Annotated in this window: 44 protein-coding genes and 2 pseudogenes (2 of these 46 running past the window's edge); 15 read left to right on the top strand and 31 right to left on the bottom strand. The window is 71.3% G+C overall.

What is annotated here, in order from left to right:
- Positions 1-1,872, top strand: the 3' portion of a protein-coding gene (gene glpK, locus AA23TX_RS18475) for a glycerol kinase GlpK (protein WP_155543742.1). 78 nt of this gene lie to the left of the window's left edge; the window shows 1,872 of its 1,950 coding nt (coding positions 79-1,950); the start codon falls outside the window, past its left edge; its stop codon occupies positions 1,870-1,872.
- A gap of 112 nt (positions 1,873-1,984) precedes the next feature.
- Positions 1,985-3,208, top strand: a complete 1,224-nt coding sequence (locus AA23TX_RS18470) for a cytochrome P450 (protein ID WP_155543741.1) — start codon at positions 1,985-1,987, stop codon at positions 3,206-3,208.
- Between the two features lie 24 nt (positions 3,209-3,232).
- Here the strand turns inward: AA23TX_RS18470 and AA23TX_RS18465 are convergent, their stop codons facing one another.
- Complete coding sequence (locus tag AA23TX_RS18465) at positions 3,233-4,057, bottom strand: substrate-binding domain-containing protein (protein ID WP_155543740.1); 825 nt, start codon at positions 4,055-4,057, stop codon at positions 3,233-3,235.
- A 241-nt stretch (positions 4,058-4,298) separates the two neighbouring features.
- Between AA23TX_RS18465 and AA23TX_RS18460 the strand changes: the two genes are divergently transcribed.
- A complete protein-coding gene (locus AA23TX_RS18460; RefSeq protein WP_155543739.1) occupies positions 4,299-5,738 on the top strand; it encodes a DUF1996 domain-containing protein in 1,440 nt (479 codons plus the stop codon).
- Between the two features lie 289 nt (positions 5,739-6,027).
- Here AA23TX_RS18460 and mmsB read toward each other — a convergent pair whose 3' ends face one another.
- The 16 genes and pseudogenes from mmsB to AA23TX_RS18380 all read right to left on the bottom strand — a co-directional run bounded on the left by mmsB (position 6,028) and on the right by AA23TX_RS18380 (position 26,849).
- The gene (gene mmsB / locus AA23TX_RS18455) at positions 6,028-7,248 is read right to left on the bottom strand and encodes a multiple monosaccharide ABC transporter permease (protein WP_155543738.1); all 1,221 of its coding nucleotides are present in this window, start codon (positions 7,246-7,248) and stop codon (positions 6,028-6,030) included.
- Positions 7,245-8,765, bottom strand: coding sequence for a multiple monosaccharide ABC transporter ATP-binding protein (mmsA, locus tag AA23TX_RS18450; protein ID WP_155543737.1), 1,521 nt, complete (start codon positions 8,763-8,765; stop codon positions 7,245-7,247). Before mmsA ends, mmsB begins: the two co-directional genes overlap by 4 nt.
- On the bottom strand, positions 8,762-9,868 hold the full coding sequence (chvE, locus tag AA23TX_RS18445; RefSeq protein WP_155543736.1) for a multiple monosaccharide ABC transporter substrate-binding protein: 1,107 nt from the start codon (positions 9,866-9,868) through the stop codon (positions 8,762-8,764). The genes mmsA and chvE overlap by 4 nt, the downstream gene beginning before the upstream one ends.
- 17 nt (positions 9,869-9,885) lie before the next feature.
- Positions 9,886-11,394, bottom strand: coding sequence for an L-arabinose isomerase (araA, locus tag AA23TX_RS18440; RefSeq protein WP_155543735.1), 1,509 nt, complete (start codon positions 11,392-11,394; stop codon positions 9,886-9,888).
- A 19-nt stretch (positions 11,395-11,413) separates the two neighbouring features.
- Positions 11,414-12,091, bottom strand: a complete 678-nt coding sequence (locus AA23TX_RS18435; protein WP_155543734.1) for an L-ribulose-5-phosphate 4-epimerase — start codon at positions 12,089-12,091, stop codon at positions 11,414-11,416.
- Entirely contained in the window at positions 12,091-13,719 is a 1,629-nt protein-coding gene (araB, locus tag AA23TX_RS18430; RefSeq protein WP_155543733.1) for a ribulokinase, read from the bottom strand. Before araB ends, AA23TX_RS18435 begins: the two co-directional genes overlap by 1 nt.
- A 72-nt stretch (positions 13,720-13,791) precedes the next feature.
- A complete protein-coding gene (locus AA23TX_RS18425) occupies positions 13,792-17,601 on the bottom strand; it encodes a LamG-like jellyroll fold domain-containing protein (RefSeq protein ID WP_155543732.1) in 3,810 nt (1,269 codons plus the stop codon).
- The gene (gene yjfF, locus AA23TX_RS18420; RefSeq protein ID WP_155543731.1) at positions 17,598-18,584 is read right to left on the bottom strand and encodes a galactofuranose ABC transporter, permease protein YjfF; all 987 of its coding nucleotides are present in this window, start codon (positions 18,582-18,584) and stop codon (positions 17,598-17,600) included. Before yjfF ends, AA23TX_RS18425 begins: the two co-directional genes overlap by 4 nt.
- Positions 18,581-19,627 (bottom strand): ABC transporter permease, encoded by a 1,047-nt coding sequence (locus AA23TX_RS18415; protein ID WP_155543730.1) that lies wholly within the window; start codon positions 19,625-19,627, stop codon positions 18,581-18,583. Before AA23TX_RS18415 ends, yjfF begins: the two co-directional genes overlap by 4 nt.
- Positions 19,624-21,126, bottom strand: coding sequence for a sugar ABC transporter ATP-binding protein (locus AA23TX_RS18410; RefSeq protein WP_196425458.1), 1,503 nt, complete (start codon positions 21,124-21,126; stop codon positions 19,624-19,626). The genes AA23TX_RS18415 and AA23TX_RS18410 overlap by 4 nt, the downstream gene beginning before the upstream one ends.
- 50 nt (positions 21,127-21,176) lie before the next feature.
- Positions 21,177-22,178 (bottom strand): ABC transporter substrate-binding protein, encoded by a 1,002-nt coding sequence (locus AA23TX_RS18405; RefSeq protein WP_439328760.1) that lies wholly within the window; start codon positions 22,176-22,178, stop codon positions 21,177-21,179.
- Between the two features lie 56 nt (positions 22,179-22,234).
- The gene (locus AA23TX_RS18400) at positions 22,235-23,278 is read right to left on the bottom strand and encodes a LacI family DNA-binding transcriptional regulator (protein ID WP_155543728.1); all 1,044 of its coding nucleotides are present in this window, start codon (positions 23,276-23,278) and stop codon (positions 22,235-22,237) included.
- Positions 23,279-23,521: 243 nt separating this feature from the next.
- Positions 23,522-24,481, bottom strand: a complete 960-nt coding sequence (locus AA23TX_RS18395) for an endonuclease/exonuclease/phosphatase family protein (RefSeq protein ID WP_155543727.1) — start codon at positions 24,479-24,481, stop codon at positions 23,522-23,524.
- Positions 24,478-25,398 carry a D-alanyl-D-alanine carboxypeptidase family protein gene (locus AA23TX_RS18390; protein WP_155543726.1) on the bottom strand — a complete coding sequence of 307 codons (921 nt, stop codon included), beginning with the start codon at positions 25,396-25,398 and terminating at the stop codon, positions 24,478-24,480. Before AA23TX_RS18390 ends, AA23TX_RS18395 begins: the two co-directional genes overlap by 4 nt.
- 201 nt (positions 25,399-25,599) lie before the next feature.
- Positions 25,600-26,439 (bottom strand): annotated as a pseudogene (locus tag AA23TX_RS18385) (glycoside hydrolase family 16 protein); the annotation flags it as partial.
- Positions 26,440-26,609: 170 nt separating this feature from the next.
- Positions 26,610-26,849, bottom strand: a complete 240-nt coding sequence (locus tag AA23TX_RS18380) for a hypothetical protein (RefSeq protein ID WP_155543724.1) — start codon at positions 26,847-26,849, stop codon at positions 26,610-26,612.
- A 231-nt stretch (positions 26,850-27,080) separates the two neighbouring features.
- On the opposite strand from AA23TX_RS18380, the gene AA23TX_RS18375 reads away from it, so the two are divergent.
- Together AA23TX_RS18375 and AA23TX_RS18370 are read left to right on the top strand one after the other, a co-directional pair.
- Positions 27,081-29,120, top strand: coding sequence for a phosphocholine-specific phospholipase C (locus AA23TX_RS18375; RefSeq protein WP_155543723.1), 2,040 nt, complete (start codon positions 27,081-27,083; stop codon positions 29,118-29,120).
- Between the two features lie 118 nt (positions 29,121-29,238).
- The gene (locus AA23TX_RS18370) at positions 29,239-30,693 is read left to right on the top strand and encodes a cellulose binding domain-containing protein (RefSeq protein ID WP_155543722.1); all 1,455 of its coding nucleotides are present in this window, start codon (positions 29,239-29,241) and stop codon (positions 30,691-30,693) included.
- 25 nt (positions 30,694-30,718) lie between these two features.
- Here AA23TX_RS18370 and AA23TX_RS18365 read toward each other — a convergent pair whose 3' ends face one another.
- From AA23TX_RS18365 to AA23TX_RS18355, 4 genes are all read right to left on the bottom strand, one after another.
- Positions 30,719-34,648 carry a hypothetical protein gene (locus AA23TX_RS18365; RefSeq protein WP_155543721.1) on the bottom strand — a complete coding sequence of 1,310 codons (3,930 nt, stop codon included), beginning with the start codon at positions 34,646-34,648 and terminating at the stop codon, positions 30,719-30,721.
- 45 nt (positions 34,649-34,693) lie between these two features.
- Entirely contained in the window at positions 34,694-34,903 is a 210-nt protein-coding gene (locus AA23TX_RS18360) for a hypothetical protein (protein ID WP_155543720.1), read from the bottom strand.
- A gap of 173 nt (positions 34,904-35,076) precedes the next feature.
- Entirely contained in the window at positions 35,077-35,202 is a 126-nt protein-coding gene (locus AA23TX_RS50760; RefSeq protein WP_277875398.1) for a hypothetical protein, read from the bottom strand.
- Positions 35,203-35,510: 308 nt separating this feature from the next.
- A complete protein-coding gene (locus tag AA23TX_RS18355) occupies positions 35,511-36,305 on the bottom strand; it encodes an SDR family NAD(P)-dependent oxidoreductase (protein ID WP_155543719.1) in 795 nt (264 codons plus the stop codon).
- Positions 36,306-36,493: 188 nt separating this feature from the next.
- Here AA23TX_RS18355 and AA23TX_RS18350 point away from each other — a divergent pair, with 188 nt between their 5' ends.
- The gene (locus AA23TX_RS18350) at positions 36,494-37,144 is read left to right on the top strand and encodes a LysE/ArgO family amino acid transporter (RefSeq protein WP_155543718.1); all 651 of its coding nucleotides are present in this window, start codon (positions 36,494-36,496) and stop codon (positions 37,142-37,144) included.
- Between the two features lie 110 nt (positions 37,145-37,254).
- Positions 37,255-37,962 carry a DUF6008 family protein gene (locus AA23TX_RS18345; RefSeq protein ID WP_155543717.1) on the top strand — a complete coding sequence of 236 codons (708 nt, stop codon included), beginning with the start codon at positions 37,255-37,257 and terminating at the stop codon, positions 37,960-37,962.
- Here AA23TX_RS18345 and AA23TX_RS18340 read toward each other — a convergent pair.
- From AA23TX_RS18340 to AA23TX_RS18330, 3 genes are all read right to left on the bottom strand, one after another.
- Positions 37,943-42,022 (bottom strand): beta-galactosidase, encoded by a 4,080-nt coding sequence (locus AA23TX_RS18340; RefSeq protein ID WP_155543716.1) that lies wholly within the window; start codon positions 42,020-42,022, stop codon positions 37,943-37,945. The genes AA23TX_RS18345 and AA23TX_RS18340 overlap by 20 nt on opposite strands.
- 153 nt (positions 42,023-42,175) lie before the next feature.
- Positions 42,176-43,219: a LacI family DNA-binding transcriptional regulator gene (locus AA23TX_RS18335; RefSeq protein ID WP_155544513.1), complete on the bottom strand. Its 1,044-nt coding sequence runs from the start codon at positions 43,217-43,219 to the stop codon at positions 42,176-42,178.
- Positions 43,220-43,302: 83 nt separating this feature from the next.
- Positions 43,303-44,187 carry a serine hydrolase gene (locus AA23TX_RS18330; protein ID WP_155543715.1) on the bottom strand — a complete coding sequence of 295 codons (885 nt, stop codon included), beginning with the start codon at positions 44,185-44,187 and terminating at the stop codon, positions 43,303-43,305.
- Between the two features lie 117 nt (positions 44,188-44,304).
- Here AA23TX_RS18330 and AA23TX_RS18325 point away from each other — a divergent pair, with 117 nt between their 5' ends.
- From AA23TX_RS18325 to AA23TX_RS18315, 3 genes and pseudogenes are all read left to right on the top strand, one after another.
- Positions 44,305-44,877 carry an RNA polymerase sigma factor gene (locus tag AA23TX_RS18325; RefSeq protein WP_155543714.1) on the top strand — a complete coding sequence of 191 codons (573 nt, stop codon included), beginning with the start codon at positions 44,305-44,307 and terminating at the stop codon, positions 44,875-44,877.
- Positions 44,870-45,997, top strand: a complete 1,128-nt coding sequence (locus AA23TX_RS18320) for a CU044_5270 family protein (protein WP_196425370.1) — start codon at positions 44,870-44,872, stop codon at positions 45,995-45,997. Before AA23TX_RS18325 ends, AA23TX_RS18320 begins: the two co-directional genes overlap by 8 nt.
- 54 nt (positions 45,998-46,051) lie before the next feature.
- Positions 46,052-46,783 (top strand): annotated as a pseudogene (locus tag AA23TX_RS18315) (sulfite exporter TauE/SafE family protein); the annotation flags it as partial.
- Positions 46,784-46,828: 45 nt separating this feature from the next.
- On the opposite strand, the gene AA23TX_RS18310 reads toward AA23TX_RS18315, so the two are convergent.
- On the bottom strand, positions 46,829-47,485 hold the full coding sequence (locus AA23TX_RS18310) for a helix-turn-helix transcriptional regulator (protein ID WP_155543712.1): 657 nt from the start codon (positions 47,483-47,485) through the stop codon (positions 46,829-46,831).
- Positions 47,486-47,571: 86 nt separating this feature from the next.
- Between AA23TX_RS18310 and folE the strand changes: the two genes are divergently transcribed.
- Entirely contained in the window at positions 47,572-48,192 is a 621-nt protein-coding gene (folE, locus tag AA23TX_RS18305; RefSeq protein WP_155543711.1) for a GTP cyclohydrolase I FolE, read from the top strand.
- A gap of 117 nt (positions 48,193-48,309) precedes the next feature.
- On the opposite strand, the gene AA23TX_RS18300 is transcribed toward folE, so the two are convergent.
- The 4 genes from AA23TX_RS18300 to AA23TX_RS18285 all read right to left on the bottom strand — a co-directional run bounded on the left by AA23TX_RS18300 (position 48,310) and on the right by AA23TX_RS18285 (position 51,566).
- Positions 48,310-48,744, bottom strand: a complete 435-nt coding sequence (locus tag AA23TX_RS18300) for a hypothetical protein (RefSeq protein ID WP_155543710.1) — start codon at positions 48,742-48,744, stop codon at positions 48,310-48,312.
- A 109-nt stretch (positions 48,745-48,853) separates the two neighbouring features.
- Positions 48,854-49,513, bottom strand: a complete 660-nt coding sequence (locus AA23TX_RS18295; RefSeq protein WP_155543709.1) for a response regulator — start codon at positions 49,511-49,513, stop codon at positions 48,854-48,856.
- Entirely contained in the window at positions 49,510-51,015 is a 1,506-nt protein-coding gene (locus AA23TX_RS18290) for a GAF domain-containing sensor histidine kinase (RefSeq protein ID WP_155544512.1), read from the bottom strand. The genes AA23TX_RS18295 and AA23TX_RS18290 overlap by 4 nt, the downstream gene beginning before the upstream one ends.
- Positions 51,016-51,161: 146 nt before the next feature.
- Positions 51,162-51,566 (bottom strand): pyridoxamine 5'-phosphate oxidase family protein, encoded by a 405-nt coding sequence (locus AA23TX_RS18285; protein ID WP_155543708.1) that lies wholly within the window; start codon positions 51,564-51,566, stop codon positions 51,162-51,164.
- A gap of 234 nt (positions 51,567-51,800) precedes the next feature.
- Here AA23TX_RS18285 and AA23TX_RS18280 point away from each other — a divergent pair, with 234 nt between their 5' ends.
- Together AA23TX_RS18280 and AA23TX_RS18275 are read left to right on the top strand one after the other, a co-directional pair.
- The gene (locus AA23TX_RS18280; RefSeq protein WP_155543707.1) at positions 51,801-52,409 is read left to right on the top strand and encodes a sigma-70 family RNA polymerase sigma factor; all 609 of its coding nucleotides are present in this window, start codon (positions 51,801-51,803) and stop codon (positions 52,407-52,409) included.
- 210 nt (positions 52,410-52,619) lie between these two features.
- Entirely contained in the window at positions 52,620-53,135 is a 516-nt protein-coding gene (locus AA23TX_RS18275) for a P-loop nucleotide/nucleoside kinase family protein (RefSeq protein WP_230862557.1), read from the top strand.
- On the opposite strand, the gene AA23TX_RS18270 is transcribed toward AA23TX_RS18275, so the two are convergent.
- Together AA23TX_RS18270 and AA23TX_RS18265 are read right to left on the bottom strand one after the other, a co-directional pair.
- Entirely contained in the window at positions 53,104-54,498 is a 1,395-nt protein-coding gene (locus AA23TX_RS18270; RefSeq protein ID WP_155543706.1) for an MFS transporter, read from the bottom strand. The genes AA23TX_RS18275 and AA23TX_RS18270 overlap by 32 nt on opposite strands.
- A 157-nt stretch (positions 54,499-54,655) precedes the next feature.
- Positions 54,656-55,450 (bottom strand): IclR family transcriptional regulator, encoded by a 795-nt coding sequence (locus tag AA23TX_RS18265; RefSeq protein ID WP_155543705.1) that lies wholly within the window; start codon positions 55,448-55,450, stop codon positions 54,656-54,658.
- A gap of 116 nt (positions 55,451-55,566) precedes the next feature.
- Between AA23TX_RS18265 and AA23TX_RS18260 the strand changes: the two genes are divergently transcribed.
- Entirely contained in the window at positions 55,567-56,775 is a 1,209-nt protein-coding gene (locus tag AA23TX_RS18260; protein WP_155543704.1) for a CaiB/BaiF CoA transferase family protein, read from the top strand.
- A 2-nt stretch (positions 56,776-56,777) separates the two neighbouring features.
- Positions 56,778-57,671: the 5' portion of a hydroxymethylglutaryl-CoA lyase gene (locus AA23TX_RS18255; protein ID WP_155543703.1), read on the top strand. It continues 6 nt past the right edge of the window; 894 of the gene's 900 nt are visible here — the first part of the coding sequence; its start codon is at positions 56,778-56,780; its stop codon lies beyond the right edge, outside the window.

Raw genomic sequence — 57,671 nt, 5'->3', positions numbered from 1 at the left:
CTCGTCTCGGTCGTCCAACGCGAACACCAGCAGCACTTCCCGCGCCCCGGGTGGGTCGAGCACGACGCCGTCGAGATCTGGCGGAACCTCTCGCGGATCGTCCCCCAGGCACTGGCCGACGCCGGTGCCACCGCGGACCAGGTCGTCGGCCTCGGGATCGCCAACCAGCGCGAGACCACCGTCCTGTGGGACCGGCACACCGGGAACCCGATCGGGCGCGCGATCGTCTGGCAGGACACCCGCACCGACGCCATGCTCGAACAGCTGGCCCGCGAACCCGGGGCCGACCGCGTCCGGCAGCTGTGCGGCCTGCCCCTCGCGACGTACTTCTCCGCGCCGCGCGTCCGCTGGCTGCTCGAACGCACACCCGGCCTGCGCGAACGCGCCGAACGCGGCGACGTCCTCTTCGGCACCATCGAGAGCTGGCTGATCTGGAACCTCACCGGCGGCGCCGAGGGCGGCGTGCACATCACCGACGTCACCAACGCCTCGCGCACCATGCTGATGAACCTGCGCACCCTCAACTGGGACGACGAGCTGCTCGACTTCTTCGACGTCCCGCGCGCGATGCTGCCCGAGATCCGGTCGTCGACCGAGGTCTACGGCACCACGACCCGCGTGGTCCCCGGGATCCGGATCGCGGCGGCGCTCGGCGACCAGCAGGCGGCGCTGTTCGGCCAGACGTGCTTCGCGCCCGGCGAGGCGAAGTGCACCTACGGCACCGGCAGCTTCCTGCTGCTCAACACCGGCTCGACGCCGGTGCTGTCCACCCACGGCATGCTCACCACGGTCGGGTTCAAGATCGGCGACGAGCCGGCGGTGTACGCGCTCGAAGGGTCGATCGCCGTCACCGGGTCGCTGGTGCAGTGGTTCCGCGACGGGCTCGAGCTGATCGGCAGCGCCCCCGAGATCGAGACCCTCGCCCGGACCGTCGAGGACAACGGTGGCTGCTACATCGTCCCCGCGTTCTCCGGGCTGTTCGCCCCGCACTGGCACAGCGAGGCGCGTGGGGTGATCGCCGGGCTGACGTCGTACATCACGAAGGGCCACCTGGCGCGGGCGGTGCTCGAGGCGACCGGCTGGCAGACCCGCGAGGTCGTCGACGCGATGAACGCCGACTCCGGGCTGGCGCTCACGTCCTTGAAGGTGGACGGCGGGATGACCGCCGACAACCTGCTGATGCAGTGCGTCGCGGACGTCCTCGACGTCCCGGTCGTCCGCCCGATGGTGGCGGAGACGGTGTCGCTCGGCGCGGCGTACGCGGCGGGGCTGTCCGTCGGGTACTGGCCGGACCTGGAAGGACTGCGGCGCAACTGGCACCGCGCCGGCCAGTGGCTCCCGGCGATGGACCCGGCCCGCCGCGACTCCGAGTACGCGCACTGGCGCCAAGCGGTGGAGCTGACGTTCGGCTGGATGCGTCCGGGCCCGGCCGCCGTCGCGCCCGGGTCCGACCTGGTCGAGGTGCTGCTCGCCGACCACCGCCGGTTCGAGCAGCTGTTGCGGGACCTGCGCAACACCGAAGCCGACCGTCCGGCGCTGGTCGCGGAGCTGGCGGCGCTCCTGGTCGCCCACGCGACGGCGACCGAGCGGATCGTCCGCCCGGACTCGCCGGGTTCTTCCTTCGCCGACGAACTTCTCGCCGTTCTCGAAGCCGATGATTTCGAAAAGGCGTTGCTGCGCTTGGAGAACGTGGTCGACGCGCACGTACGCGGGGAGGAACGCGGGCTGCTGAACGACCTGCGCCGCACGATGTCCACTTCGGACCGCACGGGGCTGGGGCGGGCGTTCGTGGCGGAACGCCGCCGCCAGCTGGACCTCGACTGCGGGAGCCCCGCCCACCTCCGCGAACTCGGCGACCGCCTCACGCTCTGACGCGGCGGCCGGAGCCCGGCCTGCCATCCGGGTGAAGCGGGTCCGGACCCCTGCCCCGGCGCGGGAACCGGGAGAAGACTGCGGGAACCGGTTCGCCACTGGAGGGAGCACCATGTCCGCAGCCGCCGACGAAGCCCTGCTGTCCCTGTCCGCCCCGGGCGGGCTCGCCGATCCGTACCCGATCTACGCGAAGCTCCGCGAAGAGACGCCGATCTTCCGCAGCGAAGTTTTCGGCGGCTGGGTGCTCAGCCGGTTCGCCGACTGCCAGGCGGTGCTCGCCGACGGCGAAACCTTCCTCGTGCTCGACGCCCAGTGGCGCGACCGGCACACGCCGGGCTGGCGCGACAACCCGGCCATGGTGCTGCTGGCCGCGCTCCTGCCGTGGAAGAACCCGCCGGAGCACACGCGCGAGCGCCGGTTGCTCATGCGGGACTTCACCGTCCGGCGCGTGCAGGAACTGGAGCCCACGGTCCGCCGGGCCGTCGACCGGGTGCTGGACCGGTTCGCCGACGCCACGGCGGACGGCGGCGCCGCGGAGTTCGTCGGCACCGTGCTCTACCCGCTCGGGATGGCGGTGATCGGCGGACTGGTCGGCGTGCCCGAAGCCGACCACGACCGGCTCCGCGGCGTCACCGACCTGATCGGCAAGCAGGTCGACCCGGCGATGCCGGCGGACCTGCGCGCCGAGGTCGACGCGGCCGCCGTCGAGTTCCGCGCCTACTTCACGGAGCTCATCGCGCTGCGGCGGGCGGATCCCGGTGACGACCTGACGTCCGCGCTGCTGACCCGCCCCGCCGCCGACGCGGAACCGATGCCGGTCGAGGACGTGCTCAATTCGCTCGTCGTGTTGTTCGGCGGCGGTTACGAGACCACCGCCGGCGCGCTGGGCAACGGGATCCACGCCCTGCTGACCCATCCGGATCAGTTCGCCCTGCTCGCGGGCGATCCCGGGCTGGCGGCCGGGGCGGCCGAGGAGATCCTGCGGTGGGACGGCGCGGCCCAGATGAGCCAGCGCGCGGCCGCCCGCCCGGCCGCGCTCGACGGCGCGCGAGTCGCGACCGGGGAGCTGGTCATCGTGCTCAACGGCGCGGCGAACCGGGACCCCGCGCGGTTCGCGGACCCGGACCGCTTCGACATCACGCGCGACGCCGGCCGGGGGCTGTTCTTCGGCCACGGCCTGCACCTGTGTCTCGGCGCGGCCGTGGCCCGGCTCGAGATGACCGTCCTGCTCGAACAACTCGGGAAGCGCTTCCCGAGCTTGCGGCTCGGGGGCCCGGCAGAGCGGCGCCGGAACCCGGCGCTGCGCGGGATGGCGGCGCTGCCGCTCACCCGGTGACGCGCGCCGCTGCCTCCGTTCGGCTCAGCCCGCGCGCAGGCAGCGGCTGCTCTCCCGCACCACCAGCTCGGCCTCGACCGCCTCCCGCACCGGCGTCGCGACCCCGTCGATCCGGGCCGCGAGCGCCGCGACCGTCTGACGCCCGGCCGCCACGAAGTCCTGGCGGACCGTCGTCAACGGCGGTTCGAAGTAGGCCGCTTCCGGGACATCGTCGAAACCGACCACGTGAGCGTCGCGCGGGACTCGCATGCCCGCCTCCGTGAACGCCGACAGCAGACCCAGCGCCATGTGGTCGTTGGCCGAGAACACCGCGCCCACCCCCGGTTCGGCCGCCAGGGACTGGCCGGCGCGGTAGCCGGACCGGGCGGACCAGTCGCCGCGGACCACCGGGGGAACCTCCGCGCCGTGGTTTTCCAGGGTTTCGCGCCAGCCGCGCTCGCGGGCGCGGGCGATCGGGCCGTCTTCGGGGCCGCCGAGGTGCCAGACCGTCGGGTGGCCGAGCTCCAGCAGGTGCTCGGTGGCCCGTCGGGCACCCGCGGACTGGTCGGCCGACGCGGCCGGAACCAGCGGGACGCCGTCGACCAGGGGCAGTTCGGCGGCCAGGTGCGGGTCGAGCACCACGATGCCCGACACCCCCTGCAGGAGCAGACCGGCGACGGCGGCGGGCAGCGCGGCCCGGCCGCGGCCCGGCACGCCGAAGACGACGAGGACGTACCCGTGCTCACGCGCGGCGGCGCGCAGACCGTTCAGGGCCGGCCCGGACGCCGCGGCACCGGTGGCGATCACGCCGAGCGTGCCCCGGCTACGAGTGCCGAAAGGACCTCTGGGACCCGCGTCGTCCTCGGTCATGGCACCGATGTTAACGATCACAGCACTAGACGTGAACTTCCTTCACTTTCCATAAATAACGAAACGATAACGCGCTGAACCGGCCCTCTCTCGCGGCCGTTCCTGCCAGTGCCGGAACCAGTGACACCGGACGCGGGTCCCCGATCTCCGCGGCGCGGTGCCACACCCCCGGGTTTCGCGCGCTTCCCCGTCGGGCACGCGGCTTTCCCCGTCGTGCCCGGAAAAACCGAAGAAGGTGACCATGCCCCGGAAAACATCCCCCGCCACGGGCAGACATCGCATTTCCCGCCGAACCAAGATCGCGACCGGCGGTATCGCCCTCGCGCTCGCGGTCGGCGGCATCGTCGTCGCCACGACCGCCGGGCGCACCGGCGAGGCCAGCGCCGATCCCGCCGACGCGTCGTTCTTCATCGACATCGCGAAGGTGCCGTCCGGTGTTAACGTGAACAAGGCGCTGCAGAAGAAAGGCGCGCGCGGCACGTTCACGGTCGACTGCGGCCGCAACGAGAACCAGCACTTCAACCCCGACAACTTCATCGCCCAGCCCGGCATCAAGAACGGCGCCCAGCACCTGCACGACTACGTCGGCAACCTCTCGACGAACGCCGACTCGAACAACAAGAGCCTCGTCAAGGCCGGAACGACGTGCAAGAACGGCGACAAGTCCGCCTACTTCTGGCCCGTCGTCCGCATCGACACCGGTGACGAGGACAAGAACCCGCCCGCCACGCAGCCCGACCGCGCCGGCAGCGCGGCCGACAAGGCGAGCAGCCAGGTCGACTGCCCGGACGTCGCGAGCAAGCTCCCCGACGTCCCCGACCAGGCCATGGACGAGGTGAACCGCAACCTCGACCTGCTCGACAAGCAGATCGACGAGGCGAACGCGCGGATCGCGAACGGCGACCTGAAGACCCCGCAGGACATCCAGAACGCCGTCGTCGGGCCGCTGAAGGACAAGCGCGCGGCGACGATCGACCGGATCGCCATCGCGATCGGCCGCCGGGCGGCGAAGCCGACGAACCTCGGCGGCCTCGCGGCGTGCGTGCTCAAGCAGAACGGCCAGGGCGGCCTCGACAACGGCGGCCAGAACAGCACCGGCCAGCCGGCGGAACTGCCGGGCGTCAACGACAAGAACGAGGTCGGCGACAACGACGGCGAGATCCAGCGCGTCCAGTCGGCGACGATCACGTTCACCAGCGGCGGCGCGAGCAAGGTCGTCGCCATGCCGCAGTTCCTCCGCATCCTCTACGGCGACGCCAAGCAGAGCACCAACGGCCCGGCCAACGCCCGGCCCAGCTGGACCTGCACCGGCTTCGAGGACCGGCTCACCGACCACTACCCGATCTGCCCGCAGAACAGCAAGGTGGAGCGCATCCACGCCTTCCCGAACTGCTGGGACGGCAAGAACATCGACAGCACCAACCACCGCACGCACATCGTCTTCGCCGACCAGCAGGGCAAGTGCCCGCAGGGCTTCAAGAACGTGCCGCAGCTGGTGATCAAGCTGGTCTACGACATCCCGCACGACATCCAGGTCAAGGGACAGTACAAAGTGGACGCCTTCGCCCAGGAGAAGCACAACCCGCGCTCGGACCACGACGACTTCGCGAACGTCATGGGCCAGCGGCTGATGAACCAGGCGGTGAACTGCATCAACACCGGCAAGAACTGCCGCCAGTGACCACGAAGGGCCGCGCCGGGTCCCCGGCGCGGCCCTTCGTGTCGTCCCCTCAATCACGTGTGATGCCCCTCCAGTCACGCTTGATGCCCCTCTGATCACGCGTGATGCCCGCTCGATCACCCGCGATGCCCTTTCGCGCACCGGCGAAGCCGCTGCCGGGGTGATCGACCGCGGATCTCGCGTGATTGGGGAGGCATCGCGTGTGATTGGGGAGGCATCACGGTGAACGAAGCCAAGCGAAAGGGGCCTTCCCCGTACTCGGGAAAGGCCCCCTTCGAAACACCCCGGGTCAGGAAGCCGCGCGGCGCTTCGTCCAGATGTCGTACGCCACCGCTGCCAGCAGCACCACGCCCTTCACCAGCATCACCCGCTCGCTCGGTGCGCCGATCAGGGACATCCCGTTGTTGATCACCGCCATGATCAACCCGCCGGTGATCGCGCCGACCACCTTGCCGACGCCGCCCTGGACCGCCGCGCCGCCGATGAACGCCGCCGCGATCGCGTCCAGCTCGAAGTTCACGCCGGCCGTCGGGCCCGCCTGGTTCAGCCGGCCCGCGAAGATGATCCCGGCCAGCGCCGCCAGGACGCCCATGTTGACGAAGATCCAGAACGTCACCGACTTGACCTTGACACCCGAAAGCGTCGCGGCCTGCAGGTTGCCGCCCACGGCGTAGATGTGCCTGCCGAACACCGACTTGCCCGCCACCAGCGAGTAGCCGAGCACCAGCACCGCCAGCAGGATCAGCACCCACGGCAGGTTCTTGAACCGCGCCAGCTGCACCACCAGCGCGAGCACCAGCACCGCGATCCCGACGATCTTGAGCACGAACACCGGGAACGGGTCGACGTCCTGGCCGTAGCCCAGCCGCGCCGAGCGCTTGCGCCACTGGGTGAACGCGATCCCGGCCACCGCGACGACGCCCGCCAGCAGGGACACCAGGTCCGCGCCGCCGAGCGGCCCGAGGCCGATGTTGCCCAGGTAGCCGTCGGTGAAGCCGTTCGACAGCGTGCGGATCGCGTCCGGGAACGGCCCGATGCCCTGGTTGCCCAGCACCGTCAGGGTCAGCGCGCGGAACGCGAGCATCCCGGCCAGCGTCACGATGAACGCCGGGATCCCGAAGTAGGCGACCCAGTACCCCTGCCAGGCCCCGATCGCCGCGCCGACGACGAGGGTGATCAGCACCGCCAGGAACCACGGCAGGTGCCAGTTCACCATCAGCACCGCCGACACCGCGCCGGTCATCGCGACGACCGAGCCGGCGGACAGGTCGATGTGCCCGGAGATGATCACCAGGATCATCCCGATCGCGAGGATCAGCACGTAGCTGTTCTGCACGATGATGTTGGAGATGTTCTGCGGTTCGAGCAGCGCGCCGCCGGTGAGCACCTCGAACAGCACCACGATCAGCGCGAACGCGACGTAGATGCCGCTCTGGCGCGGGTTGATCGAGATCCTCCGCTTGGAGCGCTCGGCCGCGGGCGCGGCGGGCCGCGCTTCGGTCGTGGTCATTCCCGTTCCTTCGTCATGTACTGCATCAGCAGTTCCTGGGTGGCTTGTTCGCGGGTCGCCTCGCCGGTGATCCGCCCCGCCGACAGCGCGTAGATCCGGTCGCAGAGCCCGAGCAGCTCCGGCAGCTCGGAGGAGATGACCAGCACGGCCTTCCCCTGCGCGGCCAGCTCGTTGATGATCGTGTAGATCTCGAACTTCGCGCCGACGTCGATGCCGCGGGTCGGCTCGTCGAGGATCAGCACGTCCGGGTCGGTGAAGATCCACTTGGCCAGCACGACCTTCTGCTGGTTGCCGCCGGAGAGCTTCCCGGTCACGCTGCGCACGGACGGCGCCTTGATCGACAGGTTCCGGCGGAACCCGACGGCCGTGTCGTGCTCGGCGTGCTCGTTGACCCAGCCGCGCTTCGCCAGCTTGCCCAGCCCGGCCGCGGACACGTTGCGCTGGATGTCCTCGATCAGGTTGAGCCCGTAGCGCTTCCGGTCCTCGGTGGCGTAGGCGATGCCGTGGCGGACGGCGTCGCGCACCGACCGGACGTCGATCTCCTCGCCGTGCTTGAGGATCTTCCCGGAGATGTCCTTGCCGTAGGACCGGCCGAACACGCTCATCGCCAGCTCGGTGCGGCCCGCGCCCATCAGCCCGGCCAGTCCGACGATCTCCCCGCGCCGCAGCGAAAGCGACGCGTTGTCGACGACGACCCGCCCGGCCTGGGTGGGGCTGTGCACGGTCCAGTCCTCGATCCGCAGCACCTCTTCGCCGATGTCCGGCTCCCGGGGCGGGAACCGGTGCTCGAGGTCGCGGCCGACCATCCCGGTGATGATCCGCTCTTCCGTCAGCCCGGCCGCTTCCAGCGTCTCGATGGTGCGGCCGTCCCGCAGGATGGTGACGGTGTCGGCGATCGCCGTCACCTCGCCGAGCTTGTGCGAGATGATCACGCAGGTCACGCCGTCCTGGCGCAGCCCGCGCAGCAGCTCCAGCAGGTGGGCCGAATCCTCGTCGTTGAGCGCCGCGGTGGGCTCGTCGAGGATCAGCAGCCGGACCTCCTTGGACAGCGCCTTGGCGATCTCGACCAGCTGCTGCTTGCCGACGCCGAGCTCCTGCACCGGCGTCACCGGGTTTTCGGCGAGGCCGACGCGCTTGAGCAGCGCGCCGGCCTCGTGGTTCGTGCGGTTCCAGTCGACCCAGCCCCGCTTGCCGCGTTCGTTGCCGAGGAAGATGTTCTCGGCTATCGAGAGCTGCCCGCACAGCGCGAGCTCCTGGTGGATGATGACGATCCCGTGCCGCTCGCTGTCGCGCACCGAACCGAACTCACACCGCTGCCCGTCGAAGTGGATCTCGCCGTCGTACGTCCCGTGCGGGTAGACGCCGGAAAGCACCTTCATCAAGGTGGACTTCCCGGCGCCGTTCTCCCCGCAGATCGCGTGGATCTCGCCGCTGTTCACGGAAAGCGTGACGTCCGACAGCGCCTTGACCCCGGGGAAGGTCTTGGTGATCCCGCGCATGCCGAGCAGTTCGGTCATTTCAGCTGACCTGCCGTGTAGTAGCCGGAGTCGACGAGCTCCTTCTGGTAGTTGGCCTTGTCCACGGTGACCGGCTGCAGCAGGAAGGACGGGACGACCTTCTTGCCGTTGTCGTAGTCGGTGGTGTTGTTGACCTCGGGCTTGGCGCCCTTGAGCACCGCGTCGGCCATCTTCACCGTGGTGTCGGCGAGGATGCGGGTGTCCTTGAAGATCGTCGAGTACTGCTCACCGGCGATGATGGACTTGACCGACGCGACCTCGGCGTCCTGCCCGGTGACGATGGCGTACGGCTGGCCGGCGGTGCCGTAGCCGTTGCTCTTCAGCGCCGACAGGATGCCGATCGACAGGCCGTCGTACGGCGAAAGCACGCCCGCGACCTTCGCACCACCGGTGTAGGTCTTGGTGAGCAGGTCCTCCATGCGCCGCTGCGCGGTGGCCGGGTCCCAGCGCAGGATGGCCGCGCGGGCGAAGTCGGTCTGCCCGCTCTTGACGACCAGCTTGCCGCTGTCCATCAGCGGCTTGAGGACGGACATCGCGCCGTTGAAGAAGAACGTGGCGTTGTTGTCGTCCGGCGAGCCGGCGAACAGCTCGATGTTGAACGGTCCCGGCCCGTTGCCCAGGCCCTTGACCAGCGAGTTCGCCTGCTCGACGCCGACCTTGAAGTTGTCGAAGGTGGCGTAGTAGTCGACGTTCGGCGAGTTGCGGATCAGCCGGTCGTAGGCGATGACCGGGATCTTCTTGTCCGCCGCTTCCTGCAGCTGGGTGGTGATGGCGGTGCCGTCGATCGAGGCGATGACCAGGAGCTTGGCGCCCTTGGTGATCTGGTTCTCGATCTGGTTCACCTGGGTCGGGATGTCGTTCTCGGCGTACTGCAGGTCGACCTTGTAGCCGAGCTTCTCCAGCGCCGACTTGATGTTGTCGCCGTCGTGGATCCAGCGTTCCGACGACTTCGTCGGCATGGTGACGCCGACCAGCGCGCCGGCCGCGCTCGCGGCGCCGGGTGCCGCCGTCTGGTCGGCGGTTTTCTGGCTCGAGCCGCACGCGGACAGCGTCAGCACGAGTCCCGCGGCGGCGATCCCCGCGAGTGTTCTGGTGAACTTCATTGTTCCTTCTTCCTTTCTCAGAAGCCCTGGGCGAGGCGGTGGTACGCCTGGTTCCAGCGGATGCGGTCGGCGAAGCCGTGCGGCGTGGTGTCCTTGTCGATCACCAGCAGCTCGACGCCGAGCAGGTTCGCGAAGTCGCGAAGGGTTTCGGTGCCCACGGCCTGGGTGAGCACGGTGTGGTGCGGGCCGCCCGCGGTGATCCACGACTCGGCCGACGTCGACAGCGACGGCGCCGGCTCCCACACCGCCCGCGCGACCGGCAGGTTGGGCAGCGGCTCGTCGGGTACGACGACCTCGATCTCGTTGGCGACGAGCCGGAACCGGTCGCCGAGGTCGACCAGGCCGAGGGTGACACCGGGGCCCGGCTGGGCGTCGAACACGAGCCGGACCGGGTCTTCGCGGCCGCCGATGCCCAGCGGGTGGATCTCGCAGGACGGCTTCGCGGCGGCGATGCTCGGGCAGACCTCCAGCATGTGCGCGCCGAGGATCTTCGGCGTGCCCGGCCCGAAGTGGTAGGTGTAGTCCTCCATGAACGAGGTGCCCCAGCCGACACCGACGCCCATCGCCTTGACCGCGGCGAGGAGCGCGGAGGTCTTCCAGTCGCCCTCGCCGCCGAAGCCGTAGCCGTCGGCCATCAGCCGCTGGACGGCGAGCCCGGGCAGCTGGCGCAGGCCGCCGAGGTCCTCGAAGTTCGTGGTGAACGCGCCGAACCCGCCGTCGGTCAGGAACTTCCGCATCCCGGCTTCGATCCGGGCCGCGTACCGCAGCGAGTCGTGCCGCGCTCCCCCGGCCGCCAGGTCCGCGACAACGTTGTAATCCTCGGCGTACCGCGCCACGAGCGGGTCCACCGTGTCCTTTTCGGACACCGAGTCGACCAGCTCGACGAGGTCGTTGACGCCGTAGGTGTTGACCGAGACGCCGAACCGCAGCTCGGCTTCGACCTTGTCCCCCTCGGTGACGGCGACGTCGCGCATGTTGTCGCCGAACCGGGCCAGCCGGAGGTTGCGCAGGTGGTCGGCACCGATGGCGGCGCGCGCCCACGCGTCGATCCGCGCGACGACGACCGGGTCGGAGACGTGCCCGGCGACCGTCTTGCGCGGCACGCCCAGTCGGGTCTGGATGAACCCGAACTCGCGGTCGCCGTGCGCGGCCTGGTTGAGGTTCATGAAGTCCATGTCGATGGTGGACCACGGCAGGGCTTCGTTGAGCTGGGTGTGCAGGTGCAGCAGCGGCTTGCGCAGCGCGTCCAGCCCGGTGATCCACATCTTCGCGGGCGAGAAGGTGTGCATCCACGCGATGACGCCGACGCAGGCGGCGTCGGCGTTCGCTTCCTGCAGGACCCGCCGGATCGACGAGGCTTCGGTCAGCACCGGCTTGCCGACGATCTCGGCCGGGAGCCCGCCGGCGGCGGCCAGGAGCTGCTGGATGCGCAGGGACTGGCCGGCGACCTGCTCGAGGGTCTCCTCGCCGTAGAGGGCCTGGCTCCCGGTGAGGAACCAGAGCTGGGGTTTCGACGCGCGGGTCATCGTTTCTCCTGGAAGCGGTTCAGTGCTGGCCGTAGACGTTCTGGTACCGGGCGTAGAGCCGGTCGACGTCCTCGGGTGGGAGGGGTTCGGGCGTGCCGAGCTCGAAGGCCTTGTGCACGGTGCGGGCGACGTCCTCGACCATCACCGCGGCCTTGACCGCGTCCCGCGCCGTGCGGCCGACGGTGAACGGGCCGTGGTTGCGCATCAGCACGGCCTTGGAGCGGCTCGTGCGCAGCGTCTCGACGATGCCGCGGCCGATGGAGTCGTCGCCGATCAGGGCGAACGGCCCGACCGGGATGTCTCCGCCGAACTCGTCGGCGATCATCGTGAGCACGCACGGGATGGGCTCGCCGCGGGCGGCCCACGCCGTGGCGTACGTCGAGTGGGTGTGCACGACGCCGCCGATCTCGGGCATGTGCCGGTAGACGTAGGCGTGCGCGGCGGTGTCCGAAGACGGCGCCAGCTCGCCGTGGACCAGCTCACCGTGGAGGTCGGTGACGACCATGGTGTCGGCGGACAGGTCGTCGTAGGACACCCCGGACGGCTTGATCACCATCAGCTCGCGCCCGGGGACCCGGGCCGAGACGTTGCCCGCGGTCCAGATGACCAGCGCGTTGCGGGTCAGCTCGCCGTGCAGGTTCGCCACGGTCTCCCGCAGTTCCCCGACGGTGCCGAGGATTTCGTCGGTCAACGACATCAGGACCGTCCTTTCGCGACTTCGCGGCGGCGCGCGGCGAGGCGGTGCATGACATCGTTGCCGCCGCGGCCGAAGTAGTCGTGCAGCGTCGTGTACTCGGCGTACAGCTCGTCGTAGGCGGCGACGTGGGCCGGCACCGGCTGGAACACCGCGCGCCGGACCGAGCCCATCGCCGCGGCGGCGGCGCGGACGTCCGGGTGGGCCCCGGCGGCGACGGCCGCGTGGATGGCCGACCCGAGCGCGGGTCCCTGCTCGGAGCCGATGACCGACAGCGGGAGGTTCGTGACGTCGGCGTAGATCTGCATCAGCAGCGCGTTCTTCACGAGCCCGCCCGCGATGATCAGCTCGGTGACCGGCACGCCGGCCTCGCCGAACGTCTCGACGATCTTGCGGGTGCCGAACGCCGTGGCCTCCAGCAGTGCGCGGTAGACGTCCTCGGGGCGGGTCGCCAGGGTCTGCCCGACGATGACGCCGGACAGCTCGTGGTCGACGAGCACCGAGCGGTTGCCGCTGTGCCAGTCCAGCGCGACGAGCCCGTGCTCGCCGATCTCCTGCCGGGCGGCCAACCGGGTCAGCTGCTCGTGCCCGTCCCGGGCGAAGTGGTCGGCGAACCAGCCGAAGATGTCGCCGACGCCGCTCTGCCCGGCTTCGTAGCCCCACAGCCCGGTCACGATGCCGCCGTCGACGACCCCGCACATGCCGGGGACCTCGCGCAGCTCGGCGCCGTTCATCACGTGGCACGTCGAGGTGCCCATGATCGCGACCATCTGCCCGGGCTCCACGGCGTTCGCGGCGGGCGCGGTCACGTGCGCGTCGACGTTGCCGACGGCGACCGCGATGCCTTCCGGCAGCCCGGTCCACCCGGCCGCCTCCGCGGTCAGGCCGCCCGCGCGCGAACCCAGCTGCCCCAAGGGGTGTTCCAGCTTGTCGGCCACGAAGGACTCGAAGCCCGGCGAAAGCTCGCGGAGGAAGTCGCGGCTCGGGTACTGGCCGTCCTGCAGGATGCCCTTGTACCCGGCCGTGCACGCGTTGCGGACGTACGTCCCGGTCAGCTGCCAGACGATCCAGTCGGCCGCCTCGACCCAGTGCCGCATCGCCGCGTAGACGGCCGGGGCCTCTTCGAACAGCTCGAGTCCCTTGGCGAACTCCCACTCCGAGGAGATCAGCCCGCCGTAGCGCGGCAGCCACTTCTCGCCGCGGGCGCGGGCCAGGTCGTTGATGCGGACGGCCTGTGGCTGGGCCGAGTGGTGCTTCCAGAGCTTGACGTAGGCGTGCGGCTCGGCTTCGAACTCGGGCAGCTCGCACAGCGGCGTGCCGTCGGCGGTCGTCGGGACCATGGTGCACGCCGTGAAGTCGGTGGCGATGCCGACGACGTCGGCCGGGTCGGCGCCCGCGTCCCGCAGCGCCGCCGGTACGGCGTTGCGGAGGACCCCGACGTAGTCCGCGGGCACCTGCAGCGCCCAGTCCGGCGGCAGTGCGCGGCCGGTCGCGGGCAGCGTCTCGTCGAGCACCCCGTGCGGGTACTCGAAAACCGCGGAGCAGAGCTCGGCCCCGTCACGGACCCGCACGACCACCGCGCGGCCCGACAGCGTGCCGAAGTCGACGCCGACGGTGAGTGGTTCTGCCACGGTGTCCTCTCCCTCCTGTTTGGTGACCGGGGCGCGGCGCGGGCGGCGGTCTGCGCGCCGCGCCCCGGAGTTCTAGCGGCCGGTCAGGACCAGGGTCGTCACGGAGTTCGCGGGCAACGTCAGCTTCGACGTCGCCGCCAGCCCGGTGATCTCCCTGGTCTGCGGCACGATGGCGGCCGGCGCGGCGAGGCTGTTGCGCCCCGCCGGGTCGCCGGTGAGCGTGGTGAGCGTCCCGGTGCCGTCGACGGCGGTGACACCGGTGAGCGCGAGCCGCGCGGTCTGCACCTGGCCGGTCGGGTTGACGAGCTTGACCGTGAACGTCTTCCTTCCTGCCTTGGTGGTCACGTTCACCACCTGACGCAGCGGGCTGCCCTGGTTCAGGCGGCTGGTCACGATCTGCTTGCCGAGCGTGCTGGAGAACATCTGCTGCACCCAGTACGACGGTGAGCCGTAGCTGCTCCCGGCGTCGAAGCCGATCAGGTTGACCGGCCAGCTGGACTGGTTCTCCTGGACCAGCACCGGCGCGTACATCGAGCCGATGACGACGTCGCTGTTGCGTTCGAGCCCGGTGAGGAACGCGGCCTCGCCGATGGCGGCGGCCAGGGTGCCGGTGGGCCGGCCGTCCTGGGCGCCGTACTCGCCGACGAGGATGTCCGGGCCGCTGCGGTCCGCCGTGTCGTACCGGGTCGAGTTGTCGGTGAACCACTGCGGCGACTGGTAGTAGTGGTCGTCCGCGGCGTCCGGGCGCACCCCGGTCGACGTGTTCGACGCGGCCCCGCCCTGCAGGCCGCCGGTGGTGGCGATGACGGTCAGCTGGGGGTACTTCGCCTTGATGGCGTTGAACATGTCGGTGAAGCGCCAGGCGTAGCTGCCCGAGCCGTCGAACCAGTCCTCGTTGCCGACCTCGACGTAGTGCAGGTCGAACGCCGCCGGATGCCCGTCGGCGACCCGCTTCGCGCCCCACGTCGTGGAGGCGTCGCCGATGGCGTACTCGATCTCGTCGAGCGCTTCCTGGACGTACTGCGGGTAGTCGGCCTGGCTGACGTGCTGGCCGTTCAAGGTGTAACCGGCGAACAGGGCCAAGAGCGGCTGGGCGCCGATGTCCTCGGACAGCTCGAGGTAGTCGAGGATGCCGAAGCCGTCGGTGGACCAGTAGCCCCACGCGGTGTTCTGGTGGCCGGGCCGTTCTTCCGGCTTGCCGATGGTGTTCTTCCACGCGAACCGCGTGTCGAGCGTGTTGCCCTCGAGGAAGTTGCCGCCCGGGACGCGGAACAGGCCGAGCTTCATCGCGGCGAGCTTCTGCCCGAGGTCGAGGCGGACGCCGTGGTTCTTGAACGTCGGCGGGAACAGCGACACCTGCTGGAACCAGGCGTCCCCGGCGAGTGTCTTCTTCCCCTTGTTGACCAGCGAGACGACGACCCGGTTGTCGGTGGACGTCGTGATCGTCGACGGCGTGGTGAAGCTGAACGTCTGCTGCGCCCAGCTCGCGCCGACCGGCTGGACGTCCTTGCTCGCCAGCACGGTGCCGTCCGGCTTCTCCAGGCTGACACGGACGGCGCCGGTCCAGGTTCCGCGGGCGAAGAAGCTGCCGGTGTACTTCGTGGCCGGTTTCGCCGCGACGCCGTAGTAGCCGACGTTGGCGGCCGCCACGCGCCCACCGGCCGGGACCGCGTCGGCGTGCAGCTTCAGCGACCGGTCGAGCGCGGTGTTCAGCGGGGTCGCGGTGTCGATCGCGTAGGTGCCGGACGCGCCGGCCGAGGTGAGCGGCGACCAGTACGGGACGGGCGTGTCGCCCGCGCCGCTGCCGCGCTGGTAGGCCTCCTTGAAGGTGCGGTTGCGGACCAGTTCGGCGTAGAGCCCGCCTTCGACGGAGTGGCTGATGTCCTCGAGGATCGAGCCGTAGGTCGTCGGGCGGGTGTTGGCGCGGACGACGTTGGCGTCCACGGCCAGCTGGTTGGCCCCGGCGAGAGTGCCGATCTGGGCCGCGGACAGCGGGAAGCGGCGCAGCTCGACCTCGTCGATCGCGCCCGTGAACCCGGCACCGACGGTGAAGGCCGCGGTGCTGGTCCCGGACGCCGGGCAGGCGGAGACGTCGAGGGTGGTGCCGGTGGGGGTGCCGCAGGTGCTGGTGACCGCGGCCGCGTCGCCGTCGGCGTAGACGGTGAGCCGCTGTGACGCGCGGTCGAGGACGACGGCGGCGTGGTGCCAGCTGCCGTCGGCGAGTCCACCCCCGGTGGTCGTCACCTGGACGGTGCCGATCCGCGCGGTGAGCTTGCCGCCGGTCACGCCGAGCGCGTAGCCGTCGCCGTGGTCGACAAGGGTGCCGTCCGCACTCGTGCGGAACCACGCGGCCAGGGAGAGCGAGCCGGTGCCGGTGTCGAACGCGGGCGAGGCGCCCATGTCCACAGTGGACTTGCCGTCGAGCTGGACGGCCTTGCCCGCCGCGCCCGCGGTCCAGGTGGCGCCGCGCAGGGTGCCGTCGGCCGCGTTGGCCGAAGAGTCACGCGCGACCGTGCCCGCGCCTTCGTCGAAGTGCCACGACCCGCTCGCCGCCAGCGCGGCGACGGCGGACGCGGTCAGCGGCGTCGGGTAGGCGCGGACGTCGTCCACTCCTCCGGCGAACCAGTCGGCCGGGCTGCCGGCCCACTTGCCGCGCCCGATGACCAGGTGCCCGCCCGCGGTCCACGGCGTCGTGAACGGAACGCTCTGCTGCAGGGTTCCGTTGACGTACAGGGAAAGCGTGCCGGCGGCGCGGTTGTAGACGCCGGCGACGTGCTGCCACTGGTCGGCCTGCGCGGGCAGCGTCGAGACGGCCGCGGACAACGCCGTGTCGCCGTCGGCCGCCCGGCGCGTGAACGCGAACCGGCCGTCGGCCGCGCGCTGGAGGTAGAAGCCGCTGATCGTCGAGCCGTCGACGCTCACGGCGGTCCGGAAGCCGGTGGCCGCCGTCGGCTTGACCCACGCGGACACCGAGAAGCTCTGCGCGGTGTCGACGACCGGGGCCGGGGCGTCGATCGCCGCGTCGGTGCCGTTCAGCGTGACGCCGTGCGGGCCGACGACGCCGTCGCCCCAGGTCGCGCCGCCGGTCAGGGTGGCGGTGCGCGCGTCGAGGGAGTCGTCGGCCGCGGTGGTGCCGGTGCCTTCGTCGAGGGCCCAGTGCCCGGCGATGGCCAGCCGGGCGGCGTCGGCCGGGGTCAGCACGCCGCGGTAGGCGCGGACGTCGTCGATCGTGCCGTCCACGTAGTCCACCGGGTTGCCGCCGTACTTGCCGCGGCCGATCACCAGGTGGCCGGTGCCGGCCCAGCCGGCGGGCGCGGCCACCGTGGCCTGCCGGGTGCCGTCCACGTACAACGACAGCGTTGACATCGCCGCGTCGAACACCCCGGTGAGCTGGTACCACTGGCCCGCGACCGGGTCGAAGTTCGCGCCCGCGACAACGCCGTCGGCCGGGGCGTCCCCGGCGAGGCGGGTGAAGGCGAACCGGCGCGAGTCGTCGCGGAACTGCAGGAAGAAGGTGCTGACCTGGGTGCCGTCGATGCTGACGAACGTCTGGAAGCCCGACGTCTTGTCGAGCTTGACCCAGCTGCTGACGGAGAAGCTCTTCGTCGTGTCCAGCACGGGCGCGCCGGCATCGGCGAACCCGCTCGTACCGTCGGTCGTCACGGCGCCGCCGCGGATGCCTGGGCCCCAGCCCGCCCCTGAGTTCAGGGTGGCGGGGTGGTCGCCCGCGGTGTCGGCGGCGGTCGTGCCGCTGCCTTCGTCGAACGTCCAGTGCCCGGCGAGCGCCGGGTCCGGGTCGGCCGCGGCGGCCGTGACGGGCAAGGCGGCGAACAGGGTCAGGGCCGCGAGCACGGCCAGGACGCGCCGGAAAGCGGGGTTCATCGGTGGCTCCCCCGGGTCACGAGGCGCTGCAGGACGATGAAGACGAAGAGCAGCGCCCCGGTGATGATCGAGGTCCACCAGGAGTTGAGGGTGCCGTCGAAGGTGATCAGCGTCTGGATGATGCCCAGCACCATGATCCCGAGCACCGTGCCCAGCACGTAGCCGGAGCCACCGGTGAGGATGGTGCCGCCGATGACCACCGCGGCGATCGCGGTCAGCTCGAGGCCGACGCCGTTGAGCGGGTCGCCCGAAGACTTGTACAGCACCAGAAGCAGCCCGCCGAGGGCCGAGCAGAACCCGCTGATCGTGTACACCGCGATCTTCGTGCGGCCGGTCTTGAGGCCCATCAGCATCGCCGACTGCGCGTTGCCGCCGATCGAGTAGACCGTGCGCCCGAACCGCGTGAAGGCCAGCACGTACACCGCGATCGCGACGACGACCAGGGCGGCCACCACGCTGATCGAGATGTGCAGCTCGCCGCCGAGCGGGATCTGCGTCTGGGCCAGGGTGGCGATCGTCGCGTTGTCGATCGAGTACGCCTCGGTGCTGATCGTGTAGCAGAGCCCGCGCGCGAAGAACATCCCGATCAGCGTCGCGATGAACGGCTGGATCTCGAAGAAGTGGATGAGCGCGCCCATCCCGGCGCCGAGCAGCGCGCCGACCACCAGCACCACCGCGATCGCGGCGTAGGCGGACCAGCCGTGCTTCTGCATCAGGTCGCCGGAGATCACCGTGGACAGTGCGACGACCGACCCGACGGACAGGTCGATGCCGCCGGTGAGGATCACGAAAGTCATCCCGACGGCGACCACGAGCAGGAAGGCGTTGTTGATGAACAGGTCGAGCACAACCTGCCCGGACCCGAACGCGTCGTAGCTCGACGCGCCGAAGATGTACGCCCCGATGAGCAACGCCATCGTCGCGAGGATCGGCAGGTGCCGTTGCCGCGGCCGGTACCCGCGGATGCGGTCCAGGGTGGTCATGCCGTGACCTCGACCTTCTCGGGAGCGGACGTGGGGGCCGGCTGCCCGGCCGGGGGTGTCCGGCGGCGCCGGAGCTTGCGGCGGAACGCGGGCGACTGCAGCAGGCACACCGCCAGCACGACCACGGCCTTGAACAGCATGATCGCCTCGGGCGGGATGCCGAGGGCGTAGACGGTGGTGGTCAGCGTCTGGATGAGCAGCGCGCCGATCACCGCGCCGCCCACCGAGAACCGGCCGCCGGTCAGCTGCGTGCCGCCGACGACGACCGCGAGGATCGCGTCCAGCTCGATGAACAGCCCGGCGTGGTTGGCGTCCGCGCTGTGCACGTTCGCGCTGATCATCAGCCCGGCGATACCCGCGCACAGCGCGCAGAAGACGTAGACGAGCCAGGTCAGCCGCGCCGACCGGAGCCCGGCCAGCCGGCTGGCCTCGGGGTTGCCGCCGACGGCCTCGACCAGCAGCCCGAGGGCCGAGCGGCGGACCAGCAGCGACGCGAGCACGAACACGGCCAGGGCGATGAGGATCGCGCTCGGCAGGGTCAGCACGAACCCGCTGCCGATCCATTCGTACGGAGCGGAATTGATCGTGATGATCTGGCCGCCGGAGATCAGCTGCGCGATCCCCCGCCCGGCGACCATGAGGATGAGCGTCGCGATGATCGGCTGGATGCCCAGCTGAGCGACGAGCCAGCCGTTCCACACCCCGAGCACCAGCGACAGGCCCAGCGCCAGCCCGACCGCGACGAGCGTCGCGCCGATGCCGTCGGGGTGGTCGGCGATCCACAGGCAGGCGAGCGAGCCGCTGATCGCGACGACCGCGCCGACCGAGAGGTCGATGCCGCGGGTGGCGATCACCAGCGTCATGCCGATCGCGATGAGGATCAGCGGGGCGCCGTTCTTCAGGATGTCGACGAGGTTCCCGTAGAGGTGACCGTCGCGCAGTTCGATCGAGAAGAACGATGGGCTCGCGATGAGGTCGCCCAGCAGCAGCGCCAGCAACGCCACCACGGGCCAGAAGAGCCGCTTCTTCGTCAAGCCGGTCATGCCTGCACCCCCTCGGCCATCGTGGCCATGACGTCGTCCGCGGTGAGCCCCTGGTTTTCCCGTTGCGCCACCACTTTCCGGTCGCGCAGCACCACGACGCGGTGGCTCAGCCGGAGCACCTCCTCCAGCTCGGCGGAGATGTACACGACGGCCATCCCGTCGGCCGAAAGCTGGGTGACCAGCCGCTGGATCTCGGTCTTGGCGCCGATGTCGATGCCGCGGGTCGGCTCGTCGAGGATGAGCAGCCGCGGCTCGGTGATGAGCCAGCGGGCCAGCAGGACCTTCTGCTGGTTGCCGCCGGAGAGGTTGCCGACCAGCGCTTCCGGATCGGCCGGGCGGATGTCGAGCGTCTTGATGTACTTCTGCGCGATCTCGTCCTGGCGCCGGCGCGACAGCGGCCGCGCCCAGCCCCGCGACGCCTGCAGCGCGAGGACGATGTTCTCCCGGACGGTCAGCTCCTCGACGAGCCCCTCGGACTTGCGGTTCTCCGAGAGGAACGCGATCCGGTGGTCGAGCCCGGCGCGCGGGGTCCGCAGGGAAGCGGCGCTGCCGTCGATCTTCACGGACCCGCTGTCGGCGTGGTCGGCGCCGAAGAGCAGCCGGGCCAGTTCGGTGCGCCCCGAACCCAGGAGCCCGGCCAGCCCGACGACCTCGCCGGCGTGGATGTCGAGGCTGAACGGCTCGACGCCGCCCTTGCGGCCGAGGTCCTCGGCGGACAGGAGCACCGGCGCGCCGGCGACCTCGGCCCGGGTGGGGCCGGACTCCTCGAGCGTTTCGAGGACCCGCAGCTCCTTGCCGATCATCTTGGTGACCAGGTCGACGGGCGTGATGTCCGCCGTGCGGTACTCGCCGATCAGCTTTCCGTTGCGCAGCACGGTCATCCGGTCGGCGACGGCGAAGACCTGGTCGATGAAGTGGGAGACGAACAGGATCGCCAGGCCCTGCTCGCGCAGGGACCGCACGACCTTCAGCAGCTGCTCGACCTCACCCGTGTCCAAACTGGACGTCGGCTCGTCGAGCACCAGCACCCGCGCGTCGACGTCGAGGGCGCGGGCGATCGCGACCAGCTGCTGGACGGCGATCGAGCAGGTGCTCAGCTCGGCCGAGACGTCCACGTGGACGTCCAGCCGGGCGAGGAGCTCCTCGGCCCGCCGCCGCATCGGGCCCCACTGGATGCGGCCGAAGCGACGGGGTTCGCGCCCGAGGCAGACGTTCTCCGCCACGGACAGGTTCGGGCAGAGGTTGACCTCCTGGTAGACCGTGCTGACGCCGGCCCGCTGGGCCTCGCCGGGCCCGCTGAAGGCGACCTGCTCGCCGTTCAGCTCGATCGTGCCCGCGTCCACCCCGTACACGCCGGTCAGCACCTTGATGAGGGTGGACTTCCCGGCGCCGTTCTCGCCCATCAGGGCGTGGACCTCGCCGGGGAACATCCGGAAGGCGACGTCGTCCAACGCGAGGACGCCGGGGAACTCCTTGCGGATACCGCTCATCCGCACCATGGGCTGCGGTTCAGGCATTTGCGTGCTCCGGGGTGGACGCGGGGGTCGGGTCAGTACTGGCGCTGCGGCAGGGCGGCCTTCGCCGACGCCTGGTCGAACTCGGTCTCCTGCGTCTCGATGCGCTCGGGCACCGACTCGCCGGCGGCGACCTTCTTCACCAGGTCCATCAGCTGCGGGCCGAGCAGCGGGTTGCACTCGACGACGTGGTTGATCTTGCCGTCGGCCAGCGCGGTCAGCGCGTCCTTCACGCCGTCGACCGAGACGATCTTGATGTCCTTGCCCGGGACCTTGCCCGCGGCTTCGATCGCCTCGATGGCGCCGAGCGCCATGTCGTCGTTGTGCGCGTAGAGGACGTCGATCTTGGGCTGGGACTTCAGGAAGGCCTCCATGACCTCCTTGCCCTTGGCGCGGGTGAACTCACCGGTCTGCGAGGCGACGATCTTGTACTTCGGGTCCGCCGCGATGACGTCCGCGAAGCCCTTCTTGCGGTCGTTCGCCGGCGCCGAGCCGGTGGTGCCCTGCAGCTCGACGATGTTGACCTGGCCGGTGGCGCTGCCGTACTCCTTGGTCAGCCACTCCCCCGCCTTCTTGCCCTCGGCGATGAAGTCCGAGCCGAGGAAGGTCTTGTAGAGCGTCTTGTCCGGCGAGTCGATCGCCCGGTCGGTGAGGATGACCGGGATGTTGGCCGTCTTCGCCTCCTTGAGGACAGTGTCCCAGCCGGACTCCACCACCGGCGAGAAGGCGATGACCTTGACCTTCTGCTGGATGTAGGAGCGGATCGCGGAGATCTGGTTCTCCTGCTTCTGCTGCGCGTCGGAGAACTTCAGCTCGATGCCGGCGGTCTTCGCCGAGTCCTGGATCGACTTGGTGTTGGCCGTCCGCCACCCGCTCTCGGCGCCCACCTGGGCGAACCCGAGTGTGATCGCCCCGCCGGAGCTGCCGGAGGAACCACCACTCCCGCAGGCGGTGAGCAGCACGAGTCCCGCTGCCGCGGCCGCCGCGGCGGCCCATCGCTTCTTCAGCACGTTCACTCCTCGATCGACGGTGATCATTTTTGTTAGCGTTAACACACGGAGCTGGTCTTATCTGGGCGGGCGCGCGTACGGCGCTAACGCGGCCCGGTGCTTTCGCGGACGATCAACTCGGGCACGACCAGGGCGCGCGCGTGCCTGTCGCCCCCGTCCATCCGCTGGGTGAGCAGGCCGAACGTGCGCCGGCCGACTTCGATGAAGTCCTGGCGCACCGTGGTCAGCGGCGGCGTGAAGTACGCCGCCTCGGGCACGTCGTCGAAGCCCGCGACGCGCACGTCCCGCGGTACCGAGACGCCGGCCTCGGCGAACGCGCGGAGCAGGCCGAGCGCCATCTGGTCGTTGCCGGCGAAGACGGCGTCGAGGGCACCTTCCTTGGCGAGGGATCGCCCCGCCTCGTAGCCGGAGCGCGAGCTCCAGTCACCCCGGATCACCTGCGGCACGTCCACGCCGTGGCGTTCCAGCGTCTCCCGCCAGCCGAGCTCGCGGTCACGCGCCTCGAGCCAGTCCTCGGGGCCGGCGACGTGCCAGACGGTGCGGTGCCCGAGGGCGAGCAGGTGCTCGGTGGCCCGGCGGGCGCCGTCGCGCTGGTCGACGGAGATCACCGGGACCGGCGCGGTCTCCCCGCCCCCGACGGCGACGACCGGGAAGTCCGCGGGCGCGGCTTCCAGGGCGCGGCCCGCGGTGACGTGCGGGGCGATGACGATGATGCCTTCGACCGCCTGGCGGCGGAGGTTCTCCACCGCGTCGGCGATCGACGACCGGCCCGGCCGGCTGACACTGGAGATCGTGATCGCGTACCCGGCTTCGCGGGCGGCGTTCTCGATGCCGTAGAGCGTGCTGGCCGGACCGTAGAGATTGGACTCGAGCGCGACGACGCCGAGCGTGCCGGTGCGTCCGGTGACGAGCGCGCGGGCCGCGGAGTTCGGGCGGTAGCCCAGTTCTTCGATGGCGGCGAGCACCCGGGCGCGGGTTTCGGGGCGCACCGGACCGGTCCCGTTGATGACCCGGGAGACAGTCATGTGGGACACGCCCGCCACGCCCGCGACGTCGGTCAGGCTGGGCTGCCGCGTACCGGCGGCAGTCACCCTGACGGGGCCGCCGGAGCGGGGTCGTTCAGCCACCGGCGTCCCCTTTCGTCCGCTTCGACGTGGTGCCCGTCACCCGTTCGGGTGGCGGCGAGGAGTCAGTGTTAGCGATAACACCGACGCGGTCAAGACCGGGGTGCGTAACGGTCTCGTCACGTGCGTCGGAAGGGCTGTCGTTCGTGGCTTCACCGCTGGACCTGCGGGAAAGGTTGTTTGTTAATCACCGGGTGCCGGCGCCCGCGGTGTTCAGGGCGCATGTTCGCGGGTCCGGAAGCGGCGTCACAGGGCCAGCGACGCCGCGACCGGGAGGTGGTCGCTGCCGGTCGCGGGCAACGTCCACGACGCCACCGGCCGAACGCCCGTCACGAAGACCTGGTCGATCCGCGCCATCGGCAGCCCGGCCGGCCAGCTGAACCCGAAGCCGTCCCCGGCTTCGTCCTGCGCGGACTGCATCCGCGCGGTGATGGGCGCCAGCGCCCGGTCGTCGGCCGTGCCGTTGAAGTCGCCGACCAGGACCGTGCGCGGCGACGGCTCCCCCGCCACCGCGTCGGCGAGCAGGCCGATCGCCTCGTCGCGCCCGTTCGCCGTGAAGCCCGAGTCGAGCCGGACCCGCACCGACGGCAGGTGCGCGACGAAGACCGCCACCGGACCCTTCGGAGTGTCCACAGTGGTCCGCAGCGCGCGCGTCCACGGCATGATCGCCACCGGCCGGGTGTCGCGGAGGGGGAACGTGCTCCAGACGCCGACCGTCCCCTGCACCGAGTGGTGCGGATAGCGGCCCGCGAGCGCGTCCTCGTACTTCGGGATCTCGGACTTCTTCAGCTCCTCCAACGCGATCACCTGCGCCCCCGAGGCCGCCAGTGCGCGCGCGGTGCCGGCCGGGTCCGGGTTCTCGTCGTTGACGTTGTGCGAGACGATCGTCAGGTCCCCGCCGGCTTCCGTCCGGTCGAACAGCCTGCCGCCGAACGAGCCGCCCCAGACCAGCGCCGGCAGCAGCAGCGACACGAGTGCCAGCGCCGACCGCCGGAGCAGCGCGGCCACGAGCAGCGGCAGCACGAGCAGTCCCGTCCAGGGCAGGAAGGTCTCCAGCAGGCTGCCGGCGTTGCCCACCCAGTTGGGCACCAGCGAGTGCGCGAGCAGCAGCAGCGCCGTCAGCGCGGAGAACACCGCGATCACCCGGCCGCGACGCCAGGTCCCGCGGTCCGGCACGGTCTTCTCCGGTTCGAGGGTCGCGGTCATCGCGTGGCCGCCGGCAGTTCGGGCTGGATGGCAGCGATCAGCGTCCGGCTGTTCTCGAGCGCGGCGCTCAGTCCCTGCGCCGGGCTCCCGCCCGGGTTCTGGTGCAGGACGACGCCGAGGATGAGCTTGCCGCCCGGTCCCTTCGCCGCCCACATCAGCGCCCCGCCGGCGGCGGTCGACGAACCGGTCTTCAGCCCGATCACGCCGTCCCGGCCGAGGAGGGTGTTCGTGTTGACGACACCGGGCACGCCGTCGACGCGCAGGCTCGTCGTGGCGACGATCTCGCGGATCACGGCGTTGCGCATCACTTCGCGGGCCAGGCGCAGCTGGTCGGTGGCGGTGCTCGTGGTCGAGTCCTCGACCCCGCTGGCGCCGGTGTAGGTCGTGTCGGCCATGCCGAGCGCCGCGGCCTCGCGGTTCATCTTCGCGACGAAGTCCTCTTGGCTGCCGGCGTCCCAGCGGGCGAGCAGCCGGGCGGCGTTGTTGCCGGACGGGACGAGCATCAGCGCCAGCAGGTCGCGCTCACTGACCTGCCGCCCGGCCCGCAAGGTCACGGTCGACTCTTCGCGGGAGGTCGACTCGGCGTCCGCCTGCTCGTCGACGGTGATCATCGGGCCCGCTTCCCCCGGGGCGAGCGGGTGACCCTTGAGCACGACGTACGCGGTCATGACCTTGGTGACGCTGGCGATCGGCACCGGCCGCTGGTCCCCGCGGCTGCCCAGCGAGCCCAGCCCCTGGACCTCGGCACTGGCCTGCCCACCGTCCGGCCACGGCAGTGCGAGGTCGACGACGGGCCGGGCGGCGCTCGCGCGGCCGTCGACCGAGGGCGGGAAGAGGACCCAGCAGGCCGCGGCGAGCGCCACCGCCGCAGCGGCGGCCAAGCCGCCGACGACGGGTGGGATGCGGGTTCTGGCCATGGGTCTCCTCCGGGTGCCGGGGCGCTTCGTGAGCGCTCTGACGTCACTGTGTCCGGGGAAGATCGCCGGGCCGTCGGGGTTCTTCGACAGGTCTGAACCAGAAATGTCCCGGTTCTGTGACAGAGCCGGGACGTGGCGCGGGACCGGCCCCCCTCGCACCGCGCGTGAAGGGAAGCCGGTCCCGCTGGTCTGATCCCCTCAGCTCACGTGGACGTAGTCGACCACGAGCTGCTGCGGGAACTGGGTGCTGCCGTCGGGGTCACCGGGCCAGTAGCCGCCGACCGCGAGGTTCAAGATCACGAAGAAGTCGTGGTTGAACACCCACTGGTTGCCGCCGACGTCGGCCGGCGTGCGGGTCTGGTAGGCGTTGCCGTCGACCGACCATACGATCTTGTCCTGCGACCAGTCGACCGCGTAGGTGTGGAAGTCGTCGGAGAAGTTCGGCCCGCTGTAGGGCGCGCCGATGCCGGCGGAGCCCGAGTAGCCCGGGCCGTGAATGGTGCCGTGCACGGTGTTCGGCTCGAACCCGACGTTCTCCATGACGTCGATCTCGCCGCACTGCGGCCAGCCGACGCTGCCGATGTCCGAACCGAGCATCCAGAACGCGGGCCACATGCCCTGCCCGCGGGGCAGCTTCATCCGAGCCTCGACGTGCCCGGACGACGCGGTGAACTTGCCGGAGGTGTTGAGCCGCGCCGAGGTGTACTCGCACGCGCCGTACCAGCAGTTGTTCCCGCTGTTCTCCTTCTTCGCGGTGATCACGAGGTGACCTTGGCCGTCGAGCGCCGCGTTGGCGGTGCCGTCGGTGTACCACTGCCGCTCGTGGTTGTTCACGTTGTCACCGGTCTCGTGACCCCACTTCGAGCCGTCGACGCCGCTGCCCGCCGGGCCGTCGAAGTCGTCGGTGAAGCTCGCGAAGGTCTGAGCCGGCGCGGCCTGGCTCTGCGGTGCGGTCACCACGGTCCCGGCGACGAGCAGGGTCGCGGGCACCGCCAGCAGGCGGGCGGTCCGCCGCCATCGGGCGGAGTTCCTGGTCGACATCGTCGTCGCCCCTTCCGTTCCGCGGGCGACGGCTGGCGGCTCACCGGCGCCCTATTTGTTGTCGAACACAACAAAGTATGAACGGGTGCCTGGCGAAGAACAAGGATAACCGGTCGGGGATTTTCCGACGGTACCCGATGGTCCGGACCACCGGGTACTTTCGGGCAACGTCAGCGCTGGATGCAGTCCAGGCCCAGCCCCACGCCGGTCGCGACGTACTGGCAGATGTGCGACGCGTGCGCCGCGTCGGTCTCGGTGCACCCCAGCGGAACGCCCAGCAGGTCGACCGCGCAGTAGGCGTAGAACTGGTTGGCGTTGCCGGGGACCGGGTCGGCCGACGCGGGGGCCGCCGTGGCGACGGCCGAAGCGAGGGCGAGCGCGGCCGCGAGGGCGGCGATACGGGTCTTCATGGTGCTCTCCTCCCGGAATCCCCTGTGGGCCAGGGGCTTGTGCCCGGAGAGATTCCCCGTCCGGCACGGGTTCACCTCCGGGTCACCGGAAAGTGTCACGCGGCCTGCCCGCCGATCGAACAGATCGTGAACTTCTTTCTGCATGATTCCGTCCGAACGTCGGTGTTTACGAACAGCTTCGATCACCTACGCTGGCGCAGCCCTGCCGTGGTCACCCTGGAGGCTCCCGTGATGGCCGACCCGCACGAGCTCACCCGCCGCAGCTTCCTCGGCGGGGTCGCCGCCGCCGGCGCCCTCGGCGCCCTGCCGCCCGGCATGGCCGAGGCGCTCGCCGAGCCCCGCGTCTCCGGCAGCCTGTCCGACGTCGAGCACGTCGTCGTCCTCATGCAGGAAAACCGCTCGTTCGACCACTACTACGGCACGATGAAGGGCGTCCGCGGGTACGGCGACCGGTCGGCGATCGTGCTGCCGAACGGCCAGGACGTCTTCCACCAGCCCGATTCCGGCCGCGGTGATGGCAAGTACCTGCTGCCGTTCCGGGTGGACACGACCAAAGTGGACGGTCAGGACCTCGGCGACCTCGGGCACGGCTGGGCCGACCAGCACCAGGCGATCGCCGGCGGCGCCAACAACGCGTGGGTCGCCGCCAAGGGCGAGATGACCATGGGGTACTTCACCGACGGCGACATCCCGTTCCACCGGGCGCTCGCGGACGCGTTCACGGTGTGCGACCACTACTTCTGCTCGGTGCAGGGCCCGACCACGCCCAACCGGCTCTACCTGTTCACCGGCACCATCGACGCCGACGCCCACGGCGGCGGCCCGGCGAACTACAACCCCGCCGACTACAAGCCGGTCTTCAGCTGGACGACCTACCCGGAACGCCTGCAACGGAACGGGGTTTCGTGGAAGGTGTACGCCAACAAGGAGGTCGGCGACGCGGGCGGCTCCTTCGTCGGCGACTACGGCGACAACCCGCTGTGGCTCTTCAAGGCCTACCACCAGGACTACAACTCCGACTTGTCCAAACGGGCCAGTGTGTTCAAGACCTGGGGCCCGGATTCGGGACAGGGCAAGGACGTCGACCACGTCCTCGCGGAGTTCAAAGCCGACTGCGCGAGCGGCTCGCTCCCCCGCGTGTCGTGGGTCGTGGCACCCTACGGCTACTGCGAGCACCCCGAAGCCCGCCCGGTCGACGGCGCCGCGTACACCCAGACCGTGCTGAACGCCTTGTGGGCCAACCCGAAACTCTGGGAGTCCACGGTCGTCCTCATCAACTACGACGAGAACGACGGCTTCTTCGACCACGTCGCCCCGCCGATCGCGCCGCCGGGAACCGCGGGCGAGTACGTCGGCGGCAAGCCGATCGGACTCGGCGCGAGGGTGCCGATGACGGTGATCTCGCCGTGGAGCCGCGGCGGGTGGGTCAGCTCCGAGGTCACCGACCACACCTCGGTGATCCGGTTCCTCGAACGCTGGACCGGCGTCGCCGAGCCGAACATCAGCGCCTGGCGCCGCGCGCTGTGCGGCGACCTGATGACGTGCTTCGACTTCGGTACGCCGGACACCCGGATCCCGCTGCTGCCCGACACCGCGGCGCTGCGCAAGCAGGCCGACGACACCCAGAAGAAGCTGCCCAAGCCGGCCCCGCCCGCGACCGGGAAGCAGCAGGTCCCGGTGCAGGAGGCGGGGACCCGCCCGGCCCGCGCGCTCCCCTACCGGCCGCTGGTGACGACGTCGCTGAGCGCGGACCACCAGATCCTCACCACGACGTTCGCCAACCAGGGCACCGCGGTCGTGCAGCTGATGGCGTACCGCAACGACGGCCAGACCGACGGCCCGTGGCCCTACGACGTCGCGCCGGGGGCGCAGGTCAGCGACACCTGGCGGATCCAGCTCTACGGCGGCGGCAAGTACGGCGTCGCGGTCCACGGGCCCAACCGGTTCCGCTGGGTCCTGGCCGGAGACGCGAACAGCGCGGGCGCGGGTGTCGACGTCCTCGGCGGCTACACGACCGAGAACAAGCTGCGGCTGACCATGCGCAACAGCGGAACGTCGGCGGTCAAGCTCACCATCACGGCCAACCACTACCGCACGGACGGCCCGTGGACGTACTCGCTGGCGGGCGGGCAGACCCTGACGGACGACTGGAACCCGGTCGCCTACGGGTCCGGCTGGTACGACCTGTCAGCGACGCTCGACGCCGACCCGAAGTTCCTCCGCCGGTTCAGCGGGCACCTCGAGACCGGCGCGCCGAGCATCACCGGCTGACCGTTCACATCCATGACGGTTGTTCAGCTCATTGACGTGCGTCACATCCTTGACCTATAAAGGGAAAGTCCGGGTGTCCGCCGCAACACCTCCGCTGTCCCTTTTCCGGAGGCCATCGGTGTCCCCACGAAGTCGTGCCGTTTTCCTCGGCGCCGCCACCGTTTCCGCCGCACTCGCGCTGACCGGTGCGGTGACCACCGCGCAAGCCGCCGCGGCGAACCTGTCCGCCGGTTTCGCCCGGACGTCGGTCTGGACCGGCGGCTACGGCGGCGAGTACACGATCGCCAACCGCGGCGACGCCCCCTCCACCGGCTGGACCGTCGAGTTCGACCTGCCCACCGGCACGGCGGTGAGCAGCTCGTGGAGTTCGGTCAAGACGCAGACCGGGCAGCACTACAAGTTCGCCAACGCCGGCTTCAACGGCACGGTCAAGCCCGGCGCCACCGCGAAGTTCGGCTTCAACGTCACGGGTTCCGGACTGCCCTCCGGCTGCACGGTGGACGGCCTCCCCTGTGCGGGCGGCGGCCCGGTCACCACGAGACCTACGACGACCACCACGACTCCGCCACCGACGACCACCACCACGCCACCGCCCGCCGGGGACACCGTGAACGTCTCGACGGCCGCCCAGCTGCAGGCCGCACTGGCGAACGCGACACCCGGTCAGGCGATCAAGCTCGCGGCCGGCACCTACCGCGGCTCGTTCGTCACGACCGAGGCCGGCACCGCCGCGAAGCCGATCACGCTGTCGGGCCCGGCGAACGCCGTCCTGATCAACGACGGCCCGTCGGGTGACGCCCCCGATTGTCCGGCGCCGACGGCGGGCTGGGACTCCGGCTACGGTCTGTGGCTCTCCGGCGCGCCGTACTGGAACCTGACAGGCTTCACCGTGCAGGAGTCCAAGAAGGGCATCGTCGTGGACAACTCGCCGCACACGACGATCGACGGCGTGAACGTCAACCACGTCGACGAGGAAGCGATCCACTTCCGCCGCTCGTCGGCCGACAGCGTGCTGAAGAACTCGACGATCACCTACACCGGGCTGGTGCAGCCCGGCTACGGCGAAGGCGTCTACCTCGGCTCGGCCAACTCGAACTGGGCCTGCCACGGCAACTCCGGCGGCGTCGACCGCGGTGACCGGATCCAGGTGCTGGACAACCACATCGGCCCGTTCATCGCGGCCGAGCCCATCGACGTCAAGGAAGGCACGTTCAACGGGCTGATCCGCGGCAACACCTTCGACGGCCGCGGCATCTCCGGCGAGAACTCGGCGGACTCCTGGATCGACGTCAAGGGCATCGGCTACACGATCGAGAACAACACGGGCACGTTCTCCTCGCCGGGGGTGTTCGCCAACGGGTACGAGAACCACAACACGAGCACGTCCCCGTCGTTCGACAACGGCTGCGGCAACGTGTGGCGCGGCAACAAGTCCGACCTCGGCGGCGTCGGCGCCTACGCCATCAAGATCAGCTCGGTGTCGAAGTGCGCGGCCAACCCGAACGTGGTGTACGCGTCCAACACGGTCACGAACGCGACGTCGGGACTGACGAACATCCCGGTCACGCCCTAGCGCCTCTCACCGCTGGAGTGCCGGCTCAGGCCAGGTCATCCCAGGTCCACGGTTCGGCGGGAGCACCGTCCGGCTCCCGCCCGAACCGGAACCGGGCGGCGTTGTCCCCTGTTTCGAGGAAACGGTCGAACTTCCCCGCCGCCGGCAACCGGTCCACCGAGGTGACCCCGACCACGGCAGCCTCGGTCGCCATCAGCACCGGCGGCGTCCAGTCCTCGTCGGAAAGGTAGGCCGCCCGGCACCTTTCTTCCAGCAACGTCGCCTGGGCGTCGGCACCGACCGAGCGCAGAGCTTCCAGAACTCCCGTGACCGCGTCCGGGTAGCCGAGCCACGTTTCGGCCGCGATCCGGTCGGCGAGCACCTGCACCTGGTCGTCGGACTCCAATTCGTGCAGTTTCTTCAGGAGGAAAGCCGCGTTCTCGTGCCTCCCGATCTCCACATGCCGCGCGGGCTCACGGGCCAGCAGCCTCGCTTCGTCGCCTGTCGCTCCCACTCTTCTCATGTGCGCAAGCAGTAGGCCCACCCCGGACGCATCTCGCAACGGAGATTCCGCTGCAGCCCGGGCCGCAAGTTTCGCGGCTTGGCCGTCGGCACCGACCGAGCTCAGCGTCGTACAGAGGTTCACAACGGCTCGTGGCCGCTCCACATCTGCATGGGCCGCCGGCTCGCGGGAGAGGAGGAGTCGAAGCTGATCTTCGGCGCCGACGACCTGAAGCTCCGACAATAGATCCTTCACGGCCGTCGGATCGGTGATATCCACATGCGCTCCGGGCTCGTTTGCCAGCAGCTCGGTCATCTTGTCGATGGCTCCCGCTTCGAACAATATCTCCACCAATTTGGCCTGCACCGAGCCGGCTTGCTCGCCGCCACGTTCGTTGACCAGCCGGTCGATCAGCTCGGCGGCCTGATCGGCTCGCCCGACCCGACGCAACGTCCGCAGAAGGCTCCTGACGTGACTGAGGTTTCCCTTCACTGACGCCGAAGACGCCGGCAGCCGATCGAGGAACACCTCGAGCTGCACTGTCAGGCCAAGGTCGGCGAACCGGTCGGCTAACGCACTGATCCGAAATGGATTGTCGAGCGGCGCTCCCGAAGCCGCCCGACCAGCCAGCAGCTCGACCTGTGTCCGCGTGCCGAGTTGCTGCAGCTTCTCCAGCAATTTGGCCAAACCGAGCGGATTCCCCAGGGACACGAGGCCTTCTGGACCGCGCCTCAGTAAAGCGCCGACCTGGTCGACGGCGCCAACCGCTTCGAGGCAGTCCAAGTTGTACGCTACGTTATCGGCATCATCGAGCTTCGCTTCCTCCGCGATCCGGGTGGCCAGTGCGACGACCCGGTCACGGACTCCGAGATCGTGTAACCGCTTCAGCAACCCTCCTGCGCCCCACCAGCTCGTCACGTCGTCGACGGACACGAAGTCACGTTCCAGCAGCACCCGCAACTCGTCGTGCGCACGAATCCGGCGCAAGATATCCAGCAGGTGATTGACCTGGACCCAGTCAGACAGCGGCGCGCCCCCGGCTGCCCGTCTGGCCAGAATGGCGGCTTGCTCCCGGGCACCGAGCTCGACAAGCTGCGATATCAGCGAACCCAGTGACATCGGGCTGTTCAACGAAACCGCCGAGCCGGGGTCGCGGGACAGCACTACAGCCAGGCACTCATTCTCACCCACCGTCCGCAACGCCTCCAGCAGTGCAGTGACCTCCCTTGGTTCGTCGACGCGCGAACCCGCCGCGGCGCGCTCAGCGAGCGTCGCGACCTGCTCGGCCGCCCCCAAATCGGCCAGCCGCAGCAGGAGCCTGGCCGTCGGCACGCCCCGGTCCACTGCGACCTGAGCAGCCGGATTCCGGGACAGCAGGGTGCAGACCTGATCGGCGCAACCCGCTCCGGACAGGTTCTCCAGCATCCCAGCCACGTCGAAGGCACGGTTCAGCGGTGACTCTGTCGCGACGCGCTCAGCCAGCTTGTGCATTTGCTCTTCCGCGCCGATGGCCCGGAACAATACGATCAATTCCCCGGCGCCGCTGGAGGGCTGGTCCAATGCCACGTGGGAAGCGGGGTCCCGCCCCAGTAGACTGGTGATCTGCTCGCCAGCACCCGCAGCCTGCAGGGCTTGTAGGAAAAGCGTGATCTCACGCGCGCTTTCCAGGGCAACCACGGAGGCGGGATCACGCGCCAGAAATACGCCGACCGAGGCCGCGTCCCCCGCCTCCTGCAGTCTGTGTAGAACTGCACCGAAGCCCGCGCCCGCGACCAAGGAAACACCCGCGGCCACCCGCGCTGCGGCCGCATGACATAGGTCCTCGGTCCCGATCGCGCGGATCCGTTCCAGGATCCTCGCCACGCCGTACGGGGAGTCGAGTGGAACGTTCTCCACGACCCACTCGGCACCGCGGAGGTCGCCGGGATGCACTGTGTTCATCCGGTCGATGATCGAGACTCCGGCGAAGGTGCTGCCGCGACGCACCGCTTCCTTGTTGAGCGCCACGGAATCTCGGTACAGCCCACGGTTCCACGCCGAAATGGCGAGGGCGGCCAGGCTCTGCGATCCCGCCGACGCCACCGCGGCTGTCCAGAACCCGATGGGCGGTATCCGATCGGCGCGGTGCTTCCGGGAGTATTGATCAAGGTAGTCGGCCAGCCGGAACAGGAGTTCGCCCGACTTCGGCGTCCTGGGCCGCCGCCGGTCGCGACCGTTCACGCGCTGGGGGATCGGGGTGACCGGCCCCGGTGCGCCCTTGCACGGCTCGGCGATCCTGGCGAGGGCTCTCTTTTCCCACCCCTTTTTGAGCGAGCTGCGCTGCGTGTCGGTCAGGTAAGCCTCGACCGCTTGCACGAGCAGCGCGTGCGGAAGGGCATTCCGGTGTCCCAGCCGAACTGCGTCCATCGCAACCTGGATGAACGCCTTCTCCACCGGGCCCACCGTGGCGAACCGCTCGATCAAGGCGGGCCCACCGGCCAGCCACTGCGTGATCTGACCGTCCGCCGCGTGCGCGGCTGCCCACGCGAGGCGGTCGTCGTCCGGGGTGGACTTCTTCAGGACTTCCAGCTCGGCGGTGCCGAAGGCCTCCGGCACCTCGATGACGGCGCCGTCCAGCACCTGCTGGATCTGGGCACCGGGGTTCTGCGTGAGGTCGGCGTGGTGCTCGGGCCACAGGGTCCCCAGCACCAGCACGGGTGCCCGGCTCGGATCGGCCAGCATGCTCCGGATCTTGGCTGCCACTCCCTCGGCGTGCTCGCCCTTGCAGTACTCCTGGGTCTCGTTGAGCCACACCACGGTCCGCGGGCCGACCTGGTCCAGCCCTTTCAGAGCGGCTTCGGACCGCCCCGGGTCGAACGGGTGCCACAACCGCCATCCCCCGGCCGTCCGCAACGGCTCCAGCGCTTCCCAGCAGGTTCTCGTCTTGCCCGCCGAAGAGCCGGCGACGAGTACGGCGATCGCGCTCTCGCCGCCCATCGCCCGTGCTATGACCTCCGCCAGCCGGTCGTCATGAGGGCGCCGGATGTAGGGCGGCAGGCCCGGCAAGCCGTGGGCATCGTCAAAGGTGATCGGGCGGTGCACTTCGAGCGCGAACGGATCGGTGATCTCGGCGAGCGGCTTGCCGATCGACGGAGCCAGCGACGCCGCATGCCAGAGTTCTCGTGCCTGACCGGCCGCGCGCACCGCATCGACGCCGGCTGCCCGAGCCAGAACGATGACGACGGCCACCACGTCCAGGTGTGATGCCGGCAGTCTCGGACCGCTGATGATCCGGCCGGCCGTCGTGCGGTCCGGGGCCGCGGCCAGATCGTCGTCCGCCGCGATCCACCCGGCTATCGTGTCCAGCGTCGGGAGGTCCGCGAGCAGGTAGAGCTCGTAAACGAAGTTCTTCAGCTCGCGCAGCGGGCCCGGCGGCAGCTGTGGCCGGCCGGCCGGCCTGCGCCGCCGTCTCGGATCGTTCTCCCCGCCACTCATCGTGGACCATTGTCGCCCGGGCGGCCCCTGCCGCGCGAGAGCCGGTCACCAAGGGCCCAGGCCGTGCAGCTTCACCACCAGCTGCAGCAGGCCTCCCCCACCTCCGGCTCCGGCGATGATCCCGGTGAGGAGCTTGAGGACCCGGTAGGCGTCGGCACGCTGGGCGGCGTCCCGCACGAAGACCGCGACGTAGCCGGAGCTACCCAGCAGAGCGGTGAACAAGACGGTGCACCACGTGACGATCCAGGAAAGCATGGGGACCCCTCGGCCTGGTGGGTGGGTGCGCCCGGTCGGCGCGGAACCCACCTTCGGGCCGCACGGAAGATCAACACCCAGTTGCCACGAGAGAGTGCGCGGGCCGCATGTTCCCCCAGGTCGGCGGACCCGGATCGAAGCGCGATGCGACGAGTCGCGACGAGACTCGCCGGCTACAGGTGCATGGCCAGCCAGAGCGCCACCCAAGCCGTAGCGGCGAGCAACGCGCCCGCCGCCACGGCCAGGAGTACCCGGCGCAGGGCCAGGACGGGTTTCGCCGGTGTCTCGATGTGGTCCATGAAGTCGATCATGAACCACGCGGGCCGATCGGGACAGTCCGCACGCACGTCCGGGCGACCCCTGCGCGGGGTACCCCGGATGGCCGCGACGCACGTCACCCCCGGCCGCGGAACACCAGACCCGGCGAAGCGTTGTAGAGGGTGTCGGTACGGCGGTGCCCCCGGGCCTCACCCCTTGCCTTCACGGAATACCGGTAACGCAGGAGCCGTGTCGTGCCTTCCGCCGCGAGGCGGCCCCCGTACCGGCCCCAAAACTCCCGTTCCCTCCCGGGCCTCCCCCGTGCGCCCGGGCGGGAACGGGTCCCGCGTCAGGGAACGATCGAGTCGACGTACCCGCCGTCGACGCGCACGGCCGCGCCCGTCGTCGCCGAGGCGAACGTCGAACTCAGGTAGACCACCAGGTTCGCGATCTCCTCGGGCTCGATCAGGCGCTGCAGCAACGACTGCGGCCGGTGCTTCTGCATGAACTCGCGCTGGGCCTCGTCCCACGGCAGGTCCTTGTCGACCAGCTCGTAGACGAAGTCTTCGACGCCGGCGGTGTGCGTCGGGCCCGCGATCACGGCGTTGACCGTGACGCCGGTGCCCGCCGCGTGCTTGGCGAAGCCGCGCGAGACCCCGAGCAGCGCCGTCTTCGACACCCCGTAGTGGATCATCTCGGCCGGGATCACGATCGCGGAGTCGCTGGCGATGTACTGGATCCGGCCCCAGCCGCGCCCGGTCATGCCGGGCAGGTAGGCGCGGGTGAGCCGCACCGCCGCCAGGACGTTGACCTCGAAGTAGCGCCGCCAGTCGGCGTCGGTGATGTCGAGGGGCTCCTGGGCGCCGAAGATGCCGAGGTTGTTGACGAGGATGTCGGCGTCGGGCACCGCCTCGACGACCTGCGCCGCGCCGGCCTCCTCCGAGACGTCGCCCGGGGCCGCCACCAGGTCGGCGTCCGGCACGTCCTCCCTCAAGCGCGCGATCGCCTTGGCGACGCCGGTGTCGCTGCGGCCGTTGATCGCGACCCGCGCGCCGGCCGCGGCGAGTCCCGCCGCGATCGCCGAGCCGATGCCCCCGGTGGACCCCGTGACCAGGGCCGTCTTCCCGCTCAGGTCGACCCGCATTCGTGAAAACCCTTTCTCGCGCCGGCCCCTCGCCCGGGCCGATTCAAGCACAGCTGCCCGCGGCGCACCGGCTGGAAAATCCGGTTGCCGCACCGGGGCCGCCGAGGACACCATCGGCCCATGATCTCCTACCGCACTCCGCTCCTGCCGACCGTCGCCGCGACCACCGCGCCGGTCCAGCAGCAGCCGTGCCGTCCGCGGAGGTCGATCACCCCAGCGCCGTGACCGGCGCGCTGCTCGCCGGCCTGTTGGCCGGCTACGGCATCGCGATCCCGGTCGGTGCCGTCGCGACCTACCTCGTCGCGCTCACCGCCCGCACATCGCTGCGGACCGGCCTGGCCGCCGCTCTCGGCGTCGCCACGGCCGACGGCGGGTACGCGCTGGTGGCGGTGCTCGGCGGGGCCGCGATCGCGGGCCTCGTCACGCCGGTCGCCGGGCCGTTGCGGCTGGTCTCGGCCGGGATCCTGGTCGTACTGGCCGTCCGGGGCGCCGTCCTGGCCCTGCGGACCCACCGCGACGCCGCCGCCCGGCCCGTGACGCCGCTCACGCCCGGCCGCGCCTACGTCAGCCTGCTCGGCATCACGCTGGTGAACCCGACGACGGTCGTCTACTTCACCGCCCTGGTCGTCGGCGACCGCGCCGGCACCGCGGTGTCCGTGCCCGAGCAGGTCGTGTTCGTGCTCGCCGCGTTCGCCGCCTCGGCGAGCTGGCAAGCGCTGCTGGCCGGCGGCGGAGCCCTGCTCGGGCGGGTGCTCACCGGACCGCGCGGCCGCCTGGTGACGGCACTGGTGTCGAGCGCGGTGATCACCGCCCTGGCCGTCCGACTTGTCCTCGCCTAGCCCGGAAACCCTTGCCATGCAACGGTTTGTCCGGTTCCGGCCGCACGGTGGAAGACGTTCGGCGGCCGGTTCCGCGGCTAGCCTGGGCGGGACGTGGACGGGAGGCGGCCATGACGATGCCGATGGGGGCGATGTCCGGCTGGGACGTCGCGGGCGCGACACTGCTGGTGCTCTGGGCGCTGGCCATGTGGGCGGCGGTCGGGGTGCTGGCGTACGCGAACCGGGGGCCGGTGCGGCCGTGGGTGTACCGCGGCTCGGTCGCGGTGATCGGCGTCGGCGTGCTCGGGCAGCTCGGGCACGTCCAGGAGCACATCGCGCAGGTCGGCTACTGGCTCGGGCACCCGAACTCTCCCGCGTGGATGACGCCGTGGGGCACCGGCCTCGCGAACGGCCTGCAGGTGCTCCTGCCCAGCCGCAAGACGTTCGGGATGGAGTTGCTGCACCTCACCGGCAACTTCATCTTCCTCGCCGGGCTCGCCGGGGTCATGGTGATCACGCGGCGTGCACTCGGCACGCGCGCCCGCCGCTGGGCGAAGATGGGCGTCTGGATGCAGGGGCTGCACGGGCTCGAACACCTGGTCCTGACGCTGTCGATCGCGTTCGGCGCGCCCCGGGCGATCGGGCTGTCGACGTTCTTCGGGCTCGTCGACCCGGGCATCGGGCTGACGACCTACCGCGTGTGGTGGCACTTCGTCGCGAACGTGATCGGCTCGATCATCTTCGGCCTGGCGCTGTACCACCTGTGGCGCGAACGCCGGGAGGTCCGGGCGACGTTCTTCGTCCGGCCCGTCCCGGAGCTCACCCGGCAGGCGGCGTAGCACAGGTCAGCGTCGGCAGCGCCCAGTCCGCGTGGTCGTTGCCGTTGCCGTCGCCGCCGTCGGACACCAGCAGGTCCAGGACCTGGGCCCCGGTGACGTCGACGTCGATCGGCACGGCCGCCTGGCCGCCCCTGACCACCGGCGTCGTCACCCGGGTCGCGCCGTCCACCGAGACGCTGAAGCTCACGCTCCCCCCGGTGCCGGTCTCGCCGTCGACCCCGACCGAGGCCGTCAGCCGGCTGCACGAACCCGCCAGGTAGAGCTGGACGTCGCTCGCCGCGTGGGCGCCCAGGCCCTTCGCGTACGCCACCCCGCCGATGGTCATCGGCTTGCCGTCGCCCGCGCTCGCTTCGCCGTTGCTCGTGTCGCGCTCGACCGGGCCCCAGCCGTTCGTCGCCGTCAGGAACGGCAGCGAGCTGACGGCCACCTGCCCGGCCGGTGGGGCGGGCGGCACCGCGCCGACGATCCGCTCGTCCGCCGCCGATCCCGGCCGTCCGGCCTGCCGGTAAGCCACCGTCACCTTCAGCGCGGAAGTATCCACTGTGGAGGGCGCGGTGACGGGCCAGGTGAAGCTCGCCGACTTCCCGCCGTCGATCTTGGCCACCGAAGGCGGGGAGGCCGCCCCGACCGTCCACCCGGCCGGCGCGGTCAGCACCGGCTTCACGTCGAACGCCGGCGGCGCGCCCGCGGGCACCCGCACGGTCGCCGACGCGGTGAACCGCTGCCCGCCCGTCACGGTGTCCGGCGCGGTCAGCGACACGGCCGCCGTCGGTGCCGCCGGCATCGCGTACCGCCCGGGGTCGTAGCCCGGCGAGGCGTTCTGCCTGGCGGTGAGCGGCGAGCGGTAGCTGCCGTAGTTCGTCCACGCGATCTTGCCGAGGCCGCCCGTGCTGCCGTCGAGGTTCCACACCGCGACGGCGATGGTGTTGTGGCCGTTCGGGTTCAGGATCCCGTTCGGGATCGGGAAGCTGTGCTGCGGCCCGAGGTAGTTGACGTACTGGCCGAGCTGCCAGCCGTTGACGAAGAGCAGCGCCCGGTACTGGCGAGCCGGATCGTCGGTGATCGTCAGGCCGAGCGAGGTGTCCTGACCGCGCGGCAGGTCGAGATCCGCGGTGGTGCGATACCAGGACACGCCCGGCGTGGTGTCCTTCGCCGGCAGCGTCGTCGAGGTCCAGCGCCCGTCGGGGAAGCCGGGCAGCGACCAGCCCGCCCGCTCGCCGTACAGCCCGCCGGTGTTGAGCGGGCCACGGACCGGGTCGAGGCCGGTCTCGCCGCCGCGGACGCCCTGCAGCCGCCAGGTCACCGACGTCAGCGGCGACCCGGTCAGCCGCGCGGAGGTGAGCCCGCGTGCGGCCTTGTTCCCGTTGTTCGCGCCGTAGTCCTCTTCGTGGCCCATGTTCACGGTCAGCACGGAAATCTCGTTGTCGCCCGGACGCACCGAACCGGCCGGGAAGCCGAATGTGTGCTGCGGATCGGTCGAGCTGCCGAGGAAGACGCCGTTGAGCCACGCCGAGAACGCGCCGGCCGGGCCGCCGCTCTGGCTCGACAGCGTGATCCCGGTCTGCTTGCCGTCGCTCGCGAACCGGCCGCGGTACCACGTGTTGCCGGTGTGGAAGCCGTAGTCGTCGGCGAAGAGCACCGGTTTCGTGCCGAGCGCCGTCGAGCTGTTCGACGTGTCCTTGTCGGCCACCGGCCACGCCGAGTCGTCGAAGCCGGGCTGGCTCTCCGGGGACTCCTGCTGGTGCTTCCACCCGCTCAGCGCGGGCAGCGTCACGGCCTTGGCCGTCGGTGCGGTGGCGGTGAGGCTGCCACTCGACGTCGGCTGGGTCGCGACCCGGGATCCTTTCCACGACAACGACTTCGCGGCGCTGAAGACCTCGAAGGCACCGTCGGTGCCGATATCACCGGTCAAGGCCAGGGTCCCGTGGTCGTCGGCCGCGGTCCGCACCAGGTGCGTTCCGCGGACCAGCACCGGGCCCGCCGCGGTGTCCTGGCGCCAGAAGGTCGCCGCCGTCGCCTTATCCGCGAGCAAGAGGAGCAGCGGCCGCTGTCCGGGTGCGGTGACGAGCACGCGCGCCAGGCCGTCGTGGGTGTAGTTCAGCCGTAGGTCGCCACGAGCGGCGTCCCAAGTGGACGTCGCGCTGCCGCCGAGCACCTGCACGGACGGTTGCTTCGCGAACCGCAAGACGGTTTCGCCCGGCCCGCCCTTGTCTCCGTAGAGGACGGCGACGTCACGGCCGCCGATGGCCGCGTTCGTCATGACCTCCGACGTCGAATACTGCATCCGGGTCTGCCCGAGGTCGTACCCGGCGACGACGATCTTCGACTGACGGCCGTTCAGCGTGATCCCGGTGCCGGGCTGCTGCGGGACGACCGGGTAGTAGTCGCTGCTGCCCGACAGCAGGTCGACGGCGTCCACGACGACGAACGGCCCGGTCGCGTTCGTGTTCTTCTGCCCGGTGACGACGATCTTGAGCGTGTGCGCGCCGGCGGGCAGGCCGCGGACCTCGTAGCCGGTGACCTGGTTCTGCTTGCTCGTCGCGTAGAGGTCGACGGTACTGACCTTCGCGTCGTCGAGGTAGACGTCGGCGATGCCGTGGCTCGGGTCCTTCGAGGTCACCCAGCGGATTCCGGTCCCGGTGAAGGGGATGCTGACGTCGTCGCCAGTGACCTCCGAGAACGACTCGGTGTGCTGGTAGTCGCCGCCGGTGTAGTTCACCTCCGGCCCCACGTGGCTCCAGGTGCCGGTGTAGCCGACCTCGGCGGCGCGGTCGTCGTAGGTGTAGCCGGCGTGCGCGGCGAGGTCGAGCGCGAGGCTCGTGGTGTTCGTGGCGGTGGACGTCGAATCGGTGTGGCGCAGGGTGTGGAACTGCGTGCGGGTGTCCGGGTTGATCCGGGCGGTGTCGGTCAGCGCCGGGTCGGTCAGGGGCGCCGAGGCAAGCCCGTCGGTCTTGGTCAGCGGGGCGACCGACTGCGTGAAGTAGCCGATCAGCTTGTCCTCGTTGTACTTCGGGTCGAACTGGCGGCCTTCGGTGATCGCCGCGCCGTAGTCGTAGGACGTGTAGTTCTGCGGGATCGCGCTCCAGCCCCACGACGTGCCGCCGTGCAGCATGTAGAAGCTCTGGCCGGTCGCGCCGACCGCGATGTTCTGCTTGTAGAAGACGTTCGCGAACTGGTCGTTGATCAGCTGCGCGCACTTCTCGTAGCCCGGGCCGCCCCACGGGTCGAAGGCGCCGCCTTGGAATTCGGCGGTGATCAGCGGCTTGCCGGGCACGTGGTCGTAGCTGATGTCGGGGACGCCGTTCCAGCGCGTGGGGTTGGAGCAGTCGAAGCCCTGCGGGTAGGAGTCGGCGGCATCGACGTCGAGCGCGGCCTCACCGGCGTTGAAGGTGCCGTTGTTGTTGCCCACCAAGGGAACCGTGATGCCGTCGGCGCGGGCCTTGTCCTCGAGGTGCTTCATGTACGCGCGGCCGTCGGCGTTGCCGTTGTAGTACTCGTTCTCGACCTGGTAGGCGAGCACGCTGCCGGTGCCGTTCGTCAGCTGGTGACGCGCGATGATCCGGTCGATCTGCGTCTGCCACTCGTCGGAGTACTTCAGGTAGACGGGGTCGGCGCTGCGGGTGTGGCCGGGGGTGGTGGACAGCCAGGTCGGGAAGCCGCCGCCGTCGACCTCGGCGTTGATGTACGGCCCGGGCCGCGCGATGACGTAGAGCCCGGCCTGCTGGGCCACGTCGAGGAGCTTGTCGAGGTCGCGGACGCCGGTGAAGTCGTAGACGCCCGGACGCGGCGAGTGGTAGCCCCAGTCGAAGTAGAGCGACGTCGAGTTGAACCCGGCGGCCTTCATCTTCTGGAAGATGTCGAGCCAGAGGTCGGGGCTCGGGAGGCGGTAGGAGTGGAACTCCCCCGACCACAGATAGGTCCGGTTGCCGTCGACCAGGAATGAGTAGCCGTCGTAGGTGACGGTGTGTCCCGCCCGCACCGGCGCCGCGGTGGCCTGCGGGACGACCACGCCGACCAGGGCGAGCAGGGCGACGAGCAAGGCCCGGAACGAAGCACGCATGCGGGGACCTCCTGGAACGGCACTGAACCGAACACGATCCTTTGGCAACCACACAGAAGCGGTCAAGATGCAACACCGAGATGGATCAGTGCCGAGGTAGTGTTAGCGCTAACTGTCCAGGTCCGCTGTCTCGAACGGGTCATCCACCGGACATCAGCGCGGGCCGGTGCTCTCCCGCACGATCAGCTCGGCCGGCACGAGGTGCCGCGTCCGCACGTCGCCGCCCGCCATTCGGTCCTCGAGGAGACCGAAGGTCTTCCGGCCGACCTCGATGAAGTCCTGGCGGACCGTCGTCAGCGGCGGGTTGAAGTACGCCGCCTCCGGGACGTCGTCGAAGCCGGCGACGTGGACGTCCTCCGGCACCCGGATCCCCGCCTCGGTGAACGCGCGCAGCACGCCCAGCGCCATCTGGTCGTTGGCCGAGAACACCGCCTTCAGCCCGCGCTTGCCGACCAGTGACCGGCCCGCCTCGTAGCCCGACCGCGGGCTCCAGTCGCCGCGCACGACCGCCGGCACCCGCAAGCCACGCCGCTCCAGGGTCTCGCGCCAGCCGCGTTCACGGTCGCGGGCCTCCAGCCAGTCCTCCGGCCCGGCGACGTGCCAGACCGTCCGGTGCCCCAGCGCCAAGAGGTGCTCGGTGGCGCGGCGGGCGCCGTCGTACTGGTCGACCGAGATCACCGGCACCGGCGCCGACTCGCCACCGCCGACGGCCACCACCGGGATGTCGCCGGGCACCGCGGCCAGCGCGCGGCCGGCCGTGACGTGCGGCGCGATGACGACGATCCCCTCGACCGCCTGGCGCCGCAGGCTCTCCACCGCGTCGCCGATCGAGGTCCGGCCGGGCCGCGTGACGCTGCAGATCGCGACGCCGTAGCCGGCTTCGCGCGCCGCGTTCTCGATGCCGTACAGCGTGCTCGCCGGCCCGTAGAGGTTCGACTCCAGCGCCACCACGCCGAGGGTGCCCGACCGGCCGGTCACCAGCGTCCGCGCGGCGGTGTTGGGCCGGTACCCGAGCTTGTGCACGGCGGCGAGGACCCGCTCCCGGGTCTCCGGGCGCACCGGCCCGCTCTCGTTCACCACGCGCGAAACGGTCATGTGCGACACCCCGGCCATGCCGGCGACGTCGGCGAGGCTGGGCTGCCGCGGTCCCGGTGCCGCCGTCCTGGCCTGCTCCCCCGGCTTCGCCCGGTCCACCACCCTGGCCCCCTCCACCTCGTGCTGCGTCACCACCGACGAGACCGTACCGCCGAACGGGCCGTTCCCGGCGGACGCCGGGCGCGTCAGGGCCGGCCCAGCGGGCCGGAGAGCGCTTTCACGACCGCGGTGACGTTCTGCGACGCCTTCGCCCAGGACGTGGCGGCGGGCTGGGCGGTCAGCACGACGACGATGTAGCGGCGCCCGCCGACGAGCCCGCTGGTGTGCAGGTTGCGGCCCGGGTCGCAGCAGGACCAGCCCTGCTTCACCGCCCAGTCGGCGCCCTCGACCGCGTCCGGGATGCCGAAGTACTGGTCGAAGCCGTCCGCGCCGTGTTCGGTGGCGCCGTCGAGGGCGCGCAGGACGATCTGCCGGGTGCCCGCGCCGGCCTCGTCCATCAGGTACCGGTAGGTGCGGACGAGGTCGGCGGCGGTCACGAGGGTGCTGCCCCAGTGCGCGGCGTCGGCGGGCGGGCTCGTCGACCGCAAGCCGATCCGCTTCGCCCACGACGTCACGATCGCCGGGCCGCCGAGCTTCATCCACAGCCGGCTCGCGACGTCGTCGTCGCTGCGCGAAAGCATCTCCGCGACTTCGTCGGCGGGCTCGCCCCGCCGCAGCGCTTCCAGCGCGATGAACAGCTTGACCAGCGACGCGGACGTGTAGGTCGCGTCCGGGCGGTAGGACACGATGTCCTGGTCGTTCTCGCGGTCGTGGACCAGCACGCTGAGCTTGCCGGGCACCAGCTTCGCCAGCGAGGCGCCGTCGGGCACCGGCTGCCGCTTCGCCGAGGTCTCCGGCGGCGCCGAAGTCGCCGTCGTGGCCACGCTCGTGGTGTACGACGGTGCGGTCGCGAGTGCCGGTCCGGCCGCCGCCGCGGGGCCCGGCGGCCGGACCGCCGAGGCCACGACGAGCATCGCCACCACCGCCCCGGCGCAGGTCCCGGCCAGCAGCATCGCGTTTCCCCTGTGCATACCCGGCTCTTGTCCGCAGCCCCCGGTCCTGTTCGGCCGGAAGGGCCCGGATGTGGCCTGCGTCTCATCCGGCCGGGCGATCGGGGACGCGAGCGGCGGGTCGCGACAACCAGTACCGTGACCAGAATCGTGGAACGGCTCGACCGGCCCGACCTCGCCGCGCGGGATCCGAAAGAGGTCTTCTCGCGGCTCTTCGACGAGTACGCCCATCCCCTGCGCGGATACCTCGCGGGCCGGGTGGGCGCGCACACCGCCGACGACCTCGTGGCGGAGACGTTCGTCGTCGCGCTGCGCAGACGCGCCAGCTACGACCCCGAGAAGGCCCCGATCCGCGGCTGGCTCTACGGGATCGCGACCAACCTGCTGCGCAACCACGTGCGGCACGAGGTGCGCGGGTTCCAGCTGACGGCGCGGGCCGGCGCCGAAGAGCGCCCGGAAGAGAACCACGACACCGCGGTGGCCGGCCGGGTCGACGCAGCCGCACGCCTGCGCCTCCTCGCCGGCGCGCTCGCCGCGCTGTCCGAAGAGGATCGGGACGTCCTGCTGCTCACGTCCTGGGCCGGGCTCGAACCCGCCGAAGTCGCCGAAGCGCTCGGCGTGCCCGCCAGCACGGTCCGCTCGCGCCTGCACCGCGTCCGCCACCGCCTCCAGGCCCAGCTCGTCCCCACCGAGGAGAACCCCCATGCCTGAGCTCGACGAAACCCTCGAGCTGCTCCACCGCGACGCCCGCACGGCACCCGCCGACCTGTCCGCGGCCCGCGCGAGGCTGATGGCCGAACTGGACGCCGGATCGACCGTCGTCCCGCTGCGGCCGAGGCGGACCCGCCGGTTCGCCCTGCCGGTCGCCGCCGCCGTGGCCGGGGTGGTCGCGGTGACGGTCGTCGTCGTCCAGACCGGTTCGTCCGGGCCCACCGCCGGGCCCGCCGGCCCGTCCCCCCTCGCGAGCGCGACCCCGGGCCCGAGCCGGAACCCGACCGCGAACTGGCCCGACATCAAGCTGATGTCGGCGGTGCAGGTGCTGAACCGGGCGGCCGACCTCAGCGTCGGCGCGGTCGACCAGCCCGTCGGTCCCGGGCAGTTCCGGTACGTCGGCGAGCACACGTGGGTCGGGCGCGGCGTCCAGACCGGGGACGCGACCGGCTACACGTACCTGTGGGAGCAGCAGATCGACCTCTGGATCCCCGCCGACGCGCACGACGTCTGGCAGGAGAACCGCAAGATCCTGAACACCGGGAAGTTCCTCGGCGGTTCGCAGCCGCGGTCCCAGTCGCCGGAGCCGGACATCACGGACACCGACCAGGGGCAGTGGCAGGGCCGCTGCGGCGACTTCTTCCCGAAGTCGAAGCCGGCGAAGAAGTGCGACGACCCGGCGGACTGGGACAGCCCGGCGTTCTACGCGACGCTGCCGCACGACCCGGCCGCGCTGTACGCGAAGCTGCGGGCGCTGACGGCGGGCCGCGGCTCGACGCCCAGCGCGATGTTCCACTTCGGCATCGAGATCCTGCGCGCCGGGCAGATGCCGGCCGGCCTGCGGGCGCAGTGGTACCGGGCGCTGGCGAAGATCCCGGGCATGACGATCCTGGCCGCGGAGACGAACCTCGACGGCCGCACGGGCGTCGCCCTCGGCCTCGACGACCGCCACGAGATCCGCCAGCTGATCATCGACCCGGTGACGGGCCAGTTCGTCGGCGAGCGCTCGATCGCGGGCGCGGAGCCGGACGAGCAGTGGATCAAGCCGGGCACGGAGCTCGGCGCGAGCGCGATCACGACCGCGGTCACCGGTCGTATCGGCGAGGTTCCGGCCAAGTAGCGAACCGGCCGGCGCCCGGAGCGGGGTGCCGGCCGGCCACCGGCTACGGTCGAGTCCGTGGTGGCCGTCCTGCTCCTCGCGGTACCGGTCGGTGTCTTCATCGGCATGATCGGCATCGGCGGCGTCCTCCTGCCGCCCGCGCTCACCTGGCTCGCCGGGCTCGACATCCACACCGCGGCGGGCACCAGCAGCTGGTGCTTCCTCTTCACCGGGATCGTCGGCACCACCGCCTACGCGCGCCACCAGGCCATGCCGTGGCGCTTCGGCGGCCGGCTCACCCTCGGCGCGGCACCGGCCGCGGCGGCCGGCGCGCTCGTCAACGGCGTCGTCCCGGCGACCGTCCTCTGGCTGTTCCTCGCCACCGTGACCGCCGGCTCCGGCGCCTTCAACCTCTGGGCACGGCCCCGCGAAGCACGCGAACTGCCCGCGCCCGCCGCGGTCGCGGTCGGGGCGGTCGTCGGGTTCGGCTCGGCGCTGACCGGCACGGGCGGGCCGGTGCTGCTCGTCCCGGTGCTGCTCGCGCTCGGCGTGCCCGCGCTGACGACGATCGCGGCCGGGCAGCTGATCCAGCTCCCGCTCGTGGGCTTCGCGACGCTCGGCTACGCGGCACAGGGCTCCGTCCACTTCGGACTCGGCAGCGTCCTCGGCGTCCTGGCCGGCGCCGGCACGCTGCTCGGCACCCGCCTCGCGCGAAAACTGCGCGGGCGCCACCTCCACCGCGTCGCCTCGGCGGCCCTCGTCGGCTTCGGCGCCTTCCTCTTCGTCCTCCCGTTCCTCCCCCGGTAGAAGCGAAAGCCGCCGGCTCGAGCAGTTCCCCCGCGAACACCTCGCTCAGGCGGGCGCGAGGCGCACGCAGCAGGAGCCGGGCCGCGGATCGAGGCCGGCGCGCAGCCGGTGCTCACCCGCGCCGGCGAGCATGCCTTCGACCAGCCCCAGGCTCATCTCGCAGACCAGCCGCGGGTGCGACCGGGCCAGCCGCTGGAACGGGCAGTTGCCGAGCAGCACCCCGTCGCCTTCGACGCGCGGCTCGAACCCGTGCTCCTCGAGCGTGGCGACGACGTCCGCGGCACCGGCGGCCACCTCGGCCCCGTGCTCGCGGGCGCGCCGCGCCAGGATTTCGCGCGCCGGGCCGCCGGTCGCGTCGGCCTCCTCGACGGCGGACGCCAGGAGCTCGCCGGCCAGCTCGTAGTGCCGCTCGGGCACCGAGACGCTGACCTGCCGGTCGGAGCGGCGGTAGAGCTTCGCCGGGCGGCCCGCGCCCGGCCCGGTGCGGCCGGAGCGGCGCTCGTACTCGACGACCAGGAGCCGCTCCTCCACCAGCCGGTCCAGGTGGAAGGCGACGGTCGCCCGCGGCACGGCGAGAGCCGAAGCGACGTCGTCGCGGCTCACCGGTTCCGGGCGCCGGACGACGTACTCGTACAGCCGCCGGCGCGTCGGCTCGTCGAGCGCCGCGACCGCGGCGAGCGCGCCGGCCTGGGACTTGTGCATCCGAGCACTCTAAAACACACAACCGTTGACGAAAACCTCGGAGGGCTTCTAACGTCGGCTCGTCTTGGTTTTAGAAGGAGGCTTCCGTGACCGTCGATCCCGTCCGTGAACCGGTGCCGCTGCGGCACCTGGGTGTCGTCCACGACCGCGACGCCATGGACCTGCCGGCGGCGGAACGCGCGGTCGCCGACCTGCTGCGGGCGCTGGGGAAGGACCCGTCGTCCGAGCACCTGGGCGACACGCCGCGGCGGGTCGCCCACGCCTACGCGGAGATGCTGCAGCCGCGCGACTTCCAGCTGACGACGTTCCCGAACGACGAGGGCTACGACGAGCTCGTGCTGGCCAAGAGCATCCCGGTGCAGTCGTTGTGCGAGCACCACCTGCTGCCCTTCCGCGGCGTCGCGCACGTGGGCTACCTCCCCGGCGAGCGGATCCTCGGCCTGTCGAAGCTCGCCCGCGTCGTCGAGATGTTCGCGCGCGACCTGCAGGTGCAGGAGCGGCTGACCAAGCAGGTCGCGGACTGGCTGCAGGAGCACCTGGCGCCGAAGGGCGTCGGCGTCGTGATCGAAGCCGAGCACCTGTGCATGTCGCTGCGCGGGGTGCGGGCGATCGGCGCGCTCACCGTCACGTCGTCCCTGCACGGGCTGCTGCGCGAGGAACCCAAGACGCGACAGGAGTTCTTCGCGCTGACCGGGGTGAGTGCCTGACGGACGCCGCCGGCGCGGAGGCGCCGGCCGATCCCGCGCGTCCCCTCACGAGCCGGCCGCGCCGGCTGTCCGGTCGTGGGCGGTGAGCCCGGTTCACCGCCCACGACACCCGAACCGCTAGTTGTCCCGCCGGTGCCGCCCGCCGCGTGATCCGGCGATCGCGCGCACCCGCAGCTCCAGGTCGCCCCGGCGGGAGCGGCGCGCGTATTCCAGCAACGCCTCCACCTGCTCCTGCGGCAGCCACCCTTGATCCGCCCCGGCCTCCAGCCGCAGCAGGTGCGTGACCAGCTCGCGTGAATCCTCGTCGTGCTCGCCGGCCAGCTCCGCGAACCGGCAGGCCGCGTCCGCCTCGCCGTCGCACCACGCCGTCATCGCCAGGAGCGTCGCCGTCGCCGTCAGGATGTCGCCGCGGTGGATGCCCCCTTCCGCCGCCAGGTGCTCCGCCAGCTGGAAGCTGCGCGTGCCGACGCCGCCGGCGCCTTCCCGGCGCACGGCTCTGGCCAGCGCCTTGATCTGCTGCGTGACATAGTCCCCGCTCGACAACCCCGACATGCTGTCCCCTCTGCCGCGCACGACAACTCGTGCGTCACCCGACAGGTGTATCGCATTTGCGGCCAGATACGTCGGATGCCCGACCGGTTTCCGCCGAGTGGGCGTGCGATCAGGACGAACGGCCGCCGTCGGCGCGTCGCTGCGACACGTACACCGCCGCCGAGGTGCGCCGCTCGACCCCGAGCTTGTGCAGCACCGAAGACACGTAGTTCTTCACCGTCTTCTCCGCCAGGAACAGCCGCTCCGCGATCTGCCGGTTGGTCAGGCCTTCGGCGACCAGGTCCAGCACCCGCCGCTCCTGCGGGCTGAGCTGCTCGTACCGCGGGTCCGGGGCCGCCACGTCCTCGCCGCGCAGCTTGTTCATCACCGACGCGGTCAGCGTGGCGTCCAGCAGCGAGCCGCCGACGGCGACCGTCCGGACGGCGTCGACCAGCGACCGGCCGGAGACCTGCTTGAGCATGTACCCGGCCGCGCCCGCCATGATCGCGCCGAAGAGCGCGTCGTCGTCCGAATAGGACGTCAGCATCAGGCAGGCCGGCGCCGGCTCGACCGTCGAGCGGATCTCGCGGCACACCTCGACACCCTGGCCGTCGGGCAACCGGACGTCGAGGATCGCCACGTCGGGGCGGGCCTGCGGGATCCGGACCAGCGCCTCGGCCGCCGTCCCCGCCTCGCCGACCACCTCGATGTCCTCTTCGGACTCGAAGACGGTCTTCAGGCCGGTGCGGACCAGCTCGTGGTCGTCCAGCAGGAACACCGAGATCGTCATCGTCCACTCCCCTGCTCGCCGGTCCGTGCCGGCAGCTCCGCGGTCCATTCCAGCCGGGAGCCGCCACCGCCGGCGGCCACCAGGTCGCAGCTCCCGCCCCACCGTGCCGCGCGCGCGGCCAGGTTGGCGAGCCCGCTGACGCGCTCGCGCTCCAGGGGCGGGCCGGTGCCGTCGTCTCGCACCACCAGGCTGAGGTGCCGGCCGGCGCCGTCCACGGTGACGTCGACCGACGACGACGACGCCCCGGCGTGGCGGGCCACGTTCGTCAGCGCCTCGCGCAGCGACGCGAGCAGGTCGGACCGGACGGCGTCGGGCACCGCGGCGTCGAGCGGCCCGTCGAAGCCGACGCGCGGCTCGAAGCCGAGCGTGTCGCGCGCGTCGACGGCGACGCGCAGCAGCTCGGCGCGCAGGCTTCCCTGCGCCTGGGCGGGCGCCTGCAGCGAGAAGATGCTGTTGCGGATCTCGCGGATCGTGCCGTCGAGGTCCTGGGCGAACCCGGCGACGCGCGCCCCGACGGCCGGATCGGCGATCAGCCTGCTGACGCCCTCGAGCCCGAGCCCGGTCGCGAACAACCGCTGGATGACCAGGTCGTGCAGGTCGCGGGCGATCCGGTCGCGGTCGGAGAACACCGCCAGCTGCTGGCGCACCTCCTGCGCCCGGGAGAACTCGACGGCGAGCGCGGCGTGCCCGGCGAAGGTCTCGGCCAGCTGGACCTCGGTCGGGGTGAACGGCGTCTTGTCCCGGAACTTCGCGACGACCAGCACGCCCAGCGTCTCGTCCCCGACCAGCAGCGGCACCGAGATCGCCGAGTCCAGGTCCTTGATCATCGCCGGCATCGCCCCGGCGAGGTCGCGCTGCTGCTCCTGCACGCGGTCGCCGTAGTCGCGCACGACGACCGGGCGGCGGGTGGTGAACGCGACCCCGGTCGCCGTCCCTTCGGTCGGCACGGTCACGCCGGTGAGCCGGTCGGCGTCCTCCCCCGGCGGCTCGACGACGTCGAACACCAGCCGCCCCGGCCCGTCGGGCAGCGCGATCGCGCCGGCGGTGCCGCCGCCGACCACGCGCGCGCGTTCGGCGACGAGCCTCAGCGTGGCTCGCAGGTCTTGCGCGGCGAGCAGTGCGCTCGTGACGTCGTAGGACGCTTCGAGCCAGCGTTCGCGGCGGCGCATCTGGTCGACGAGCATCGCCTTGTCGACGGCCATCGCGGTCGCGGCGACGAGCGCGCCCACCACCTCGCGCTCGCGGAGGCTGAGCTCGCGGCCGGGGGCGGGCTCGATCTGGAACCGGCCGAACGTCTTCGGCCCGGCCCGCACCGGCAGCTCGACCACCCCGTTGCCGCCGGCCCGCCCGTATTCGGCGACGGCACCTTCCGGGCCCGTCACCTCGACGCGGCCGTGCCGCGCGCCGACGAGGTCGCAGACCGTCGTCACCGCGGTGCGCAGTACCGCCGGAACTTCCAGCTCCCGCGCGATCCCGGCCACCGCGGCCAGGATCGCCGGCATGCCGATTTCGTCCGCCACTTCCCGCCGACCCCACATGAGCCCGATCCCGGGGGTGTCCCCGGGCCGTCAAGGGTCCCACAGGCGACTGCCCGTGTCGGCCCAATCCGGTTCGTCCATCCGGTGGGTCGATCGGCAGAGTCCGTTTGTTACTCCGCGTGGCAGGCGATGCGGTGGCCGGTGATGGTCTCGGCCGGAATCCGCAGGAACCGGTGGCCGGCGAGGCCCGGACACGGGCACAGGCAGGCGATCCCGGCGTCGTCGGCCGTCGACTCGGTGGCGCGTCCCAGCAGGCTCACGTACCAGCCGGCGCCGAAGTCGTCGGCGAAGTCGTCGGCTTCGAACGCCACGACGGCGTCGCGGGCGCCCGCGTAGAGGGGGCTGCCGGTCGGGACGGCGAACACGACGGCGTCGTCCACGACGACGTAGCGCACCGGCCGGACGGCCGGCATGGCCCGGTGGGTGAAGATCACCCGGCCGAGGCTCGACTTCCGGAGCAGCGCGAGGCACTCCTGCCGGTCGAGCAGCAGCCCGAAGCCCACGTCGTCCACCATCGCGTCCCTGCGTTTCTCCCTGTGAAAAATCCCCGATCGCCAGCGTGATCGAGGGGCCGAGGCCGCCGGTAGGGCCGTTCGGCCCGGCCCCTCCCGGACGCCCCGGGACGCACACCGGAGGGACCCGCGCCAGGGCCGGAAGACCCGGGCCGCGGCGGCCGCCCGGCCGGTGTGGCGGCCACGCGGGGTGACCTAACGTCGTGACCGTCCGTTGCCGAGGAGAGGTGAGACCCGATGCCTCCGCAGTCCGCCGCGGGCGAACCCGCGACGTTCAGCCTCGATCCGGAGCAGGTCCGGTCCGCGATGACCGGCAACCGAGCCGCGATCGCGGGTGTGCTGCGCGCGCTGCGGCCGATGGTGTTCCGCTACTGCCTCGGCCGGCTCGGCACGTGGCAGGACGGGTCGTCGGACGCCGAGGACTGCGCGCAGGACGTGCTCATGGCGGTCGTCGGCGCGCTGCCGGGGTATCGCTACGAGGCCGACGGGTTCCTGGCGTTCGTGTTCGGCATCGCGGCGCACAAGGTGTCCGACGTCCACCGCAAGCGCGCCCGCGACCGCACCAGCCCGGTGGCCGAGCCCCCGGCCGAGCGCTGGACGGGCGGCGACCCGACGGGCGAAGAGGTCGAGCGCGCGGCGGGCCTGGACTGGTCGGCGGGCCTGCTCGACACGCTCCCGCCGCGCCAGCGGGAGATTTTGGTGCTGCGCATCATCTTGGGCCTCTCGGCCGAGGAGACGGCGGCCGCGGTCGGCCTGGCCAGCGCGGGCGCGGTCCGGGTGGCCCAGCACCGGGCGTTGACGACGTTGCGGCGCGGATTGCTGGCGCAGAAACGCGCGGCGTCCTGACGGCCGCGGTGGACCCGGGAATGCCGCATCGAGGGACTTGGCCTCCTTCGATACGGCATTCCCGACCCCGCTCGGCGCCGGGTCGCCGGCGCGCGCGCCCCCCGTTCACCTATCGAGAAGACCTGCAGTGCCACCGGCCACGCCCCGCCGCACGGCCCTCCCGCCCGGCACCGGCCTCTCCCCAGCCCGCGGGCGTGCGATCATCCTCCCGTGCCTCCGCTGCTGATCGTCCTGGGCGGGCTGCCCGCCACCGGGAAGACCACCGTCGCCGCGGAACTGGCGCGGCGTAGCGGTTTCTCCTTCCTGCGGGTGGACACCATCGAACACGCCATCGTCCGCAGCACTCCCCTGGCGCACCCGCTCGGGCCGGCCGGCTACGTCGTCGCGCAGGGGGTTGCCGGCGATCTGCTGCGCACCGGTGTCAGCGTCGTCGCCGAATGCGTCAACCCGCTCGCCCTCACCCGCGATGCCTGGCGGGACACCGGTTTCGCCGCCGGCGCGCGCGTGCTCGAGGCCGAGATCGTCTGTTCCGATCCCGCCGAACACCGGCGGCGCGCGGAGAGCCGGGACACCGGCATCCCGGGGCACGTCCCGCCCACCTGGGCGGCGATCACGGCCCGCGAGTACGAGCCGTGGACCCGCGACCGCCTCGTCGTCGACACCGCCCGGCTGCCCGTCGACGAGGCGGTGGCCGTCATCGAAGCGGCGGCGCGATCTCGTCGTTGACGCTCTCCAACCGTCGGCCGGTCGTGCGCGGGCCGAGCACCGCGATGTCCACCGCGACCACCACCAGCGCCGCGGCCACGACCAGGAACAGCGTCGTCGGTCCGTGCGAGTTCAGCAGCGGCACCAGCACGAACGGCATCGCGCCGCTCGCCAGCCGCGAGAGCGAGTAGGTGCCGCTCGACGCCGTCGAGCGCAGCGCCGTCGGGAAGATCTCGGCCTGGTAGATGTGGTAAGCGTTCGAGAACACGTTGCTGGTCGCGGTGTAGAGGAAGCCGAACACGAGGATCAGCGCCATCGAACCCGAGTAGCCGAACGCGATGCCGAACACCGCCATCGCCAGCACCGAGCCGACCACCAGGTACTTCCGCTCGACGCGTTCCACGAGCGGCAGCGACAGCGCCGAGCCGACCGGGTAGCCGAGGTAGGTCAGCGCGGCGAACAGCAGCGACTGCGAAAGGGCGTATCCCTTGGCCGCCAGTACCAAGGGCACGAGCGTGCCGAAGCCGTAGTAGCCGAGCGTCTGCAGGATCTGGAAGACGACCATCATCCACGTACGGCGGCGCAGTGCCGGCCCGAACAGCTCGCGGACCGGCGCGGCGGTGCGCTTGCGGGTGGTGCCGCGCGCCGGGGCGGCGTTTTCGTCGACGCCGCCGCGTGCTTCGGCCTCGAGCCCGGCCACCAGGTGCTCGGCCTCCTCGGTGCGGCCGACGGACTCCAGCCACCGCGGCGACTCGGGCAGGCCGCGCCGCAGGAGGAACACCGCGCCCGCGCCGAGAGCCCCGATCACGAACAGCCAGCGCCAGCCGGCGATGCCGAAGATCTCGTGCTCGGTCAGGCCGCGGGCGAGGAAGCCGACGACCGGGAAGCCGCAGAAGGCGAGCGTGTACGCCCAGGCGATGAACCGGCCGCGCTTGCGGGCCGGCAGCAGGTCGGTGAGGTAGGTGTCGGCCAGCGGCGGCTCCGCGCCGAGGCCGATGCCCGCGAAGAACCGCGTCACCAGCAGCATCAGCGCGCTGCCGCTGAACGCGCCGAGCAGCGAGAACAGCGAGTAGAGCCCCAGGTTCAGCAGGAACGCGCCGCGGCGGCCGAACCGGTCGGCGAGCCGGCCGAGCAGCAGGGCCCCGAAGAACATGCCGACGAACGTCGACGCCAGCAGCGGCGGCAGCTCCGCCTTCGTGAGCGAGAACTCCTGGACGAGCACCGAGCTGAGCACGCCGGTCAGGAAGACCTCGTAGAAGTCGAAGAACAGGCCGAGCCCGACGGCGACGGTGGCCCGCCGGTGCGTACGGGTGATGGGCAGCCGGTCGAGCCTGCCCGCGATCGTGCCGGTGTCCGGCACGGTGGCGTCGGGGATGTTCGCCATCCGTCGTCTCCTTTGACTTCTCCACCATGTGGTTGGCCGACCCATAATGTGACGACGGCCGCGCCGAGTCAAGAACAGTCGGGCACGGGTCGTGGTGCGTTAACGGGCAACGGGGCGCCATCCGGCACGAACCGGGCGCCCACGGCGCCCGGAGAACTCAGAGAGCGGCGACCTGCTCCACGCCGGGCCGGTGCCCCAGCCGTTCCGAGGCGCGCCGCGCGGCCTCGACGACGACCGGCGCCAGCCGCGGGACGTCGGCCGGCGTCATGCGCTGGGTCGGCGCGCCGATCCCGATCGCCGCGCTGACCTCGCCGTTCAGGCCGAAGACCGGGGCACTGAGCGACGCCGCGCCGAGATCGCGTTCCTCGAAGCTGACCGCGTACCCCGCGTCGCGGATCTGGCCCAGCTGCTCGGAAAGCAGGTCGATGTCCACCGTCGTCCGCGGGGTGAACCGGGCCAGGCCGTGGCCGATCGCGTCTTTGACCGCCAGCTTGTCCCAGGCCAGGAACACCTTCCCGGCCGACCCGGCGTGCAGCGGCATCACCATGCCGACGACGAACAGGCGCACCACCGGGTGCCGGGACTCGGCCAGCGAGATCACCGTGCGGTACGCGCCGTCGCGGACGTACAGGCACGCCGTCTCGCCCGTTTCGTCGCGCAGCTGCTGCAGCACCGGGCGGGTCAACCGGACGAGGTCGAGGCCGAACGTGCCCGGCGCCGCCCAGCGGACCAGCCCGAGCCCGACGCGGTAGGTGTCGTCGTAGCGGTCGAGGAAGCCTTCGCGCACCAGGTTGTGGACCAGCCGCTGGCAGGTGCTCGCCGGCAGCCCGGTCGAGCGGGTGATCTGCTGCAGCGTCAGCTCGGGGTCGTCGATCGTGAACGACTCGAGGATCTGCTTGAACTTGCGCAGGACCAGCACCGGCGTCGTGCCGCTGCGTTCTTCCTCTGCCATCGCCCCGCCCCGTGCCCGTGGTGTGCCGCACAGTCTATCCACGCTCCGCGCTGTTGACTCCGCGACACCCGCCCGTATTCTGGGTTTACAACTCACATCGTGGTTTGGAGTCGGGCATGAGTCAGCAAACCGGACCCCTGGCGGGCATCCGGGTGGTCGAACTGGGCAACTTCATCGCCGCGCCGACCGCCGGCCGGCTCCTGGCCGACTTCGGTGCCGACGTCGTCAAGGTCGAACGCCCGGGCACCGGGGACGAGCTCCGGCGGTGGAGGCTGCACGCCGGCGACACGTCCCTGCTGTTCCGCGCCCTCGGCCGCAACAAGCGCTCGGTGACCGTCGACCTGCGCCGCCCGGAAGGCCAGGAGCTCGTCCGCACGCTCGCCGCCCGCAGCGACGTCCTGCTGGAGAACTTCCGCCCCGGCACCCTCGAACGCTGGGGCCTCGGTCCGGACGAGCTGCGCGCGCTCAACCCGCGGCTGGTCGTCGTCCGCGTCTCGGGGTACGGCCAGACCGGCCCCTACCGCGACCGCCCCGGCTTCGGCGGCGTGGCCGAGGCGATCGGCGGCCTGCGCGCGCTCACCGGTTATCCCGACCGGCCGCCCACGCGCGTCGGGGTCAGCCTCGCCGACTCCGTCGCCGGGCTCTACGCGGTGATCGGCGCGCTGATGGGCCTGCTCCGGCGCGACCGCGAGCCGGGTGCCGCCCCGGGTGAAGTGGTCGACGTCGCGCTGTACGAAGCCGTCTATTCACTGATGGAGTCGCTGCTCCCGGACTACGCGGCGTTCGGCGTCGTGCGCGGACCGGCCGGCTCCGCACTGCCCGGGGTGGCGCCCTCCAACACCTACCGCTGCGCCGACGGCAAGTACATCGTGGTCAGCGGCAACGGCGACGCGATCTTCCGCCGGCTCGTGCACAGCATCGGCCGGGACGACCTCGCCGGCGACCCGCGGCTGGCGGACAACGCCGGCCGGGTCGAGCACGCCGAGCTCCTCGACGACGCGATCGGCGCGTGGACGGCGACACTCTCCCAGGAAGCCGCCGAAGCCGTGCTGCGCGAGGCGTCCGTCCCGTGTGGACCGATCCTGACCGCCGCGGACATCGCCAAGGATCCGCACTTCGAGGCCCGCGGGATGCACGAGCGGCACCACGTCCGCGGCCACGACGGCGAAGTCACCTTCCCCGGCATCGTGCCCACGCTGACCGAGCGCCCCGGTCGCACCCGCGCGCTCGGGCCGGAGCTGGGCGAACACACCGAGGCCGTGCTCGCCGAGCTCGGCGTCACCGGCGAGGCGGTCACCCGCCTCCGCGAGAGTGGAGTGATCTGACCATGACCGAAGTGCTCCTCACCGAGGTCGTGCTGCGCGACGGCCTGCAGGACGAAGCCGTCACCGTGCCGACCCACGAGAAGGTCCGGCTCGCCCGCGGCCTCATCGACGCCGGGGTGCGGTCCCTGGAGGCCGGGTCGTTCGTGTCCGCGCGCCGGGTACCGCAGATGGCCGACACCGGCGAGGTGCTGCGGGCCTTGGCCGGCGCTCCGGCGACCCTGCACACGCTCGTGTTCACCGAGCGCGGGGCGCGGCAGGCTATCGACGCCGGCGCGAAGTCGGTGCGGCTGGTCGTGTCGGCGAGTGACGGCCACAGCGTCGCCAACGCGGCGGTGCCGACGGCCGCGGCCCTCGACCGGCTGGCCGGGTGCGCCGAGCTGCTGGGTTCGGCCGGGGTGGCGGTGGAAGCGTCGGTCGCGACGGCGTTCGTGTGCCCGTTCGACGGCGACACGGACCCGGACCGCACCGCCGACGTGGCCGCGAGGCTGGGCCGAATGGGCGCGCGCGTGGTGCACCTCGCCGACACGATCGGCGCGGCGCGGCCGAGCCAGCTGCGCACGATCGTATCGGCGGTCCGGGACGAGCTGCCGGACGTCCCGCTCGGCCTGCACCTGCACAACACCTACGGCTTGGCGGCCGCGAACGCGTGGGAGGGGCTCGGGCTCGGCATCCGCCGGTTCGACGCGGCCCTGGGCGGCCTCGGCGGCTGCCCGTTCGCCCCGGGCGCGTCCGGGAACGTCGCGACCGACGACCTCGTCGACTTCTTCCACCGCGAAGGCATCGCGACCGGCATCGACGGGGGGAAACTGGCCACACTGCGGGACCAGGTGGGACTCGCGGTGGGCCACCGCTTGAACTCGGCGCTGTCCACGATTCCCGCCGTTCCGGCGGCGCTG

Origin of the sequence: Amycolatopsis camponoti, assembly GCF_902497555.1 — a bacterium.
Classification (GTDB): Bacteria; Actinomycetota; Actinomycetes; order Mycobacteriales; family Pseudonocardiaceae; genus Amycolatopsis; species Amycolatopsis camponoti.
The sequence above is the reverse complement of the archived record's forward strand: the minus strand, read 5'-3'. Positions and strand labels throughout refer to the sequence as shown.

Bases quoted from the DNA above. Each gene is read 5' to 3' on its own strand.
- AA23TX_RS18470 (WP_155543741.1), top strand. From the start codon at position 1,985: ATGTCCGCAGCCGCCGACGAAGCCCTGCTGTCCCTGTCCGCCCCGGGC.
- AA23TX_RS18465 (WP_155543740.1), bottom strand. From the start codon at position 4,057: ATGACCGAGGACGACGCGGGTCCCAGAGGTCCTTTCGGCACTCGTAGC.
- AA23TX_RS18460 (WP_155543739.1), top strand. From the start codon at position 4,299: ATGCCCCGGAAAACATCCCCCGCCACGGGCAGACATCGCATTTCCCGC.
- mmsB (WP_155543738.1), bottom strand. From the start codon at position 7,248: ATGACCACGACCGAAGCGCGGCCCGCCGCGCCCGCGGCCGAGCGCTCC.
- mmsA (WP_155543737.1), bottom strand. From the start codon at position 8,765: ATGACCGAACTGCTCGGCATGCGCGGGATCACCAAGACCTTCCCCGGG.
- chvE (WP_155543736.1), bottom strand. From the start codon at position 9,868: ATGAAGTTCACCAGAACACTCGCGGGGATCGCCGCCGCGGGACTCGTG.
- araA (WP_155543735.1), bottom strand. From the start codon at position 11,394: ATGACCCGCGCGTCGAAACCCCAGCTCTGGTTCCTCACCGGGAGCCAG.
- AA23TX_RS18435 (WP_155543734.1), bottom strand. From the start codon at position 12,091: ATGTCGTTGACCGACGAAATCCTCGGCACCGTCGGGGAACTGCGGGAG.
- AA23TX_RS18425 (WP_155543732.1), bottom strand. From the start codon at position 17,601: ATGAACCCCGCTTTCCGGCGCGTCCTGGCCGTGCTCGCGGCCCTGACC.
- yjfF (WP_155543731.1), bottom strand. From the start codon at position 18,584: ATGACCACCCTGGACCGCATCCGCGGGTACCGGCCGCGGCAACGGCAC.
- AA23TX_RS18415 (WP_155543730.1), bottom strand. From the start codon at position 19,627: ATGACCGGCTTGACGAAGAAGCGGCTCTTCTGGCCCGTGGTGGCGTTG.
- AA23TX_RS18410 (WP_196425458.1), bottom strand. From the start codon at position 21,126: ATGGTGCGGATGAGCGGTATCCGCAAGGAGTTCCCCGGCGTCCTCGCG.
- AA23TX_RS18405 (WP_439328760.1), bottom strand. From the start codon at position 22,178: ATGATCACCGTCGATCGAGGAGTGAACGTGCTGAAGAAGCGATGGGCC.
- AA23TX_RS18395 (WP_155543727.1), bottom strand. From the start codon at position 24,481: ATGACCGCGACCCTCGAACCGGAGAAGACCGTGCCGGACCGCGGGACC.
- AA23TX_RS18390 (WP_155543726.1), bottom strand. From the start codon at position 25,398: ATGGCCAGAACCCGCATCCCACCCGTCGTCGGCGGCTTGGCCGCCGCT.
- AA23TX_RS18380 (WP_155543724.1), bottom strand. From the start codon at position 26,849: ATGAAGACCCGTATCGCCGCCCTCGCGGCCGCGCTCGCCCTCGCTTCG.
- AA23TX_RS18375 (WP_155543723.1), top strand. From the start codon at position 27,081: ATGGCCGACCCGCACGAGCTCACCCGCCGCAGCTTCCTCGGCGGGGTC.
- AA23TX_RS18365 (WP_155543721.1), bottom strand. From the start codon at position 34,648: ATGAGTGGCGGGGAGAACGATCCGAGACGGCGGCGCAGGCCGGCCGGC.
- AA23TX_RS18360 (WP_155543720.1), bottom strand. From the start codon at position 34,903: ATGCTTTCCTGGATCGTCACGTGGTGCACCGTCTTGTTCACCGCTCTG.
- AA23TX_RS50760 (WP_277875398.1), bottom strand. From the start codon at position 35,202: ATGGACCACATCGAGACACCGGCGAAACCCGTCCTGGCCCTGCGCCGG.
- AA23TX_RS18355 (WP_155543719.1), bottom strand. From the start codon at position 36,305: ATGCGGGTCGACCTGAGCGGGAAGACGGCCCTGGTCACGGGGTCCACC.
- AA23TX_RS18345 (WP_155543717.1), top strand. From the start codon at position 37,255: ATGACGATGCCGATGGGGGCGATGTCCGGCTGGGACGTCGCGGGCGCG.
- AA23TX_RS18340 (WP_155543716.1), bottom strand. From the start codon at position 42,022: ATGCGTGCTTCGTTCCGGGCCTTGCTCGTCGCCCTGCTCGCCCTGGTC.
- AA23TX_RS18330 (WP_155543715.1), bottom strand. From the start codon at position 44,187: ATGCACAGGGGAAACGCGATGCTGCTGGCCGGGACCTGCGCCGGGGCG.
- AA23TX_RS18320 (WP_196425370.1), top strand. From the start codon at position 44,870: ATGCCTGAGCTCGACGAAACCCTCGAGCTGCTCCACCGCGACGCCCGC.
- AA23TX_RS18310 (WP_155543712.1), bottom strand. From the start codon at position 47,485: ATGCACAAGTCCCAGGCCGGCGCGCTCGCCGCGGTCGCGGCGCTCGAC.
- AA23TX_RS18300 (WP_155543710.1), bottom strand. From the start codon at position 48,744: ATGTCGGGGTTGTCGAGCGGGGACTATGTCACGCAGCAGATCAAGGCG.
- AA23TX_RS18295 (WP_155543709.1), bottom strand. From the start codon at position 49,513: ATGACGATCTCGGTGTTCCTGCTGGACGACCACGAGCTGGTCCGCACC.
- AA23TX_RS18290 (WP_155544512.1), bottom strand. From the start codon at position 51,015: ATGCCGGCGATCCTGGCCGCGGTGGCCGGGATCGCGCGGGAGCTGGAA.
- AA23TX_RS18285 (WP_155543708.1), bottom strand. From the start codon at position 51,566: ATGGTGGACGACGTGGGCTTCGGGCTGCTGCTCGACCGGCAGGAGTGC.
- AA23TX_RS18280 (WP_155543707.1), top strand. From the start codon at position 51,801: ATGCCTCCGCAGTCCGCCGCGGGCGAACCCGCGACGTTCAGCCTCGAT.
- AA23TX_RS18270 (WP_155543706.1), bottom strand. From the start codon at position 54,498: ATGGCGAACATCCCCGACGCCACCGTGCCGGACACCGGCACGATCGCG.
- AA23TX_RS18265 (WP_155543705.1), bottom strand. From the start codon at position 55,450: ATGGCAGAGGAAGAACGCAGCGGCACGACGCCGGTGCTGGTCCTGCGC.
- AA23TX_RS18260 (WP_155543704.1), top strand. From the start codon at position 55,567: ATGAGTCAGCAAACCGGACCCCTGGCGGGCATCCGGGTGGTCGAACTG.